General features: G+C 47.1%; 74 protein-coding genes and 2 pseudogenes (1 of these 76 running past the window's edge). 65 read left to right on the plus strand and 11 right to left on the minus strand.

Going from position 1 to position 55094, the window contains the following annotated elements; all coding sequences use genetic code 11:
* Window positions 1-103: 103 nt before the first annotated feature.
* Both MDMS009_RS12555 and cysB read right to left on the minus strand, forming a co-directional pair.
* Window positions 104-670, minus strand: coding sequence for an SRPBCC family protein (locus MDMS009_RS12555; protein ID WP_008291883.1), 567 nt, complete (start codon window positions 668-670; stop codon window positions 104-106).
* Window positions 671-766: 96 nt separating this feature from the next.
* Window positions 767-1687 (minus strand): HTH-type transcriptional regulator CysB, encoded by a 921-nt coding sequence (gene cysB / locus MDMS009_RS12560; protein ID WP_008291901.1) that lies wholly within the window; start codon window positions 1685-1687, stop codon window positions 767-769.
* 108 nt (window positions 1688-1795) lie between these two features.
* Here cysB and MDMS009_RS12565 point away from each other — a divergent pair, with 108 nt between their 5' ends.
* The 7 genes from MDMS009_RS12565 to MDMS009_RS12595 all read left to right on the plus strand — a co-directional run bounded on the left by MDMS009_RS12565 (window position 1796) and on the right by MDMS009_RS12595 (window position 9359).
* Complete coding sequence (locus tag MDMS009_RS12565; protein ID WP_008291885.1) at window positions 1796-2596, plus strand: sulfite exporter TauE/SafE family protein; 801 nt, start codon at window positions 1796-1798, stop codon at window positions 2594-2596.
* A complete protein-coding gene (locus MDMS009_RS12570; RefSeq protein WP_008291890.1) occupies window positions 2584-2817 on the plus strand; it encodes a sulfurtransferase TusA family protein in 234 nt (77 codons plus the stop codon). Before MDMS009_RS12565 ends, MDMS009_RS12570 begins: the two co-directional genes overlap by 13 nt.
* Window positions 2814-3512, plus strand: coding sequence for a phosphoadenylyl-sulfate reductase (locus MDMS009_RS12575; protein ID WP_008291913.1), 699 nt, complete (start codon window positions 2814-2816; stop codon window positions 3510-3512). Before MDMS009_RS12570 ends, MDMS009_RS12575 begins: the two co-directional genes overlap by 4 nt.
* Before the next feature lie 13 nt (window positions 3513-3525).
* Window positions 3526-4428, plus strand: coding sequence for a sulfate adenylyltransferase subunit CysD (gene cysD / locus MDMS009_RS12580; RefSeq protein ID WP_043888349.1), 903 nt, complete (start codon window positions 3526-3528; stop codon window positions 4426-4428).
* Entirely contained in the window at window positions 4429-5871 is a 1443-nt protein-coding gene (cysN, locus tag MDMS009_RS12585; RefSeq protein ID WP_008291889.1) for a sulfate adenylyltransferase subunit CysN, read from the plus strand.
* A 310-nt stretch (window positions 5872-6181) separates the two neighbouring features.
* Entirely contained in the window at window positions 6182-8356 is a 2175-nt protein-coding gene (katG, locus tag MDMS009_RS12590; protein ID WP_008291899.1) for a catalase/peroxidase HPI, read from the plus strand.
* 244 nt (window positions 8357-8600) lie between these two features.
* Window positions 8601-9359, plus strand: coding sequence for a GGDEF domain-containing protein (locus MDMS009_RS12595; protein WP_008291905.1), 759 nt, complete (start codon window positions 8601-8603; stop codon window positions 9357-9359).
* A 4-nt stretch (window positions 9360-9363) separates the two neighbouring features.
* On the opposite strand, the gene MDMS009_RS12600 is transcribed toward MDMS009_RS12595, so the two are convergent.
* On the minus strand, window positions 9364-9894 hold the full coding sequence (locus MDMS009_RS12600; protein ID WP_008291896.1) for a DNA-deoxyinosine glycosylase: 531 nt from the start codon (window positions 9892-9894) through the stop codon (window positions 9364-9366).
* On the minus strand, window positions 9895-10338 hold the full coding sequence (locus MDMS009_RS12605) for a DUF3465 domain-containing protein (protein WP_036314521.1): 444 nt from the start codon (window positions 10336-10338) through the stop codon (window positions 9895-9897).
* Window positions 10339-10642: 304 nt separating this feature from the next.
* Here MDMS009_RS12605 and MDMS009_RS12610 point away from each other — a divergent pair, with 304 nt between their 5' ends.
* The 6 genes from MDMS009_RS12610 to MDMS009_RS12635 all read left to right on the plus strand — a co-directional run bounded on the left by MDMS009_RS12610 (window position 10643) and on the right by MDMS009_RS12635 (window position 15781).
* Entirely contained in the window at window positions 10643-12295 is a 1653-nt protein-coding gene (locus MDMS009_RS12610; RefSeq protein ID WP_008291911.1) for a nitrite/sulfite reductase, read from the plus strand.
* Window positions 12282-12761 (plus strand): DUF934 domain-containing protein, encoded by a 480-nt coding sequence (locus tag MDMS009_RS12615; protein WP_008291870.1) that lies wholly within the window; start codon window positions 12282-12284, stop codon window positions 12759-12761. Before MDMS009_RS12610 ends, MDMS009_RS12615 begins: the two co-directional genes overlap by 14 nt.
* Window positions 12762-12774: 13 nt before the next feature.
* A complete protein-coding gene (locus MDMS009_RS12620) occupies window positions 12775-13644 on the plus strand; it encodes a symmetrical bis(5'-nucleosyl)-tetraphosphatase (protein ID WP_008291914.1) in 870 nt (289 codons plus the stop codon).
* A gap of 207 nt (window positions 13645-13851) precedes the next feature.
* On the plus strand, window positions 13852-14304 hold the full coding sequence (gene nusB / locus MDMS009_RS12625) for a transcription antitermination factor NusB (RefSeq protein WP_008291894.1): 453 nt from the start codon (window positions 13852-13854) through the stop codon (window positions 14302-14304).
* Window positions 14305-14346: 42 nt separating this feature from the next.
* A complete protein-coding gene (thiL, locus tag MDMS009_RS12630; protein ID WP_008291873.1) occupies window positions 14347-15315 on the plus strand; it encodes a thiamine-phosphate kinase in 969 nt (322 codons plus the stop codon).
* The gene (locus MDMS009_RS12635) at window positions 15296-15781 is read left to right on the plus strand and encodes a phosphatidylglycerophosphatase A family protein (RefSeq protein WP_043888350.1); all 486 of its coding nucleotides are present in this window, start codon (window positions 15296-15298) and stop codon (window positions 15779-15781) included. Before thiL ends, MDMS009_RS12635 begins: the two co-directional genes overlap by 20 nt.
* Before the next feature lie 47 nt (window positions 15782-15828).
* On the opposite strand, the gene MDMS009_RS12640 is transcribed toward MDMS009_RS12635, so the two are convergent.
* From MDMS009_RS12640 to moaB, 5 genes are all read right to left on the minus strand, one after another.
* Window positions 15829-16710, minus strand: a complete 882-nt coding sequence (locus tag MDMS009_RS12640) for a carbohydrate kinase family protein (RefSeq protein ID WP_043888351.1) — start codon at window positions 16708-16710, stop codon at window positions 15829-15831.
* Between the two features lie 11 nt (window positions 16711-16721).
* Window positions 16722-17861 (minus strand): ribonuclease D, encoded by a 1140-nt coding sequence (gene rnd / locus MDMS009_RS12645; protein ID WP_008291874.1) that lies wholly within the window; start codon window positions 17859-17861, stop codon window positions 16722-16724.
* A 45-nt stretch (window positions 17862-17906) separates the two neighbouring features.
* Window positions 17907-18791 carry an alpha/beta fold hydrolase gene (locus MDMS009_RS12650; protein WP_008291919.1) on the minus strand — a complete coding sequence of 295 codons (885 nt, stop codon included), beginning with the start codon at window positions 18789-18791 and terminating at the stop codon, window positions 17907-17909.
* A gap of 67 nt (window positions 18792-18858) precedes the next feature.
* Window positions 18859-19107, minus strand: coding sequence for a glutaredoxin family protein (locus MDMS009_RS12655; RefSeq protein ID WP_043888352.1), 249 nt, complete (start codon window positions 19105-19107; stop codon window positions 18859-18861).
* A complete protein-coding gene (moaB, locus tag MDMS009_RS12660) occupies window positions 19104-19619 on the minus strand; it encodes a molybdenum cofactor biosynthesis protein B (RefSeq protein ID WP_008291920.1) in 516 nt (171 codons plus the stop codon). Before moaB ends, MDMS009_RS12655 begins: the two co-directional genes overlap by 4 nt.
* 91 nt (window positions 19620-19710) lie before the next feature.
* Here moaB and MDMS009_RS12665 point away from each other — a divergent pair, with 91 nt between their 5' ends.
* The 9 genes and pseudogenes from MDMS009_RS12665 to radA form a co-directional block, all read left to right on the plus strand.
* Window positions 19711-20385, plus strand: coding sequence for an OmpA family protein (locus MDMS009_RS12665; RefSeq protein WP_008291878.1), 675 nt, complete (start codon window positions 19711-19713; stop codon window positions 20383-20385).
* Between the two features lie 61 nt (window positions 20386-20446).
* On the plus strand, window positions 20447-21154 hold the full coding sequence (rlmB, locus tag MDMS009_RS12670; RefSeq protein WP_237700527.1) for a 23S rRNA (guanosine(2251)-2'-O)-methyltransferase RlmB: 708 nt from the start codon (window positions 20447-20449) through the stop codon (window positions 21152-21154).
* Window positions 21155-21324: 170 nt separating this feature from the next.
* Window positions 21325-21603: a 30S ribosomal protein S6 gene (gene rpsF, locus MDMS009_RS12675; protein ID WP_008291884.1), complete on the plus strand. Its 279-nt coding sequence runs from the start codon at window positions 21325-21327 to the stop codon at window positions 21601-21603.
* A 29-nt stretch (window positions 21604-21632) separates the two neighbouring features.
* Complete coding sequence (gene rpsR / locus MDMS009_RS12680; RefSeq protein WP_036314498.1) at window positions 21633-21860, plus strand: 30S ribosomal protein S18; 228 nt, start codon at window positions 21633-21635, stop codon at window positions 21858-21860.
* 45 nt (window positions 21861-21905) lie between these two features.
* Window positions 21906-22817 carry a DUF2232 domain-containing protein gene (locus MDMS009_RS12685; protein ID WP_036314496.1) on the plus strand — a complete coding sequence of 304 codons (912 nt, stop codon included), beginning with the start codon at window positions 21906-21908 and terminating at the stop codon, window positions 22815-22817.
* 50 nt (window positions 22818-22867) lie between these two features.
* Window positions 22868-23416 carry a 50S ribosomal protein L9 gene (gene rplI, locus MDMS009_RS12690; protein ID WP_008291915.1) on the plus strand — a complete coding sequence of 183 codons (549 nt, stop codon included), beginning with the start codon at window positions 22868-22870 and terminating at the stop codon, window positions 23414-23416.
* A 95-nt stretch (window positions 23417-23511) separates the two neighbouring features.
* Window positions 23512-24921: a replicative DNA helicase gene (dnaB, locus tag MDMS009_RS12695; RefSeq protein WP_008291904.1), complete on the plus strand. Its 1410-nt coding sequence runs from the start codon at window positions 23512-23514 to the stop codon at window positions 24919-24921.
* Window positions 24922-24923: 2 nt separating this feature from the next.
* Complete coding sequence (gene alr / locus MDMS009_RS12700; RefSeq protein ID WP_043888353.1) at window positions 24924-26015, plus strand: alanine racemase; 1092 nt, start codon at window positions 24924-24926, stop codon at window positions 26013-26015.
* Window positions 26002-27129 (plus strand): annotated as a pseudogene (gene radA, locus MDMS009_RS12705) (DNA repair protein RadA); the annotation flags it as partial. The gene alr and the pseudogene radA, both read left to right, overlap by 14 nt.
* 180 nt (window positions 27130-27309) lie before the next feature.
* Here radA and MDMS009_RS15900 read toward each other — a convergent pair.
* Entirely contained in the window at window positions 27310-28128 is an 819-nt protein-coding gene (locus tag MDMS009_RS15900) for an XRE family transcriptional regulator (protein ID WP_008290350.1), read from the minus strand.
* Window positions 28129-28233: 105 nt separating this feature from the next.
* On the opposite strand from MDMS009_RS15900, the gene MDMS009_RS12715 reads away from it, so the two are divergent.
* On the plus strand, window positions 28234-28518 hold the full coding sequence (locus tag MDMS009_RS12715; protein WP_043887910.1) for a hypothetical protein: 285 nt from the start codon (window positions 28234-28236) through the stop codon (window positions 28516-28518).
* Here the strand turns inward: MDMS009_RS12715 and MDMS009_RS12720 are convergent, their stop codons facing one another.
* Window positions 28519-28971, minus strand: a complete 453-nt coding sequence (locus MDMS009_RS12720; RefSeq protein ID WP_008290335.1) for a hypothetical protein — start codon at window positions 28969-28971, stop codon at window positions 28519-28521.
* A 15-nt stretch (window positions 28972-28986) separates the two neighbouring features.
* Between MDMS009_RS12720 and MDMS009_RS12725 the strand changes: the two genes are divergently transcribed.
* The 42 genes and pseudogenes from MDMS009_RS12725 to MDMS009_RS12915 form a co-directional block, all read left to right on the plus strand.
* Window positions 28987-29556 carry a hypothetical protein gene (locus tag MDMS009_RS12725; protein WP_008290339.1) on the plus strand — a complete coding sequence of 190 codons (570 nt, stop codon included), beginning with the start codon at window positions 28987-28989 and terminating at the stop codon, window positions 29554-29556.
* A complete protein-coding gene (locus MDMS009_RS16610; RefSeq protein WP_008291918.1) occupies window positions 29549-29671 on the plus strand; it encodes a hypothetical protein in 123 nt (40 codons plus the stop codon). The genes MDMS009_RS12725 and MDMS009_RS16610 overlap by 8 nt, the downstream gene beginning before the upstream one ends.
* Window positions 29672-29700: 29 nt before the next feature.
* A pseudogene (locus tag MDMS009_RS16765) lies at window positions 29701-30900 on the plus strand (transposase domain-containing protein); the annotation flags it as partial.
* A gap of 114 nt (window positions 30901-31014) precedes the next feature.
* Window positions 31015-31716 (plus strand): Mu transposase C-terminal domain-containing protein, encoded by a 702-nt coding sequence (locus tag MDMS009_RS16770; protein ID WP_406564444.1) that lies wholly within the window; start codon window positions 31015-31017, stop codon window positions 31714-31716.
* Window positions 31717-31766: 50 nt separating this feature from the next.
* On the plus strand, window positions 31767-32531 hold the full coding sequence (locus tag MDMS009_RS12735) for an AAA family ATPase (protein WP_008290142.1): 765 nt from the start codon (window positions 31767-31769) through the stop codon (window positions 32529-32531).
* Window positions 32528-33139: a hypothetical protein gene (locus MDMS009_RS12740; RefSeq protein WP_008290358.1), complete on the plus strand. Its 612-nt coding sequence runs from the start codon at window positions 32528-32530 to the stop codon at window positions 33137-33139. The genes MDMS009_RS12735 and MDMS009_RS12740 overlap by 4 nt, the downstream gene beginning before the upstream one ends.
* Complete coding sequence (locus MDMS009_RS12745; RefSeq protein WP_008290147.1) at window positions 33139-33360, plus strand: hypothetical protein; 222 nt, start codon at window positions 33139-33141, stop codon at window positions 33358-33360. The genes MDMS009_RS12740 and MDMS009_RS12745 overlap by 1 nt, the downstream gene beginning before the upstream one ends.
* Window positions 33360-33539, plus strand: a complete 180-nt coding sequence (gene csrA, locus MDMS009_RS12750) for a carbon storage regulator CsrA (protein WP_043887800.1) — start codon at window positions 33360-33362, stop codon at window positions 33537-33539. Before MDMS009_RS12745 ends, csrA begins: the two co-directional genes overlap by 1 nt.
* Entirely contained in the window at window positions 33536-33868 is a 333-nt protein-coding gene (locus tag MDMS009_RS12755; RefSeq protein WP_043887799.1) for a hypothetical protein, read from the plus strand. Before csrA ends, MDMS009_RS12755 begins: the two co-directional genes overlap by 4 nt.
* Before the next feature lie 2 nt (window positions 33869-33870).
* Window positions 33871-34140, plus strand: a complete 270-nt coding sequence (locus MDMS009_RS12760) for a hypothetical protein (protein ID WP_008290127.1) — start codon at window positions 33871-33873, stop codon at window positions 34138-34140.
* Window positions 34141-34153: 13 nt separating this feature from the next.
* Complete coding sequence (locus tag MDMS009_RS12765; RefSeq protein WP_008290166.1) at window positions 34154-34771, plus strand: DUF3164 family protein; 618 nt, start codon at window positions 34154-34156, stop codon at window positions 34769-34771.
* Window positions 34772-34779: 8 nt separating this feature from the next.
* A complete protein-coding gene (locus MDMS009_RS12770) occupies window positions 34780-35004 on the plus strand; it encodes a hypothetical protein (RefSeq protein ID WP_008290122.1) in 225 nt (74 codons plus the stop codon).
* Window positions 35005-35366: 362 nt separating this feature from the next.
* Window positions 35367-35918 (plus strand): HD domain-containing protein, encoded by a 552-nt coding sequence (locus MDMS009_RS12775; protein ID WP_237700449.1) that lies wholly within the window; start codon window positions 35367-35369, stop codon window positions 35916-35918.
* Entirely contained in the window at window positions 35915-36523 is a 609-nt protein-coding gene (locus tag MDMS009_RS12780) for a regulatory protein GemA (protein ID WP_008290338.1), read from the plus strand. Before MDMS009_RS12775 ends, MDMS009_RS12780 begins: the two co-directional genes overlap by 4 nt.
* 16 nt (window positions 36524-36539) lie before the next feature.
* On the plus strand, window positions 36540-36914 hold the full coding sequence (locus MDMS009_RS12785) for a hypothetical protein (RefSeq protein WP_008290342.1): 375 nt from the start codon (window positions 36540-36542) through the stop codon (window positions 36912-36914).
* Window positions 36914-37822 (plus strand): AAA family ATPase, encoded by a 909-nt coding sequence (locus MDMS009_RS12790; protein ID WP_008290124.1) that lies wholly within the window; start codon window positions 36914-36916, stop codon window positions 37820-37822. The genes MDMS009_RS12785 and MDMS009_RS12790 overlap by 1 nt, the downstream gene beginning before the upstream one ends.
* 75 nt (window positions 37823-37897) lie before the next feature.
* A complete protein-coding gene (locus MDMS009_RS12795; protein WP_043887798.1) occupies window positions 37898-38218 on the plus strand; it encodes a hypothetical protein in 321 nt (106 codons plus the stop codon).
* Between the two features lie 168 nt (window positions 38219-38386).
* Window positions 38387-38932 carry a glycoside hydrolase family 108 protein gene (locus MDMS009_RS12800; protein ID WP_008290134.1) on the plus strand — a complete coding sequence of 182 codons (546 nt, stop codon included), beginning with the start codon at window positions 38387-38389 and terminating at the stop codon, window positions 38930-38932.
* Window positions 38919-39497: a 3TM-type holin gene (locus MDMS009_RS12805; protein ID WP_008290135.1), complete on the plus strand. Its 579-nt coding sequence runs from the start codon at window positions 38919-38921 to the stop codon at window positions 39495-39497. The genes MDMS009_RS12800 and MDMS009_RS12805 overlap by 14 nt, the downstream gene beginning before the upstream one ends.
* 2 nt (window positions 39498-39499) lie before the next feature.
* Window positions 39500-39727 (plus strand): TraR/DksA family transcriptional regulator, encoded by a 228-nt coding sequence (locus MDMS009_RS12810; protein ID WP_081443580.1) that lies wholly within the window; start codon window positions 39500-39502, stop codon window positions 39725-39727.
* A complete protein-coding gene (locus tag MDMS009_RS12815; protein WP_008290353.1) occupies window positions 39728-40063 on the plus strand; it encodes a DUF2730 family protein in 336 nt (111 codons plus the stop codon). It abuts the gene before it with no gap.
* Window positions 40060-40350 (plus strand): VpaChn25_0724 family phage protein, encoded by a 291-nt coding sequence (locus MDMS009_RS12820; RefSeq protein ID WP_008290323.1) that lies wholly within the window; start codon window positions 40060-40062, stop codon window positions 40348-40350. The genes MDMS009_RS12815 and MDMS009_RS12820 overlap by 4 nt, the downstream gene beginning before the upstream one ends.
* Window positions 40347-40520 carry a hypothetical protein gene (locus tag MDMS009_RS16315; RefSeq protein ID WP_008290347.1) on the plus strand — a complete coding sequence of 58 codons (174 nt, stop codon included), beginning with the start codon at window positions 40347-40349 and terminating at the stop codon, window positions 40518-40520. The genes MDMS009_RS12820 and MDMS009_RS16315 overlap by 4 nt, the downstream gene beginning before the upstream one ends.
* The gene (locus MDMS009_RS12825; protein ID WP_008290117.1) at window positions 40520-41068 is read left to right on the plus strand and encodes a DUF3486 family protein; all 549 of its coding nucleotides are present in this window, start codon (window positions 40520-40522) and stop codon (window positions 41066-41068) included. Before MDMS009_RS16315 ends, MDMS009_RS12825 begins: the two co-directional genes overlap by 1 nt.
* 3 nt (window positions 41069-41071) lie before the next feature.
* Window positions 41072-42598 carry a terminase large subunit domain-containing protein gene (locus tag MDMS009_RS12830; protein ID WP_008290169.1) on the plus strand — a complete coding sequence of 509 codons (1527 nt, stop codon included), beginning with the start codon at window positions 41072-41074 and terminating at the stop codon, window positions 42596-42598.
* A gap of 2 nt (window positions 42599-42600) precedes the next feature.
* Window positions 42601-44166, plus strand: a complete 1566-nt coding sequence (locus MDMS009_RS12835; RefSeq protein WP_008290130.1) for a DUF935 domain-containing protein — start codon at window positions 42601-42603, stop codon at window positions 44164-44166.
* Window positions 44159-44455, plus strand: coding sequence for a Gp49 family protein (locus tag MDMS009_RS12840; RefSeq protein ID WP_008290712.1), 297 nt, complete (start codon window positions 44159-44161; stop codon window positions 44453-44455). The genes MDMS009_RS12835 and MDMS009_RS12840 overlap by 8 nt, the downstream gene beginning before the upstream one ends.
* Window positions 44456-45673 (plus strand): PBECR2 nuclease fold domain-containing protein, encoded by a 1218-nt coding sequence (locus MDMS009_RS12845; protein ID WP_008290145.1) that lies wholly within the window; start codon window positions 44456-44458, stop codon window positions 45671-45673.
* A 96-nt stretch (window positions 45674-45769) separates the two neighbouring features.
* A complete protein-coding gene (locus MDMS009_RS12850; protein WP_008290150.1) occupies window positions 45770-46219 on the plus strand; it encodes a phage virion morphogenesis protein in 450 nt (149 codons plus the stop codon).
* A 230-nt stretch (window positions 46220-46449) separates the two neighbouring features.
* Window positions 46450-46902, plus strand: a complete 453-nt coding sequence (locus MDMS009_RS12855; RefSeq protein WP_154646946.1) for a hypothetical protein — start codon at window positions 46450-46452, stop codon at window positions 46900-46902.
* Entirely contained in the window at window positions 46902-47480 is a 579-nt protein-coding gene (locus MDMS009_RS12860; protein ID WP_008290118.1) for a hypothetical protein, read from the plus strand. Before MDMS009_RS12855 ends, MDMS009_RS12860 begins: the two co-directional genes overlap by 1 nt.
* A 173-nt stretch (window positions 47481-47653) precedes the next feature.
* The gene (locus MDMS009_RS12865; RefSeq protein WP_008290138.1) at window positions 47654-48748 is read left to right on the plus strand and encodes a phage protease; all 1095 of its coding nucleotides are present in this window, start codon (window positions 47654-47656) and stop codon (window positions 48746-48748) included.
* Window positions 48748-49149, plus strand: coding sequence for a hypothetical protein (locus MDMS009_RS12870; RefSeq protein WP_008290156.1), 402 nt, complete (start codon window positions 48748-48750; stop codon window positions 49147-49149). Before MDMS009_RS12865 ends, MDMS009_RS12870 begins: the two co-directional genes overlap by 1 nt.
* Before the next feature lie 37 nt (window positions 49150-49186).
* Window positions 49187-50257 carry a Mu-like prophage major head subunit gpT family protein gene (locus MDMS009_RS12875; protein ID WP_008290173.1) on the plus strand — a complete coding sequence of 357 codons (1071 nt, stop codon included), beginning with the start codon at window positions 49187-49189 and terminating at the stop codon, window positions 50255-50257.
* Between the two features lie 66 nt (window positions 50258-50323).
* Window positions 50324-50746: a hypothetical protein gene (locus tag MDMS009_RS12880; RefSeq protein WP_008290141.1), complete on the plus strand. Its 423-nt coding sequence runs from the start codon at window positions 50324-50326 to the stop codon at window positions 50744-50746.
* Between the two features lie 15 nt (window positions 50747-50761).
* The gene (locus MDMS009_RS12885; RefSeq protein ID WP_008290132.1) at window positions 50762-51181 is read left to right on the plus strand and encodes a gp436 family protein; all 420 of its coding nucleotides are present in this window, start codon (window positions 50762-50764) and stop codon (window positions 51179-51181) included.
* A complete protein-coding gene (locus tag MDMS009_RS12890; RefSeq protein WP_008290165.1) occupies window positions 51178-51741 on the plus strand; it encodes a phage protein Gp37 in 564 nt (187 codons plus the stop codon). The genes MDMS009_RS12885 and MDMS009_RS12890 overlap by 4 nt, the downstream gene beginning before the upstream one ends.
* A 3-nt stretch (window positions 51742-51744) precedes the next feature.
* Entirely contained in the window at window positions 51745-51993 is a 249-nt protein-coding gene (locus MDMS009_RS12895; RefSeq protein WP_008290139.1) for a DUF2635 domain-containing protein, read from the plus strand.
* Window positions 51994-51995: 2 nt separating this feature from the next.
* A complete protein-coding gene (locus tag MDMS009_RS12900) occupies window positions 51996-53462 on the plus strand; it encodes a phage tail sheath subtilisin-like domain-containing protein (RefSeq protein WP_008290164.1) in 1467 nt (488 codons plus the stop codon).
* Window positions 53463-53477: 15 nt separating this feature from the next.
* Complete coding sequence (locus tag MDMS009_RS12905) at window positions 53478-53828, plus strand: phage tail tube protein (RefSeq protein ID WP_008290154.1); 351 nt, start codon at window positions 53478-53480, stop codon at window positions 53826-53828.
* Window positions 53829-53832: 4 nt separating this feature from the next.
* A complete protein-coding gene (locus tag MDMS009_RS12910; protein WP_043887794.1) occupies window positions 53833-54213 on the plus strand; it encodes a phage tail assembly protein in 381 nt (126 codons plus the stop codon).
* 81 nt (window positions 54214-54294) lie between these two features.
* On the plus strand, window positions 54295-55094 hold the 5' portion of the coding sequence (locus MDMS009_RS12915) for a phage tail tape measure protein (RefSeq protein WP_008290161.1). 973 nt of this gene lie beyond the right edge of the window; only the first 800 of its 1773 coding nucleotides appear in the window; it begins with the start codon at window positions 54295-54297; its stop codon lies beyond the right edge, outside the window.

Genomic DNA, 55094 nt, shown 5'->3' on the forward strand with positions numbered 1-55094 from the left:
AAGTCATGATGTGAATCGTCAATGAGTAGGTAAGGCAAATTATAGTGAAGCTGCAAACAAAAAAGGCACCCAAAGGTGCTTTTTCCGAAAAATGTGCTGAATGTTATTTTTCCAGCATGTTTTTTAGGTTTTCAAGACTGACGGTGAAAAGGCCTGTGACCGCATTTTTTGCTGCGTCATCGCCCAGTTCTGCTGGTGGTTCATGGCTACCGTGATAAGCGCGGAAAAACTTTGCTAACCATGTGACTTTGGAGCCACCATCAGTAGCTTCCACACTGACCCATGCTTTGTATTTACTGACAGGGAAAGCAGGTACTTCATGCATTTCACCATGGTCATCGACTTCACCCGCTTTGCTGATGTCCGTAATTTGATACATGTAGCTCATTTTTTCTTCGTCGAACTTTTTGAGCTTCTCAGATACGGTTGCTCCACCTTTCAGTGTCAACGTACGGGTAGCGCCTTTGTCGTTACCAGTGGCATCAGTCGCTTCAACGGGAGGTAGCCAAGTATGAGCACTGTCAAAGTTTTTAACCGCATTCCAGACAACAGCCGGCTCTGCGTTGATAACGATGCTTTCTTCTACTTTCAAGCGCGGTGCGCCGTGTGAGTATGCCAAAGCTGGCAACAGGGCAAGGCTTAGCAGTACGCCTTTTAATAATTGCTTCATAATTAGTCCTAATATTTCAGTTATTTTTTTGTTTAAGCTGGAAACAGCGGCGTTAAAATTAGCACCTTTTGTCCCTATCGACAATGTGAATTAGTCCTACTGGTCGATTGCCCGTTCGACAGTCGCTTTATCAAGATGTGCTGCAAAATACTCGATAAAGGCATACATATAACCACGTAAATAGCTGCCTTTTCGAATACCCATGTGGGTAACGCTGGGGTTAAATAAATGGCTGGCATCAATGGCTTTTAACGGGGCATCTTTAACTGGATCAAATGCCATGCTGGCAATAATACCAATGCCCAATTCCAGTTCGACATAGGTTTTGATGACATCGGCATCGGTAGCAGTAAAGACAACGTTGGGATGCAGGCCACGTTCAAGAAAAGACTGATCCTGCTGCGCACGGCCAGTGAAGCCCATTACATAGGTTAAAATCGGATAGTCAGCAATGGCTTCCAGCGTTAACTTTCCTTCATCTAATAGTGGATGTTCTGGCGGTACTACAACACAGCGATTCCATTCATAACACGGCAAGACCGCTAATTGCTCAAATTGAGATAAGCCCTCAGTGGCAATGGCAATATCTACCTGGCCTGTGGCGGCCATTTCTGCAACTTCAGGGGGCGTGCCCTGCACCATATTTAAATGCACATGTGGGTATTGCTCAGAGAAAGTTTTGATTGCCGGAGGCAAGGCGTAACGTGCTTGTGTGTGGGTTGTGCCTATAGATAAGGTGCCTGTTTGCTCACTGCGACTGTCTGCCGCGAGTTGACGAATATTATCGACATCTTGCAAAACACGCTCTGCCATCGCAATGACAGACTTTCCTACCGGCGTGATGCCTGTCAGGCGTTTGCCATGCCGTTCGAAAATTTGCAGCCCTAACTCTTCTTCGAGTTGTTGAACTTGATTGCTGACACCGGGCTGAGAGGCAAATAGGGCATTCGCCGCGGCAGAGATACTTAAACCACGTCTGGCTACCTCACGTACGTACTTGAGTTGTTGTATCTTCATAAGCTTTATATCTTTTCGTTATAACGATAGTAGATAATATTCGTTGATAGAATATTACTCTTTGGTAAACTTGTCAGCTTTCTTAATCTTAGTAGGCAACCAAGCAAGATGGAATGGGGCTTTATACTGGCGGGTTTATTTGTCGGCATTATGGTTGGCATGACCGGCGTCGGTGGTGGGTCATTGATGACCCCGATTCTGATTTTTGGCTTTTCGATTCAGCCTGCTATTGCTGTCGGCACCGACCTGCTGTTTGCTGCGATTACAAAGTCAGGAGGCATTTGGGCCTACTGGCGTCATGGCGTAGTAAAATGGAATGTGGTCATGCGGCTCGCTGCCGGTAGTCTTCCTGCTACGTTAATAACGCTGTGGGTTATGAATGCCACGGGCATGCATGAAGGCGATCATAATGAGTTGATAACCAAAGCATTGGGCGTTGCATTGATTCTAACGTCCAGTGCCTTGCTTTTGAAAGGTTGGATCGGGCGTTTATTACGGGCACAAGAAGGCCACCCTGTTGTCAATGCTTTGTATAGTTTGCGTCAGGATGAAGGCCATAAGGCGTTGTTCACGATTGTCACGGGCGCGCTTTTGGGCGTGATGGTGACCCTGTCATCGGTGGGCGCGGGCGCTTTGGGCGCGGTGATTTTGCTATTTCTATACCCCAAGATGAAAGGGGTCGAGATCGTCGCAACAGATATCGCTCATGCTGTGCCTCTCACTTTTGTCGCGGGACTGGGACACTCTGCTGTAGGTACAGTTGACTGGTCGTTGTTATTATATTTATTAGCTGGCTCGCTGCCCGGGATCGTGATTGGCAGCTTTCTGGGAGTCAGAATTTCTGATCAGATCTTGCGCCCTTTATTGGCCATTATTTTAATTTTGATAGGCATTAAATGTCTGCTTTAACTGAAGAACTGGATCTGACTTTGTACGGTTGTCCTATGCACTACATTAAAGCCAGAGAAGCGATTAAAAATATTGCGCTTGAGCAGGACATCAAGCTATTGGTGAATACAGGTAATGCTGTCACCGAAATGTTGAATAGTCTGCGCCAGGATGGCCAGCATTGTGAGATCACAACAGAAGATGTGCTGACCACAACAATCCTTGTGAGAAGAAAACGATGAGTGAAATACAAGAAGCACGTGCCGCCAAGGTTGATGCCGCAATTGCGGTACTGAAAGACATCGAGCAACAGTATTCGCCAGCCATACTGGCTTCAAGTTTTGGTGCCGAAGATATGGTACTGATGGATTTGATTTGCAAGCATGCACCAGGTATTGACATTTTCACGTTGGACACAGGGCGTTTGCCAAAACAAACTTATGATCTGATGCAGCAACTGACATCGCATTATGATAAAAAAGTGCAGGTGTTTTTCCCCGATGCTAGTGACATTGAAGCGTTTGTTACCAGCAATGGTCCGAATGCGTTTTACGATAGCGTTGAATTACGCAAACAATGTTGCGGTATTCGCAAAGTTGCACCACTCAAACGCGCATTAGAAGGTAAAAAAGCCTGGTTGACGGGGATGCGTCGTTCGCAGTCTGTGACCCGTGCAGAATTACCTGTGTCTGAGTGGGATGACGATCATGGCTTGCAAAAGTTTAGCCCATTAACAGATTGGTCTAACGGCGATGTCTGGGCTTACATCAAAGCAAATGAAGTGCCTTATAACACATTACATGACGAGGGCTATGCCAGCATTGGTTGTGCGCCTTGTACCCGAGCCATTGCGATGGGCGAAGATATTCGTGCCGGACGTTGGTGGTGGGAAGATCCTGAAAATAAAGAATGCGGTCTGCATGTCAAATCTAAGTAATAGAGAAAGATAAATGACTGAAAAACAATTAACACACCTTAAGCAGTTGGAAGCGGAAAGCATCCACATCATTCGTGAAGTGGCGGCAGAGTTTGAAAATCCGGTGATGCTGTACTCCATTGGTAAAGACTCAGCGGTAATGCTGCATCTGGCAATGAAAGCCTTTGCGCCGGGTAAACCGCCATTCCCTCTTATGCACATTGATACCACCTGGAAATTCCAGGAGATGGTCAAGTTCCGTGATCAGCGAGCGAAAGAGCTGGGACTTGACTTGATCGTGCACACCAATGAGGAAGGCAGAGAAGCGGGCATTAACCCGTTTGATCACCCTCGCTATACCGACATCATGAAAACCGATGCCTTAAAACAGGCATTGGATAAATATGGCTTTGACGCCGCATTTGGTGGTGCTCGTCGTGATGAGGAAAAGTCTCGTGCGAAGGAACGTGTGTACTCGTTTCGTGACAAAAACCATCGTTGGGATCCAAAAGCGCAGCGTCCTGAGCTATGGAATATCTACAACAGTAAGGTCAACAAAGGCGAAAGCATCCGTGTTTTCCCATTATCTAACTGGACCGAGCTGGATATCTGGCAATACATCTATTTGGAGCAGATTCCAATTGTGCCGCTTTACTACGCAGCAGAGCGCCCGGTAGTGGACTACAACGGTTTGACCATTATGGTTGATGATGACCGTATGCGTATTCCAGAAGGCCAAGAGCCGAGAATGGAAAAAGTCCGTTTCAGAACGTTGGGCTGCTACCCATTAACCGGCGCGGTTAAATCTGATGCAGACACCTTGCCTGAAATCATTCAAGAAATGTTATTAACCACGACCTCAGAACGTCAGGGTCGCGCTATTGACCACGACGAAGCGGGTTCAATGGAGAAGAAAAAACAAGAGGGTTACTTCTAGATGAGCACTGATAGTTCCTACCAATCTGATAGCTTGATTGCGACTGATATTGAAGCCTATCTGAAGCAGCATGAAAATAAGGAAATGCTGCGCTTTCTGACCTGCGGTAACGTCGATGATGGTAAAAGTACGCTGATTGGCCGTTTACTGCATGATTCTAAAATGATCTATGAAGATCAGTTAGAAGCAGTAACCCGTGACAGTGTGAAATCAGGCACTACCGGTGAACAAGTCGACTTAGCCTTGCTGGTGGATGGTCTTCAAGCAGAACGTGAGCAAGGCATCACAATTGATGTGGCATACCGTTATTTCTCGACCACCAAACGTAAATTCATTATTGCTGATACGCCTGGTCATGAGCAGTACACCCGTAATATGGCAACGGGGGCGTCTACCTGTCAGCTCGCGGTCATCCTGATTGATGCCCGTTATGGTGTACAGACTCAAACCCGACGTCATAGCTTTATCGCTTCATTGCTGGGCATCAAACATGTTGTTGTCGCGATTAACAAAATGGATTTGATGGAGTACAGCGAAGAAGTCTTTAACGATATTCGTAAAGACTACAGTGAGTTTTCGCGTGAACTTGAACTGGAAGATATTCACTTTGTGCCGATGTCCGCGTTGGTAGGCGACAATGTTGTTAACAAAAGTGAGAATATGCCGTGGTATGAAGGCGATACCTTGATGAATATTCTCGAAAACGTCGAAATCGCTAATGATCCTAACTTTGACGACATGCGCTTCCCCGTGCAATTTGTGAATCGTCCTAACCTAAATTTCCGTGGCTATTGTGGCACCTTGGCTTCCGGTATTCTGAAACCGGGTGATGACATTACTGTACTGCCATCAGGCAAAGAAAGTAAGGTGAAAGCAATCGTCACCTATGATGGTGATTTAGATCACGCCGTACCGGGTGAGGCGGTGACGGTGACATTGGACAATGAAATTGATGTCAGCCGTGGGGATATGATCGTTCATAGTAATCATCATCAACCCCATGTTTCCAGTCAGTTCAAAGCCATGGTGGTATGGATGACTGAGCAACCATTGGTTGCCGGTAAACAATACAGCATCAAGGTCGGCGTGAATGACAGTACCGGTTCGTTAACAGCAATTGATTATCAAATTGATGTCAACACACTGGAGCAAAATATTGTCAGTGAGTTGAAACTAAACGAAATTGGTTTATGTGAATTCTCTTTGAATAAACCGGTTGTGTTTGATAACTACAAACGTAACCGCAATACGGGCTCATTTATCATTATCGACCGCCTGACCAATGTCACCATTGGTGCAGGTATGATCGCTGATGCCGTGTCTGGCAATCATGAAATTGTGCCAGAAGGGGAGTTCTCAGCGTTTGAGCTCGAACTCAATGCCTTAATTCGTAAACACTTCCCTCATTGGGACGCGAAAGACTTAAGTCAATTACTCAAATAAGCTACACCAAAAGACGCCAACCTTTACATTCAAGGTTGGCGTCTTTTTTTGCTCATTATTCCTCTGTTGTTGCAATCCTTCATTACCACAACAATCTTCACTCCCTCGTAACATATAACTTGCTAGAGTTAGATTCATCGTACGTTACAAATAAAAATGACAGCATATTATAGTCATCGTTAAATACGATTAATAGTTATGTAATTAGTTGTTATACAGATTGTATGAGCAGTGTTAACTTAACACTCAGCATTAGAAATCAAATAGATCTGCTAAATCAGTGCATATTCACCACAAGAGGAGAGGGACTATGAGCGAAGACAAACAGCAAGCATCAGGAAAATGTCCAGTGATGCATGGCGGGGTCACCGAGTCTGGGGCGTCAAATACGAGTTGGTGGCCTGAGGCGCTGAACTTAGATATTTTGCATCAGCATGATACTAAAACCAATCCAATGGATGCTGGGTTCGATTACCGCAAAGAAGTTCGCAAACTGGACTTTGATGAACTCAAGAAAGATATGCATGCTTTGATGACCGATAGTCAGGATTGGTGGCCGGCTGATTGGGGCCATTATGGTGGTTTTATGATTCGTCTGGCTTGGCATGCCGCCGGTACCTACCGCATTGCTGATGGCCGTGGTGGTGGTGGCACAGGTAATCAACGCTTTGCACCGCTCAACTCCTGGCCGGATAACGTCAGTCTGGATAAAGCACGACGTTTGTTATGGCCGATTAAGAAAAAATATGGCAATAAAATATCCTGGGCTGATTTGATGATCCTGGCCGGTACAGTGGCCTATGAATCAATGGGGCTTCCAGCTTATGGTTTCTCTTTCGGTCGTGAAGATATTTGGCATCCAGAAAAAGACATTTACTGGGGCGCTGAGAAAGAATGGCTGGCACCATCAGACGAGCGTTATCAGAATGTGGACAAACCAGACACCATGGAAAACCCCTTAGCCGCGGTACAAATGGGGCTGATTTATGTTAACCCTGAAGGTGTAAATGGTGTGCCTGATCCGTTGAAAACAGCTGAACAGGTTCGTGTCACTTTCAAACGTATGGCAATGAATGATGAAGAAACCGTTGCGCTGACGGCGGGTGGCCACACGGTTGGTAAATGTCACGGTAATGGTGACGCCGATGCGTTGGGCGTAGAGCCCGAAGCGGCAGATGTCGAACAGCAAGGCTTTGGCTGGAGTAATCCAAGCCAGGGTGGAAAAGCGGGCAAGGCTGTGTCCTCAGGATTGGAAGGTGCTTGGACCTCAGAACCGACTCGATTCGATATGGGCTACTTCGAGTTACTTTTCGGTCATGAATGGGAATTGAAGAAGAGCCCGGCGGGTGCTTGGCAATGGGAACCTATCGACATCAGTGAAGAAAATAAACCCGTTGATGCTGACGATCCCGCTATTCGTCACAACCCGATTATGACCGATGCCGATATGGCGATGAAGATGGATCCAGACTTCTGTGCTATCTGTGAAAAATTCATGGCAGATCCGGACTATTTCAGAGATAGTTTTGCCCGCGCCTGGTTCAAACTGACGCATCGTGATTTGGGTCCAAAATCACGTTACATCGGCCCCGAGGTACCGGACGAAGATTTGATTTGGCAGGATCCCGTTCCTGCAGGCAACACGAATTACAGTGTCGAGACGGTCAAAGAAAAAATTGCTGACAGCGGCCTGAGTATCGCCGATATGGTGAGTACAGCGTGGGATAGTGCGCGTACTTTCCGTCAATCGGATATGCGTGGTGGTGCAAACGGTGCTCGTATTCGCTTGGCGCCACATAAAGATTGGCAAGGCAACGAGCCTGAACGTTTGGCGAAAGTATTAAACGTGTATGAAGCGCTTTCTGCCGAAACCGGTGCAAGTGTGGCCGATGTCATTGTACTGGCTGGTAGTGTCGGAATAGAGCGAGCAGCCAAAGCGGCAGGGTTTGATGTGGTGGTGCCATTTCTGAAAGGCCGAGGAGACGCGACGTCGGAGATGACTGATATTGAGTCTTTTGAGCCATTGGAACCGTTGGCGGATGGTTTCCGCAACTGGCAAAAACAAGACTACATCGTTAAGCCAGAAGAAATGTTGCTTGATCGTGCCCAGTTAATGGGACTGACTGCAGTAGAAATGACCGTGCTGCTTGGTGGTATGCGTGTACTCGGTACGAATTACGCAGGCACGAAGCATGGTGTTTTCACTGAGCATGAAGGCCAATTGAGCAATGACTTTTTTGTCAATCTGACTGATATGAAATACAAGTGGGTGCCGAAAGGTCGAAACGTGTATGACATCGTTGAACGCAAAACAGATGCCGTTAAATGGACTGCTACCAGAGTGGATCTGGTGTTTGGTTCTAATTCAATTTTGCGTTCTTATGCTGAAGTTTATGCACAAGATGATGCGAAAGAGAAATTTGTTAACGACTTCATTGCTGCTTGGGCCAAAGTAATGAATGCGGATCGTTTTGATGTGCAGTAAACAGATGTATTAATGGAAGGCACCATCTGTGTAATCCATTGATGTTTGAAAAGCGCTAAACTAAGGCAGAGGGTGAGAACCCTCTGCCTTTTTTATTTGGGGGTAGCTGCAATGCATTATGGTTTAATGCTGCCGCAGCGCATTTCCAATCAATCGAACTAAGCACAGAAATAGATAATTCAGACGAAAAGGGAAGGACACGGTGCAATTCAGGCGGTTTTTACAAAGGATAGACCTAAGATATATGCGTGAAGGACTTGCTCGTATCGGTCGTGTGAGGGCGGTGATTAATATTACTGCTATTGCTTGTTTGAGCTCGGTGTTGTTGTCGTCACTGATATGGTCACAGGCCTTTGGGCGAGAGATTGATTGGCAGCTAATCAGCACAGCTTCTGTGGTGCCAGCTTTGATCTGTCCGTTTGTCATGTGGTTTGTCATTCAAATGACGTTGGATTTGCATCACATGGAAAATAAAATGCGTTACCTAGCTAGCTATGATGACCTCACCGAGCTGTTAAGTCGGCGCGCATTTTTAACGTCTAGTCAAAAACTGTTCTCATTGATGAACCGCAGTCATAAGCCGTTTTCCATCGCTTACATCGATATTGATGATTTTAAGAAAATAAATGACAGTTATGGGCATGCGGCAGGAGATGAGGTGCTGAAATCATTTTCTGTCATCCTGGAGGTGCACACTCGTTCAAGTGACTTAGTTGGGCGAATTGGTGGTGAGGAGTTTGCCATCGCATTACCAGACACCGGAGCCCATGGGGCGGCACGGGTAGTAGAACTAATCCGAGAAGTATCAGAACAACAAATGCTTACTACATCGAGTAAAGCTACACTGAGTTATACCATTAGTATTGGCATCTCAACCAGTGACTCGAACAAAACTCAGACCCTGGAGCAATTAATTCAGCAGGCAGACAGGGCGCTATATGAAGCGAAAGTGGCAGGCAAGAACCGTATTATCCAGTTCGAAACAGAAACGCATTTCACCTGATTCATCATATCGAGGTGCTGATGGGCTGCAAAACCTTACCCCAGGCATCCATTTTTTGTTCCAGTGTCAATGCTGCATGAGCGGGGCTGGTGGAAGGTAAACGCTGGTAGGCAAGTTTTTGCTGTGGTACAGAATGAGCGTTGAGCACATGCCGACGAAACAACTCTTCGGCTTTAGCTCCATTAAATATAATTATTTCAATCTCAGGATAGTGACTCAGAAATTGTCTGAAGTCATTCGCTTGGACGGAGTTAGCGTCAATATGTTGATCCAGGCTGCCGGGACGGTGGCAGGCTTTGAGTACATCCCAAACTGCTACGCCTTTTGCCGTGAGAAGTTGGCAGCGATGAGGGTATGGGGTGTTGATGTCCAAATCGAATATTTCAGCCATGATCGGCCAGAAAGCATTGCGAGGGTGGGCGTAGTACTGCTGAGCTTGCAGAGAGGCGATGCCGGGCATTGAGCCCAAGATCAGTACTTTTGGATTGCTGCCGACAAGTGGTGGAAAACTATAACTAAGTGGTTTGTTGGTCATTTACTGGTATAGCTTGCCTTGATGTCGAATCCAGCCATGCGGGTGTTTATTTGCCGGATCATGATGCGTCCAATGAACCACACCGCCTTTATCATTCCATTCATATTCACCAAATAGACTGATTTCATCACCGATTTCTAAATTCTCAACACGAGGGGCTAGATCGATATTATGTGCAATCAATAAGGTATGGCCGTCGGCTAATTCAATTAGAAAGCGCTGATGTCGGCTACCACGATTATCATCAGCAAAAAGCCGACTTACTTCACCGGATACTTCAACTAAGACATCACTGCGTTTTTGCTGAAATAATTCTGCAATCGGCGATGTTTGTTGAGCAACCTCATCAGTGTTGTCTGGCTGATAATGGCTGGCGCCATATATCAAAACGATGAATGCGCCAAGCAACCAAAGGCGTTGCGTTTGTCGTTTGCTTTTAGACATGGTTAAGCGTCTTTATGAACAGTTTAGTGAACTATTCTGACATAAAATAACGTGACAATTTGTGATGTACCTCTGAGGGATGATTGCTGGACCAAGCGTAATTTCAATAAGCACACCGCGCATAATGTTGATAGGTCAATGAAATTGTTGTGCGGGACTGTACGCCGCGTTTAGCCAACAAGGCGAGTCGTGATGCGGTATTTAGATTATTAATGAATATGGATATAGTTATTTATAATTTCCTGTTATAAGCCGCCCCGTTTATAATAGTGGGTCCGGTATTTAGAGTTTTTAGAGATCTTAAATGTATCAATACGATAAGTATGACCAAACTATGGTCGATCAGCGGGTTGCTCAATTCCGCGATCAGACACGCCGCTTTTTAGCTGGCGAACTGACCGAAGAGCAATTTCGTCCGTTGCGACTGGCGAACGGTCTTTATATCCAAATTCATGCACCGATGCTGCGTATCGCTGTACCTTACGGCATGATGTCGTCGGTTCAAGTTCGCAAAATCGCCGATGTCGCGCGTCGTTACGATAAAGGCTTTGTGCATTTCACTACCCGCACAAACTTTCAGATGAACTGGCCGAAATTGGAAGATGTGCCTGAAATTCTGGCGGAATTAGCTACCGTTCAGATGCACGCAATTCAAACCAGTGGTAACGATATCCGTAACACCACCACAGATCAGTTTGCCGGTATTCTGGCAGACGAAGTGGAAGACCCTCGTCCATGGGCTGAAATTATCCGTCAGTGGTCTACCTTCCACCCGGAATTTGCTTATCTGCCACGGAAATTCAAGATTGCGATCATCGGTACAAAAGAAGACCGTGCAGCAACGCAATTACATGATATCGGTCTGCGAATCGTCAAAAATAAAGATGGTGACGTTGGCTTTGAAGTGCTGGTCGGTGGTGGCTTAGGTCGTACCCCAGTTATTGGCGTGCAGATTCGTCCATTCCTCGAAAAAGAAGATTTACTGTCTTATCTGGAAGCCATTTTGCGTGTGTATAACCGCTTGGGGCGTCGAGATAACAAGTACAAAGCACGTATCAAAATCACGGTTCGTGAACACGGTATTAACCATATCCGTGAATTGGTTGAAGCGGAGTGGGTACAAATTCGCGAACAGTTAAAACTGGACCAGAAAGAAATTGATCGAGTGAAAGCGTTCTTCACAGAGCCTGAATATGATGCATCTGCAGCAGAAGATACGAGCTTTGAGGCAATGCAGGCAGACAGCGAAGAGTTTGCTCGTTGGGTAAAACAAAACACGTTCAAACATAAAATTCCAGGCTACAAAGCGGTTTATGTCTCTCTGAAAAAACCAGGTTTAGCGCCAGGTGATATCACCTCTGAACAACTCGAAGTGGTTGCTGATTTGGCCGATGAATTCAGTTTAGGCGAAGTACGTGCGACACATACACAGAACTTGGTTCTGGCTGATGTCAAACAAGGCGACTTGTATGCGTTATGGTTGCGCTTGAGCGCAGAAGAATTGGCGACACCTAACATCAATACCCTGACAGATATTATCTGCTGCCCGGGGCTTGATTATTGTGGCCTGGCGAATGCGACTTCTATTCCGTTGTCGAAACAAATTGCAGAACGTTTTGATGATCAGGATTACCTTCATGACTTGGGTGATATCAAGATCAAATTCTCAGGCTGCATGAATGGCTGTGCGCATCAAAGCGTAGGGCATATCGGTATTCTGGGTGTCGATAAGAAAGGTGAAGAGTGGTATCAGTTCACCTTAGGTGGCAGTGCTGAAGAAGATGCATCTATCGGTGAACGTCTTGGTAAGGCGATTCCTAAAGAAGATGTTGTCGATACAGTGGGTCACTTGTTAGATGCTTATGTTGATCTTCGCCATGAAGATGAATCTTTCCTTGCGACGGTTCGTCGTGTCGGCGTTGATCCATTTAAGGAGCGTGTATATGCAGATAATTAAAGACCGTGAGATTGTCGAAGATAACTGGTTACATCTTGATGATGAAGCCGAGTTGGCTGCAGGCAATATCACTATCTCGCTATCACGCTGGCAGGAGCAACACGAAAAACTGGAAAATCATGAAGGTGGTTTAGGTATTCGCCTCAGTGGTGACGATCCGTTGGAAGAAGTTATCCCGGATCTGGCTCGTTTTTCTCTTGTGGTGCTTATTTTTCCTGCCTTTACCGATGGTCGTTGTTATTCCTATGCGCGCCTGTTGCGTGATCGTTATGACTTCAAAGGCGAAATTCGTGCTCAGGGTGATGTGTTACATGACCAGCTGTTTTATATGGCGCAATGTGGCTTTAACAGCTTTGAGCTTGCCAATCCGAAACGACTAACGAATGCTTTGACCGCGTTTGATGATTTTTCTGAAAGTTATCAAACCACTGTGTTAAGACCTGAACCACTCTACCGTCGCCGATAAGCGAACCTATGTCATGGCTGTATACGCGATTGGCGATGTTCAAGGCTGTTATGACGAATTGATCAAAATGCTGGATCACATTAAGTTTGATCCAGCGCATGATCAGATCTGGCTGGCAGGTGATTTAGTTAATCGTGGCCCAAAATCTGTTGAAGTGCTCCGCTTTGCTAAACAGTTGGGTGCTAGTTGTATTAGTGTTTTAGGCAACCATGATCTGCATCTGCTGGCGAATGCCGCTGGTGTGGTTGAATTTCATCATCATATGGACACGATTCAATCGGTGCTGAATGCGCCCGATTGTGATGAGTTAATGGACTGGCTACGACAGCAACCATTATTTCATCATGATGCCGATTTACAGTTCAGTATGGTTCATGCCGGTCTACCGCCTGAGTGGTCAGTTGATGAAGCGCTGATAAGGGCTGAAGAAGTAGAGTCGGTTATTAAAAGTGATAACTGGCGTGATTTTTTCGCCCACATGTATGGCAATAAACCGAAACGCTGGTCACCTAAGCTGGAAGGTTGGGATCGTCTACGCTTTATAACTAATTGCTTTACCCGACTGCGATATTGTCACGAAGATGGTCGACTTGCGCTCAAGTTTAAAGGGGCGCCAGAGGATAAACCGCTGCACCAAAAGCCTTGGTTTGAAATGGCTAATCGTGCCAGTCAAGACGATCGTATTGTGTTTGGCCATTGGTCGACCTTAGGGGTTGGGCAGTATGGAAACGTGTTCTCGCTCGATAGTGGCGCGGTGTGGGGCGAGACATTGACGGCGGTGAGGATTGATCAGCAGCCTTTTGAATGGATCACGGTTGCAGCGGATCCTGCGGGATTACCGCATGCAAAAAACAAACAAAAGAAGTCTAGGCGCTGGCTTTAACCGAAGGTTAGCCAAGTCTGAGACAATATGAGTACAATGATTTTTAATTCAACCTTGGATCTTTAACAATTCACCCTGTCAGTCCATTGTCATCCATGAATGACAACAAGGCATTTGAAAAAAAGACCAAGTATATAAATTTAAGTGACAAAAATAGGCGTTATAAACAATGATCTATGCGTTACGTCAAATTGAGGCTACAAAATAATGGCTGGTGGATTACCACGCACTAAGGCACGCCGTGCAGCAGTTCAAGCGCTTTATCAGGCGCTCGTAAATAATGAAACACCACAAAAAGCGGGGTTGGAATTCGTTACCGCTGAGTATGCTGATAAAATCGACAGAAAATATTTCACGACCCTGATTGAAGGCACTATCAAATATCAACAAGCCATTGATGCTGAGCTTAGTGAAGCGGTAGATCGTGATTTAAACGCCGTGGATCCTGTAGAGATATCAGTGTTGCGTCTTGCTGTTTTTGAGTTTATGCATTTGCCTGAAATTCCTTATCGCGTTGTATTGAACGAAGCGGTTGAACTCGCTAAATCGTTTGGCGGCGAACAAGGGCATAAATACGTCAATGGTGTGTTGGATAAAATGGGGGCACGCTTAAGACCCCATGAATACCAGGCGGCTAAATCGTCGCGTGGTAAAAAATAACGCTAAGCCTGTGTTTGTTATTTAAGACAATCGGTTAGCCTTGTGGCCTTATCTGAGTTTTCTCTGATTCAGCAGTATTTTGCTGAACTGACTGCCAAACGTGATGATGTCGTGTTGGGAATCGGTGATGACTGTGCATTATTGCAATGTCCGCCACAGCACCAACTCGCTGTCTCTATTGATACCTTAGTTGAAAACGTACATTTCTTTGCCGATGTGGATCCGCACACCCTCGGCCATAAAAGCTTGGCCGTTAGTCTCAGTGATTTGGCGGCCATGGGTGCGACACCTGCTTGGTTTACTTTAGCACTGACGTTGCCTGAGGTGAATGAAGCTTGGCTCAAACAATTTTCGGCTGGGCTTGCTGAGCTGGCAATACAACATAATATTCAACTGGTGGGTGGTGATACGACGCGTGGGCCACTATGCATCAGTATTCAAGTGCATGGCTTTGTTGAAAATAATCAGGCTTTTCGTCGTGATCAAGCCAACAACGGTGATCTTATTTTTGTCAGTGGCACACTCGGCGATGCCGGTGCCGCACTCAAACATCGCCTCGATAACTGGTCACCAGCAGAATTAACGGCTGATGATTGGCAGTATTTACAGCATCGCCTAGAATTACCTACCCCACAAAACAACTTGGTAGAAACCCTACGAGGCAATACCACAGCGGCAATTGATATCTCCGATGGTTTATTGGCAGATTTAGATCATATCTTGTCAAAGAGTGGTAACGGCGCTGTCATTGACCTAGATAAACTGCCATTGTCTGATGCCCTGACCAAGTTGCCATTCGAGCAAGCCAGCCAGTTAGCATTGAATTCTGGTGATGATTACGAGCTATGTTTTACCGTGCCGGCTACTAAGGTCGACAACTTGGCACCGATTGCCGACAAGATCAGCTGTATTGGTGAAATAACGGCTGAAAAAGCACTGATATTGCGAGACCAAACTGGTCAACAGAGACATTATGATGCAAGGAAAGGCTATGACCACTTCGGTGCCTGACGTTAATTTTAAAACATTGCTTAAAAATCCGGCGGCATTCATTGCTTATGGGTTTGGTGCCGGACTCAGTCCTAAAGCGCCGGGCACTATGGGTACATTGGTGGCGATTCCAATTTATTGGTTGATTCAAGACTGGTCATTATTCGCTTACTTGACCTTTACAGTAGTAGCCTTTTTATTCGGTATTTGGATTTGCCAACGTACAGTTGATTGGCTTAAACAAGATGACCCGGGTGCGGTTGTTTGGGACGAAGTTGTGGGCTACCTGGTAACGATGATTGCCGCTCCCCAAGGCTGGGCCTGGATTATCACTGGCTTTGTCTTATTCAGAATTTTCGACATACTCAAACCTTGGCCTGTCAGCCTTGCCGATAAAAAACTCCACGGCGGTTTGGGCATTATGCTTGATGATGTCATTGCCGGTGCGATGGCCGCTGCCGTGATGGTCTTGATTCAACTCTGGTAGCACCAGAAAAATAGCGCCGGGAGTTGCCTCCCGACGCGGTGTTTTCTTTATAAGCTATGATTCTGAGTGCCGTGCTGTGCAATTTTAATCGCACCCAGTTTGGCGGCAATACGACCAGTTTCTTCCCAGTCCTTACCATGCATAATGCCGTGTAATAAACCAGCACGATAGGCATCACCACAGCCTGTCGGATCGACGATAGCTTCGGCTTTGTCGCAAGGGATATCAATACGTTTATTTTCTGTGTAGATATGCGAGCCTTGAGCGCCACGAGTAATAATTAAGGCATCGACATGACGAGCAATTTCTTCTTCGGGTAAACCGGTTCTGTCCATAAACAGCTGCGCTTCATAATCGTTTAAGGCGATGTAAGTCGCTTGTTCAGCAAACTGCATTAACTCGTCGCCATTGAACATTGGCAAGCCTTGACCTGGATCGAAAATAAAGGGAATCCCAGCGGCTTTAAGCTGCTCAGCATGTTGAACCATGCCATCACGTCCATCAGGAGCGACAATGGCTAATGTCACGCCGTCAGCTTCGCTAATGGGCGTTTCATGGGCAAGATTCATCGCACCGGGGTGAAATGCAGTGATCTGGTTGTCATCCATATCGGTAGTAATAAATGCTTGAGCAGTATAGTGACCTTGTTTGACATGAACATGTTGACGACTGATGTCGTTTTTATCCATCCACTCAGCATAAGGGCCAAAGTCTGTTCCCACGGTACCCATCGGTAAGGGATTATCACCGAGTAGTTTCAGGTTATAAGCAATATTACCGGCACAGCCCCCAAACTCACGGCGAAGCTCAGGTACAAGGAAAGCAACATTCAGCATATGCACTTTATCAGGCAGGATGTGGTTTTTGAATTTGTCCGGGAAAACCATGATGCTGTCATACGCAAAAGAGCCACAGATAAGTGCAGACATAGAGATTACCTTTATTGAATTTCGAGTTGTTGCTGGCTGGCTGAGATTTTGAGCTCACCCGCTAAAAACTGTTCTAATTTCTGACCGACAATTTCATGTCGCCAACCATGTTTGATGGGAGAATCTTGGTCACGAACAAGCGCCTCGATGTCTTTCCTTGTTGCAACAGCAACTGGGGTGATGGTTTGCTCATCGCAAAGTTTACGCAACAATCCCATCAGGGCATCAACTAAAGCGTCTTGTTGATTGCTAAGCGGTTGTGGTCGTTTCATCACTGGCCACTGCTCTTGTGGTACTGCTTTGCCAGCTTCAATCGCTTTTAATATTGCTTGGCCATGACGGTCAATATCACGTGACTCCAGACCTCGGATCTTATTCATTGCATCCAAGGATGAAGGTGAAAAACGAGCCAGATCGAGCATAACGTCATCTTTAATTATCCAGCGACGGGGTAAGTTTTGTTTGATAGCACGTTGCTCTCGCCACACGCCAAGTTGTTGGAGAACTGCAAGTTGTGAACTTTTAAGGCGACCGGAACCTTTGATGCGCAGCCAGCTGCTTTCTGGGTTTGATTGGTATGTTTCAGTTGCTGACAGCGTTGCAAAGTCTTCTTTTAACCAGTTAATGCGACCTGTATCGACTAATTTTGCTTCAAGCTGGTGATAAAGTTCACGAAGATAACGCACGTCATCGGCCGCATAATCAATTTGTTCTGGTGACAAAGGGCGTTGCCGCCAATCGGTGCGGGCATGTGCTTTATCCAGATCAACATTGAGACACTGTTTGACTAAGTTACCGTAGCCAATCTGATCGCCATAACCTAAAACGGTTGCTGCAAGCTGAGTATCAAAGACCTGCTGGGGCAAAGCATCACGCAGTAAAAACAATAGTTCCAGATCTTGCCTTGCTGCATGAAAGACTAAGGTCATATCTGTGCGATAAAACACATCCATTAATGGCGACAAATCGTCAATTTTCAGTGGGTCAACACAGGCGATGACATCATCATTGGCAACCTGAATCAGGCAGAGTTGAGGGTAATAAGTCTTTTCGCGATGAAACTCGGTGTCAATGGCAAGCCACGTGCTTTCCGCAAGTTGTTCACACAGGTCTTTGAGGCCGGCGCTGCTATCTATAAACTGAATGGTCATGAACTGTGTCTTAACAAAAGGAACACAGTATAGCCAGTTTGGTGATTAATTCATAACACGGCTCATGCTGACGACATCAGCAATCGCACCGACAATTAGGTCAGGTTGATCAAGATGAATGTCATGGCCGCTGGTGTTGGCAAATAAGTGTTGACTGATAGGGGATAATTTCCATAAGTCTTGCTGAAGTTGTACCCAAATCTTTTCACGCATTTCAGCATCATCACGGTCTTTCCATTCAGATAATCCGCGGCTGATAACGATCAAGGGTACACGAGGGAAGTCATGATAACGCTTCACTTGTAAGGTGCTTTGATAAAGTGAGGAAATCTCTGCCCGTGCTGCATGAAAAGCACGCTCCCTCAGCGCAATTGCTTTATCACTGACTGTATCGTTTGCTTTGGGCAAAATTAAGATATTGCCTTTGCGATCGAAGTGTTTGGGTAATTTGATATTCAGTTTTTCATACTGACTCTCATGCGATGCATCAACCAATACCATGCCAGCTATTTTCTGTGGATGCTGAGCGGCGAACACGCGCATGTTATAGCCTCCAAAAGAATGCCCCACCAACACGAGAGGACCAGAGATATTAGCTTTTTGAATGAGTTTTGAAACTTCATTGGAGATGATCAAACTGCTTCTGGGCTGCGGTCCTGCATCGCTCCAGCCGTAACCTGGTCTATCAAACACACAGGTACGGGTATCTACAGACGATTTGTTTTGGATATCAAACCAATCTGTGGAGTCATCGCCTAATCCGGCATCAATCAGGACCGTCGGTTCTCCCATACCTTTACAAAGCATATGGATACTATAGCCACCGACATCGTAGCGTTTGCCTGGTGTCGGCGGGAAGTCTCCTGCGTAACTTATGGTTGCCAGCAGGGTCATTAAAAATGACAGGTATGCAGTTAGTCTGACGATCATCTCTAAAACTCCGACAAGATACTAAATCAGAGTTACAGAGTCCGTGTGAAGTTCCTGTTAAGGTCTGCTAGTGATTGATTTTACTGATAATATATTGTCTGAGTGTGTGCTCATCAAATGGCCACTCAAGCTCTTCTCCATCTTCGAACTTTATGACCAGAATGCGTATGCCATACCGCTCTACTAATGCATCGTCGTCACCAATCTCTATAGCTGTGACATTAACGGGGAAGTCTTCAGCGATGGGGGGGAATAACGCTGCTGCTTGTTCACACAAGTGACAACCGGCCGTAGTAAAAAGAGACAGCTGCATCATTTTTCCAACAAACGGGGGATTAAATCGATAAAGTTACAGGGTTTGTGACTGGCATCAAGCTGATCATGTAGGATTTCATCCCAGCCTGTTCGGCAGGCACCAGAGGAACCCGGCAGGCTGAAAATAAATGTGCCATTAGCAACACCTGCCACCGAACGAGATTGTACTGTTGAGGTTTTGATGACTTGATATGACAGGCTACGGAACAGTTCACCAAATCCTTCGATTTCTTTATCGAATAAGACTTTTACGGCTTCTGGTGTGCCATCACGTCCGGTCAATCCGGTTCCTCCTGTCGTAACGACAACATGCACGTCTGGATCGGCAATCCATTGAGAGACAATCGCACGGATTTGATAAATATCATCTACGACAATTTGTCGATGAATAACACGGTGCCCATCTTTGCTTGCCTTGTCTTCAAGCACTTTTCCTGATGTATCATTGTCAAAAGTGCGAGAGTCGGAAATAGTCAAAATCGCGATATTGACAGGAATAAATTCTGAATTCATGAATTTGGATCTCAGTTTTCATTAAGCAAAGCCAGTATAGTCAGCAACCGTACAGCGGTCTAGAATGCTGGAATAATTTGGAGGAAAAATAATGAAAAAACTCGTTTTAGCAACCATAGTGGCGACTGCTTTAAGTGGCTGTGCCGCAAATGACCCGAATCAGAAAACAAAAGCAGGTGCTGCGATTGGTGCAGCAGCTGGTGCATTAGTGGGGTATGCGGTAGATGATGGTGCTGGTGGTGTGATTGCGGGCGCTGCTGTGGGTGCATTGGCAGGTGGTGGTGTTGGTCGCTACATGGACAATCAACAAAAAGAAATGGAAGCCGCTTTAGCCGAGGAACAAGCCCGGCATGAGCTTGAGATTCAGCAATTGGAAAATGAAACGCTGAAAATTGATATTGCTAACGAGGTCTCTTTCGATTTCGATAGTGCTGCGTTGAAATCGGCTTTTACACCGACTTTGAGCAAAGTGGCAGATGTGCTGCAACGCTATCCAAACACGATCATTCATGTTGTCGGCCATACTGACAGTGTGGGCTCAGAAAGTTACAATCAACGTCTTTCTGAACGTCGAGCACAATCAGTGGTAGATTATTTCTCATCACGAGGTGTTGCAACAGGACGTTTGTACGCGATTGGTCGAGGTGAAACAGAACCCCGTGCCACTAACGAAACAGAAGCTGGGCGTCAGTTAAATCGTCGCGTGGAAATCTTTGTAAAACCGGTTGTAGAAGGACAAGAATCTGAAGCCTACCAAGCGCCGTAAAAATCCAAAAACGGCAAGTCATACCCCATTGGATCCTGATGTCATTTTCGGCCTGCACGCTGTGCAGGCCGCTTTAGATGTGCCCGTCAGTCGTATTAAAGAAATCTGGTTAGCGGCTGATCGTCAAGACCAGCGTGTAGATGCTTTGTTGAAAGCGGCAGAGCAACAAGGCGTTGTGGTGCATAAAGCAGAACGTGACACCTTGGATAAAATTGCACCGAATGTGCAGCATCAAGGGTGCGCAGCACGGTGTAAACCACTGGAAAGTCTTGATGAAAAAGGGCTGATGACGCTGGTTGAATCACTCAATGAACCTGCTTTATTGTTGATCCTGGATGGTGTTCAAGATCCACATAATTTGGGCGCTTGTCTGCGAACTGCGGAAGCGGCCGGTGCGCATGCTGTGATTGCGCCTAAGGATCGCGCTTCTGGTCTAACCGCGACGGCGGTTAAAATATCCAGTGGTGCGGCGGAAAGAGTGCCTTTTGCGCAAGTCACGAATTTATCTCGTTTAATGCGAGAATTGCAAGATGCCGGGGTTTGGCTGGTAGGGACATCAGGTGATTCAGAACTCAGCCTTTTTCAAGCTGAATTGAAAGGATCAATGGCCATTGTTCTTGGCGCTGAAGGTAAGGGAATTCGTCGTCTGACACGGGATAACTGTGATCAGGTCGTTTATATTCCTATGCAAGGTGAAGCTGAAAGTCTTAATGTCTCGGTGGCGGCCGGTGTATGCTTATATGAAGCTTATCGTCAACGTCACTTGTGAGTTGAAGTGAAAACCAAGTAAACTATTAGATTGCCTTTAGTTAAATTCACGCAAAACTCCTTTGCTTTATGGCACATGTCATAAAGCTGTATAAACCGTGAGGAGCTCTAATGAGACATTACGAAATCGTGTTTCTGGTCCACACCTGATCAGAGTGACAAGTACCTGGCATGATCGAGCGTTATACACAAACGCTGACTAGCCAAGGCGGCACAATCCACCGTCAAGAAGACTGGGGCCGTCGTCAACTGGCTTATCCCATCAACAAAGTGCACAAAGCACACTACGTTTTGATGAATGTGGAATGTGATGTTGAACAACTCAACGAAGTCACCACTGCATTCCGTTTCAACGATGCTGTTATCCGTCATCTGGTTGTAAACATGGATGAGGCTGCTACTGAGCCTTCACCTATGATGCAAAAAGATGAAGAGAAAAAATCAGCTTAATGCTGCTTTAGCAATTTAGGAGATATCACATGGCACGTTTTTTTAGACGTAGAAAATTTTGTCGCTTTACCGCTGAAGGCGTTAAGCAAATCGATTATAAAGATGTAAATTTGCTGAAAAATTACGTCACTGAAACAGGAAAAATCGTACCCAGCCGTATCACAGGTACTAAAGCGCGTTACCAACGTCAGCTGTCTACTTGTGTGAAGCGTGCGCGTTTCCTTGCATTGTTGCCTTACTGCGACATGCACAAGTAATTCAGTTGATTAAAACACCTGAAGTTTACGTTTAGTTACTAAGTTATGCTGCGAGGAATTGCAGATTTCGCCATGCAGGGTAGATGGCAGGCGGCCATCGCTACAGCGATATTGTCTGTCGCGGCGATGATGTTGCCACCGCTCAACTACCTGGCCAGTGGCGTGATTGCCCTGACTACATTAAGAATGGGGCCACGTGAAGGCGCTAGAGTCGTTACCGCGACCCTAATTGTATTCGCATTATTGGCTGGTTTTCTGTTGGGGCAGTTATGGGTTGCAGGTTTGATTTTGCTATCCAGCTGGTTACCGGTTTTTTTGGCAACACTGGCATTGGGGTATACCCGTTCATTTGCAACGGCTCTGTTATCCGCAACCGGTGTTGGGCTGTTTATTGTTGTGTTGATGCACCTGCTTATTCCCGATGTAACGGGATGGTGGCAGCAAATCATCGAACCGTTTATGGCCACGGTCAGTGAACAACCAGGTTGGCAGTTGGATCAAGTGCAAACACAGCAATTGACCAGCCGTTTGTCTGGCATGATGACTGGTTTGATTGCTGCGGGGGTAAGTATTAACGCAGTGGTAGGACTGATTATTGGTCGTGCATGGCAATCAAAACTCTATAATCCGGGCGCATTTGGCAATGAGTTTAGACAACTTAGCCTAGGGAAACCCGTCGCGATGTTTACGGCGGTGCTGATGATTTTGGCTTTAACGCCAATCAGTGGCACATGGTCACTGTTGGTAGATTGCTTAGCGGTGATGCTGGTGGCATTTGGCATTCAAGGCTTAGCGATTGTTCATGCCATTGTCGTAGCACGAGACAAGAGTAAAGCATGGTTAGTAACGATGTATGTATTGCTGGTTATCATGTTGCCACAAATGGTGATGATGTTAGCCACATTAGGTGTTTTGGATCAGTGGTTTAATTTTCGTAAACGCTCCCAAACGGAGTAATTACGAGTATTTGAATAAGCAGTTTGGACACTGCGAACGAGGGTAGAACGATGCAAGTAATTTTGCTAGAAAAAGTTCAAAAGCTTGGAAATCTGGGCGACGAAGTCAGCGTAAAATCTGGTTTTGGTCGTAATTTCCTGGTACCGACTGGTAAAGCTTTACCAGCCACCAAGTTAAACAGAGAAAAGTTTGAAGCACGTCGTGCTGAACTGGAAGCAGCAGCAGCCAAAGTATTGGCAGAAGCTGAAAGCCGCAAAACTAAGCTGGAAGCAGCGGGTGAGCTGGCTATCATGGCTAACGCGGGCGTTGAAGGTAAACTGTTCGGTTCAATCACAGCAGCAGAAATCGCTGATGCGTTAAACGCAGCAGGTGCTGATGTCGATCGTAACGAAGTGCGTCTGCCAACTGGCCCACTGCGCCACACAGGTGAATATAACATCGACGTGCAATTGCATGCTGACGTTGTAGTTTCTGTGAAAACAGTAGTGACGTCTGAAGCAGAACTGCAGGCAAAAGCACAAGCCGAAGAAGCCAAGAAAGCGCGCGAAGCCGCCTTGGAAGAAGCGGAAGCGATTGCTAAAGCACAAGAAGAAGCTTAAGAAAAACTGGGATCGGATTTGTCCGATCCCATTTTCTGCTATGCTCACAGTCTCGCTGTGAGTTGTTAGTTATCTGTTAGGGGTTAGGTGGCACTGTGGAAGAAATTAGCTATCCAGATACGTTCAAGGATACCGCCACAGAGGCACTGAAAGTCCCGCCACATTCAGTCGAAGCTGAGCAATCTGTACTCGGCGGTCTTATGCTTGATAATGGCGCTTGGGAACAAGTGGCCGATGTGCTTGTTGAGCAAGACTTTTATCGACACGATCACCGTCTTATCTATCGCGCCATCGTCCAGCTGATGGAGCAATCCCAGCCTGTTGACGTAATTACTCTCGCCGAATGGCATGACAAGCGTGGTGAATTAGATCAAGTCGGGGAAGTCGCTTATCTGGGCTCTCTAGCCCGTAATACCCCCACCGCTGCCAATATAGCCGCTTATGCCGACATTGTTCGTGAGCGCTCCATCTTGCGTCAGTTAATTCAGGTCGGTAATAACATTTCCAATATGGCCTTCAAGCCTGAAGGCATGACCAAAGAAGAAATGTTAGATATGGCTGAGCGTCATGTCTTTGAGATTGCCGAAAAAGGTGCCAAACGCGGTGGCGGTTTTGTACAGGTAAAAAATGTCCTGAGTCAGGTTGTCGATAGAATCGATCAGCTGTTTGAGCGTGACAGTCATATCACTGGCCTTGCAACCGGATTTATTGATTTCGATAATGACACTACGGGCTTACAGCCCGCGGATTTGGTTATCGTGGCAGGTCGTCCCTCGATGGGTAAAACGACCTTTGCGATGAATATTGCGGAAAATGCCGCGATCAGTAGTAAAGAGCCCGTTGCTGTATTCAGTATGGAGATGCCGGCAGATGCGCTGGCAATGCGTATGCTTTCCTCATTGGGACGTATTAACCAGCAAAACCTCAGAACCGGTAAATTGAAAGATGATGACTGGCCAAGGCTGACATCCGCTATCGGTCTGCTTAATGAGGCACCTTTATTTATTGATGACACGCCGGCTTTGAGTCCCACAGAATTACGTGCTCGAGCACGGAGACTAAAGCGCGAGCATGGACTAAGTCTAATCGTGATTGACTATTTGCAGCTAATGCAAGGTAGTGGCAAAGGCGGTGAGAATCGGGCAACAGAGATTTCTGAAATTTCTCGTTCCCTAAAGGCTTTGGCAAAAGAACTCAATGTACCGGTAATTGCACTTTCTCAGTTGAATCGAAGCCTTGAGCAACGTCCGGATAAGCGTCCTGTAATGTCTGATCTGCGTGAGTCCGGCGCCATTGAGCAGGATGCCGATTTAATTGTGTTTATTTACCGTGATGAAGTCTATAACTCGGAATCTGAGCATAAGGGTATTGCAGAAATTATTATCGGTAAACAGCGTAATGGACCTATTGGTAAAACCAGACTCACATTCCAGGGACAATTTACTAAGTTTGAGAATTTTGCCCCCGGATACTATGACGACGGAGCCGGCTACGACGGACCTTAATTTTGAATTTTCCAGTCGCATACATTGATGTGGCAGCGCTTCGCCACAACCTTCTTCGCGTAAAAGAATGTGCTCCAAACAGTCGTGTAATGTCGGTTATTAAAGCCGATGCCTATGGTCACGGTGCAATAACTGCCGCTGAAGCATTGAAAGAGAGTGATGCCTTTGCCGTGGCACGATTGAAGGAAGGGGTATTTCTCAGACAGAAAGGTGTTGAGCATCCCATCGTTTTGCTGGAAGGTGTGAACACTGAGCAAGACTTTATCACCGCATCCGAATATCAGTTATCACCGGTTATTCATCTACACAGCCAAATCCAGCTATTACAAACGCTGACTTTGCCAAAGCCATTAGCGTTTAACTGGTTGATGGTTGACAGTGGCATGCACCGCTTGGGAATCCGTCCGGAGCAGGTTGAGATGGCGCTGACGTTATTAGCAGAAAGCAGCAATATTAGCGGTGAAGTGGGGTTGATGAGCCATTTTGCCAACTCAGATTTGGACGGTGACCCTCGCAACCAGAAACAATTAGCTCATATGCTGGCATTGAAGCATAAAACGTCATTGCCACTGTGTTTGGCTAACTCTGCTGCGGTTATCTGTCTCGCTGAATCGCATCAACAATGGGTCAGGCCGGGATTGATGTTGTACGGTGTTTCGCCTTTTTCAGATAAGTCCGGCACCGAGTTGGGTCTGAAACCCGTTATGACGTTAAAAACCCAGCTAATCGCTGTTTATGATTTGGAAGTCGGTGATCAAGTGGGCTACGGTGGTGAGTGGACAGCCGAAGTACCTACGCGTATTGGGGTGGCGAGTATTGGCTATGGCGACGGTTATAGTCGGCACCTGTCCAATAAGGCTGAGGTCATTATTCGTGGCATAAAAGCCCCTGTTATTGGTCGCGTGTCGATGGACACGATATGTATTAACCTTAATCATGTCGAGCAAGCCGAAACGGGTGATGACGTCATAGTCTGGGGTACGGCTAATTTGGCTGTAGAGCAACTCGCGACACTGGCCGAAACCATTCCGTATGAATTAGTCACGGTACTCTGCCAACGCGTGAACAAGGAAGTGATAAATGGCGAAAGTTAAGCGCGTTTACGTTTGTAAAGAATGCGGCTCACAAACTCCGCAGTGGGCGGGACGGTGTAATGATTGTGGTGCATGGAATAGCCTGACAGAAGAAGTGCAGGCATCGGCATCTTCGACTGCTCAGGCGACGATTAGCCGCCACAGTAGTTATGCAGGCGAACAAAAAAATGAAGTACAAGCATTAGCTGAAGTCACATCTGAACAAGCTGTGCGTTGGACTACCGGCTTACCAGAATTGGACCGTGTTTTGGGTGGTGGTTTAGTAACAGGTTCAGTGGTATTGATTGGTGGTGATCCCGGTATCGGTAAATCGACCCTATTGTTACAGGCGATGGCAACGATGGCTGACTCCACTGGCGTTAAGCCGTTGTATATCAGTGGTGAAGAGTCATTGCAGCAGATACGCCTGCGCGCCGAGCGTTTGCAGCTTGAGCAAGCACCATTGGAGCTGCTTGCTGAAACCCACGCAGAGCAAATGATTGCCACCGCGCGTCAACGTCAACCACAAGTCATGGTGATTGATTCCATTCAGACCGTATTTACTGAATTATTGCAATCGGCGCCGGGTACGGTGGCACAGGTCAGAGAGAGTGCGGCGCAACTTGTACGATTTGCTAAATCCAGCGGCACTACGATGATTCTTGTCGGCCATGTGACAAAGCAGGGCGCATTGGCTGGACCACGGGTCTTAGAGCATATGGTCGATACCGTACTTTACTTCGAAGGCGACACGTCAACACGATTTCGAATTCTGCGCGCTGTCAAAAACCGCTTTGGCGCGGTGAATGAATTAGGCGTTTTCGGCATGACGGAGTTGGGCTTAAAAGAAGTCAGTAATCCGTCGGCAATCTTTTTGTCTCGTGGTGAAGAGTCAGTACCTGGCAGTATTGTGACGGTGATTCGTGAAGGCAGTCGGCCCATGTTGGTGGAAGTACAGGCATTGGTTGATAGCAGTCCATTAGGTAACCCACGACGAGTCACCGTCGGTTTGGAACAAAATAGACTGGCCATGCTATTAGCCATTTTACACCGCCATGGTGGCATTACATGCCAAGACCAAGATGTATTTATCAATGTAGTGGGTGGCGTAAAACTCAGCGAAACCGGCGCGGATGAATGAGGACAGATGGATTAAGTAAGACGGGATATAACGGGATTTAATGGTTTTAAATGGGAAGAAGCTTTTAATAATGAGGGTTTGAGTAACATTTAAAGCTTATTTAATAATTAATTATGGATCGCGATCATTTTAAATATAGTAAACATTTAGACACATGAATTGCGATCAAGCTCATTAGTGACGACGACCACTCCAAACAACTCGCCCAATAATCGAAAGCTCGTTCTGCAAATCAAAATCCAGTGATATCTCAAAAGGCTCATAAGCTGGATTATCACTGGTAACCTTTAACCGCTGACTTGGTAGGCGCTGTAGCCGTTTAACTAGTAATGACTCACCCATTCTGATTACATAGATGCCGTCACGTTTAGCAACGTTGTCAGTGTGATCAACGAGTATAACGTCGCCTGGACGCAATGCAGGCTCCATGCTCTCACCTTCTACATAAATCAGATATAAATTAGCTGGGCTGCTGTGTAGCTCGTTATATATCCATTCTTTTTTGAATATAAGTGCATCAGTTTCCTCTTCCTCGTGAATGACATAACCGTTGCCAGCTGATGCTTTTACATCAAACAGTGGGATGTGGGCGAATGTTTCCATAATGCTACCAGTTCCTGCTGAATAGTCTTTGATGCTCGATCCCACTTCTTCGTTGGAAGTGGGATCGACTTGCCCCACTTTAGATTTTCGATCCCGCTTTTCATAAGTTTCTGATTCGTTTGAATTTCTATGTGTTGATGATGAATTATCATCAACATCTAAGTGGGATCGAGTTGGAAAGGTTTCGTTCCCCGTCAGCACGTAATACGAATTAAACCCAAGCCCTAATATTTTTTCTAAATAAATAGCATCAGGGCTACGTTCACCTTTTTCATATTTGGCTTGTGACTGCCTTGTGATTCCAACAAAGTCAGCAACATCCTGCTGGGTTAAGCGTAGACGCTTACGCTCCTCTAGTATTCTGCCGCCAATGTAAACTAATGATTCCATTACAAGCCCTTGACAATGTTATTTTATGTGTACATAATTTTTGCAGGTGTTATGTTTTGTTTGCATTTATGTAAACGCTTATATATTTAATTACGGATTGTAACAATGAACTACAAGCAAATACATCAAGCATTGAAAGCCAAAGGTCTTTCTTGGTTAGTCGCTGGTGAAGTAATTGGTTGCACTCATCAGCATGTAATGAATGTTTGTGCAAGACGAGCGGAAAGTTTAAGAGTTGCACGATCAATATCCGTGCTAATCGAGAAAGATATTGCAGCAGTTTTTCCGGATATTCCCCGCTATCAGTCTGATGTAAAAACTGATCGCCAAGCCAAAATTGATCAAGCAAAAGCGCGTCTGGCAGAAGCCGGTCTTGCTGAGAGCGCCTAATCATGGTTGATAACTATCCGCATCAAGAGCACTTACATCCGCAAAAAGCACGCGCCCACAAAGCAGTTCAAACCAACGGCGATTCCAGTTCGGCGGCACAAGGTAAGTATCGGCTGGATGAGTGCGCTTCAACGTCGCAATCAAACTTTTTAGTTGATAAAGACGGAATGCCAGTTTCTCCTGGGTTTGGTGATCCAGATCGCCAATCTGCTTACAAAGCGTCGCGGATGAAGGCGGCAATACGTTTTCAACAACTTGCCAAGCAACAGTCTCAGCGAGTTGTGGAAGTTCCTCTGAATTGTCCGGTTCACGTATGTCCGATTTGTCAACTTTCAATGCTTTTAAAAAAGCTGATAGCTCGGATAAAAGCATGGTCGATGAAATGATGATGAATCCATCATTCTGCCCGTGTAAATACGCGGCACTGACGGGTGCTGGTCTGGTTGTTTTCACTTTGTTATCTCCTGTTTGGTTAAAACGCAGAACCAGCCTATCCCGTGCAGTACTGCCGCAACAATCAATAAATTTGGAAGTGGTGTTGTGATGAGAATTCCAAAAAGTAAGGTGGCTTGGAAACGCATCCAGCCGAACAATATAAAAGACGCGCTGCGGCTTAATAAAGAGTACGCCAGACAGTTCAAAAGGCTAACTGTTCCAGCTATCGCTGAACTGATGGCTGTCAGTGAAGACCGCTTATACAAATGGCTCTCTACTGGTGATATGCCAGTCAGTTTTATCCCGGCATATGAGCATATCTGTGAGATGGATTATGTCACCCAATATCTGGGTTACCGAAGTAACAAGCTGATGATTCAAATCCCCACAGGGAAAAAAGTGGATGAACTAGGTTTAGCCGAACTACAGCAGCTTTCTGCAGATGCAATGAGTTTGCTAATCAAGTTTTATCGTGAGGGTGAGTCGGTAGATATCCTTACTTCAGCGCTCACTCGACTGTTAGCTGGCGTGGCATACCACAGAGAAAATGTTATCTCTCAGAGTCAGCCAGGTCTAGATTTTGAGGGCGGTGAAGATGACTGAACAAAACAGGGAATGGTTCACAGCAACTGAATTAGCAAACAAACCAGGTCTTCCAAAGTACAAGCGTGGCGTTAATCAGCAGGCTCAAAACAAGGCTGGAATACAAGGCAAGTAAAAGTAAGAGGTGGATCAGCAAATGAATACCACCTTTCCAGCCTGCCAGTAGAAACTCAGGCCGCGTTGATAAAACAACACCTGCCGACCCCAGTTAAGAGCAGCTCGGAAAGCACTGAATTTAGCTACGATCCTCAAGCATTATGGCAGCACTATGACAACAAGCCACAAAAACAAAAGGACGCAGCTCAGAACAAACTCAACCTGCTTTTGCAGGTCATGGCTCTGACAGAAAACGGTGGCGCCACACTTAAGAATGCCTTCTTACTGGTGGCTGATCAAAACGACATTAGTGAACGCACCATGCAAGGCTGGTATCACGGTACCAAGAGCAAGAAAGGGGTGAAATTCTATGCTCGTCAAGACTGGTTAGCCGCGCTGGTACCCGGCTTTGTTGGCCGAACGGTCACAGCAGATATGGATACTGAGGCTTGGGAATTTTACAAAGCCGATTACCTTCGCCTGGAGCAGCCAGAGTTCGAAGCCTGTTACTACCGACTACAACGTACTGCAGCCGAACAAGGCTGGAAAATCCCCAGCAAAAAAACACTGGAACGTCGCATCAAAGCCATACCGCTGGCAACCCGCGTTTATCTACGTGAAGGTGAAGCCGGTTTGATCAAACTGTTTCCTGCCCAACAGCGAACAGTCCAAGAGCTACATGCGCTTGAGTGGATCAATGGTGATGGCTACCAACACAACGTGTTTGTTCTATTGCCAAATGGCGATGTAACGCGCATGAAAACGTGGTTCTGGCAGGACGTCTACAGCCGCAAAATACTGGCTTACCGCGTCGATGAATCAGAAAACACCGACTCAATCCGAGCCAGTTTTGGCGATGTTGTGGATCAGTTCGGCATACCCGAACACGTCACTATTGATAACACCCGCGCTGCAGCCAATAAATGGATGACCGGTGGCGTTAAAAACCGCTATCGCTTCACCGTAAAAGAAGATGATCCACTCGGCCTATTCCCTACGCTCGGTATCAAAGTGCACTGGACATCAGTGATTGGCGGCAAAGGACACGGTCAGGCTAAACCTGTCGAACGTGCCTTTGGTGTTGGTGGTCTTGGTGAATATCTGGACAAGCATCCTAAGTTTGAAGGTGCCTATACCGGCCCAAACCCAATGGCCAAGCCAGAAAACTACGCCAAAAAAGCGGTACCCATTGAAACGTTCCTAGCAGTACTGGAACAAGAAATCATTGCTTGGAATGCCAAACCGGCTCGACGCACTGAAATCTGCAACGGCACAAAAAGTTTTGATCAAGCTTTCACCGAAAGCTATCAAACCGCCGTTATCAAAACAGCTAACCAAGAACAACGTCGCATGTGGCTGCTGATGGCTGAAGCCATCAAAGTGCAGAAAGATGGATCATTTAATCTTGATGCCGGATCAGCCACAGGACAAGGCAAAAACCGCTACCACGCGCCAGCGTTGCTCGACTTTGCAGGCCAGAAGATTACCGTTCGTTTTGACCCTCAAGCGCTGCATGAAATCGTCTATGCCTACACCTTAGATAATCGCTATATCGGTGAGGCGCAATGTATTGAAGCTACTGGGTTTGGTGATACTGAAGCGGCTCGAAGCTTCAACAAGCATCGCACTCGCTTTATCAAGGCCACCAAGCTGGCAGCGAAAGCCGAAGTCGCGATGGATGCAATGGAAGTGGCAAGTCGCCTGCCTTTGCAGCCACAGCCTGAAGTCGCCAACCCGAAAGTGGTCAGACCACTTCGCCCAGCGCCAGAACTAGGCCGACACATACCGCAGCCACAACTAACTGACGAACAAAAACAGGATCTGGCTACATTCCAAGCCGAGTTCCAACAGCCACAAGAGCCTGCAGCACAAATCATAAGAAATGATGACCCCAGAGCGCGCTACAAGCGTTGGGTCAATTTAGACCGTCGGTTGCGAGAAGGGAGTCAACTCTCAGCAGCTGATCAGAAATTCTGGGCGATGTACCAGAAAGGCGATGAGTTCCGCTTTATGAGCGAGTTCAGCGCTGACTTTGAGAGCTTCGACGAAACTGTCGAGGCATAAAAAAACAAACCCGCTGGCAGGCGGGTAAGTAAAACGTGATGAGGTAAATAATGACAACAAATCAAAACGTGGTCAACTTGGGAGACAGAGTCGAAGCCTCTGTCACCACGGCACCACTGAAAAACGTCATGCTCTGTACACGATTGCTGGAACAAGCGATGAATCGCCCAGCACATCTACCAGGTATGGTCACTTTCTTTGGCCCGAGTGGCTGGGGTAAATCGTTTGCTGCAGCTTATGCAGCGAATAAATACCGCGCTTACTACGTTGAATGCAAAAGCACCTGGACAAAAAAAGCGCTGCTCCTTTCCATTCTCAAAGAAATGGGCATCCAGCCAGATAAGACCAACTATGACATGGTCGAGCAAATCAGTCAGCAGCTGGCGCTGAGTGGTCTGCCGCTCATCATCGATGAGATGGATCACATCGTCGAAAAGAAAGCCGTCGAAGTAGTGCGTGACATTTATGAAGGATCAAACGCTGCCATCCTGCTGATCGGTGAAGAGAAGCTCCCGACCAAGCTGCTCAAGTGGGAACGGTTCCACAATCGAATGCTGGCTTGGCAAGGCGCTCAACCTGCCGATCTGGAAGACACACGACAACTGTCCCAACTTTACTGCCCGGACATCACCATTGCTGATGACCTGCTCGAACGCATCCAGCGTGAAAGCATGGGCGTCGCCCGTCGAATCTGCGTCAATCTCAACCAAGTTCAGCAAGCCGCCTACTCAGCTGGTACCGACCAAATCGACGTCAAACTCTGGGGTAACCGTCCCCTCTATACCGGCGACGCACCCAGGAGGAAGGTTAAATGACACAGCCTGTTCATATCACAAGAGCAAACGGCAAGCTGTCAGGTAGAGATGCCTGCTGGCAAGCCATACGTGAATTGAAAGTGTTTTCTTTACTTGACCTGGAAGCACACACCAGTGATCACAAACAGCTGAATGAAGTGAATCGCCGAACAGCCAGAACCTACGTGATAGGGCTGGAAGGTGCTGGCTATCTGGAACGCACCACCAAGCGCATGGGCGGTGCCATTGTCTGGAGGCTGACTCGTGATGTCGGTGTGAATGCACCTCGCGTCAACCGCAAAGGTGACCACGTCACTGGTGGCGAGAGCCGTGAACAGATGTGGCGAACCATGCGAATTCTGAGTGATTTCAGTTGGCGTGATTTGGTGGCATCAGCCTCTACGGAAGAAACACCTATCGAACCGAACACTGCCAAGGATTACATCACCTTTCTGGCTAAGGCGAATTATCTCAAAGAGATAATCCCAGCCAACCATGGTGGTGGTCTGGCGCGATACAAACTATTACCCGCGATGAATACCGGTCCAAAGCCGCCGATGATTCAACGCATTAAACAAGTCTTTGATCCCAATTTAAACAAGGTCGTATGGCCAAAGGATGGTGAGTAATGGATGAAGCGACAGTAGACGTAATTCAACAATTAATGGCATGGCACCAGAAACGAGTTGATGAATTGCAGCTGATAGTGGATCAAAAAGGTGCCTCTATCAAAATCGGTGAAGAGATTGAAATAACCGATCCGGAGGTGCTCAAAGGCGTTCATTTAGGCGTGAAGATTAGTTTGTCACTGCTTGGCAAGTTACCCATTTCATTAAAGGAAGGTGAGTAATGCTGATTTTAACAAGACGTGTGGGCGAAGCCCTGATTATCGGTGATGACGTTGTCGTGAATGTGCTTGGTACCAAAGGTAATCAAGTCCGGATCGGGGTTGAAGCCCCAAAAGATGTCTCTGTTCATCGTGAAGAAATTTATAACCGCATTCAGAAAGAAAAGGATGACAACAAATGAGCGACTGGAAACAAGTACTCAAAACCGAATGTGAGAAAACATCACAAGCCAAGGTGGCCGCTGTTCTCAGACAGAATGATGGCTTTCCTTCACCAACCGTGATTAACCAGGTCATCAAGAGTAAATACCCCGGCAGAACTGACCGACTGCAAGCACTCATTGAAGGCAAGTTTATGTCCGGCAGTGTGCAATGCCCGGTGGTTGGTGCTATCCCCAGCGACCAATGCATTGAATACCAAAGCCGCCCGTATGCAGCAACAAACCCGACACGCATTCAACTTTATAGAGCCTGCCGTGGCGGCTGTGAACACAGCAAAATTGGAGCCTAATCATGAACAAGAATTTGGGTAACGACATCATCAGCAAAAAAGTAGAAGACGTTCGCCACTGCTTAGCAGAACTAGCACGACGTGGCCTCACCATTACCGATATCAACATCGGTGAAGCCAGAAAGCCGACCATCACCATCGTCGGCTACAACGACAGTCCAGGTGGACTTAAGGGCGGCACAAAAACCCGCATTAAAACCGGCCTACGTCGTCTCGAAACCTACGCCACAGAAGTCAGCGGCTGCCAGGTGCAGTGGAAAGTTGTGGCTTAAACAGGAGTAACCCATGAATACAGCTATCAATACAGAGCAACACAAGGTGAACGCACAAGGTCACCTTGTACCCATTAGCAAAATCAAACAAATCGATCTGGATCGTGATGATCTTATCGAAGAACTGTTTGGTAAGGCCGAGTTGCTGCGAGAGCAGATGGTCGCCTTCAAAGCTCAGGCGATGAATGACGTTTATGCCTTCGTCGAGCTTGTTGCAGAAAAATACGATGCCAAGCTCGGTGGCAAAAAAGGCAATATCAGCCTCACCAGCTATGACGGTAAACGCCAGATTCGCATTCAAATGGCCGAGCTGTTGCACTTCGATGAGCGTGCTGAAGCAGCTAAATCCCTGATTGATGAATGCATTCAAGAATGGTCAGAAGGCAGCAACGACAATATCAAAGCCCTGGTCGATCACGCCTTCAAAACCAACACTGAAGGCCAGCTTAGTGCTGCCCGAATCCTCGGACTGCTGCGGCTGGAGATTGACGATCACAAATGGAAGCAAGCCATGGAGGCGCTGAAAGATTCGATGCAAATCACTGGCTCCAGCGCCTATGTGCGTTTCTATTACCGCCCGACCACCGAGAGCAAGTTTCAGAATCTGGCTCTCGATATGGCTGCTCTGTGAGGTCTTCTATGGAAATGATTGTATTCGAAGACAGGGGCCAGGACTTTCTGGAGTGGGACATCGATGAAGATGGCGTCGTTGTTGATTCAAGACCATTTCAGGCTGGTATCTGGAGTGGCACGTTTGTATCAGACATAAAAGTTGGTGAGCGACCAACCGTCACCAGTCCCCGTGATGGGGTTCAACGACAGTTGAAGTATCGCGTCATCGATATTCAGCCTAAATCCGCTTAACCAACGGCGCGTCAGCAGACAGGTGGTGCCAGCAAAAAACTAACAGACTGCAGCTGAGACGGTGGGTTTTATAACCTTTCTCCCCGCCGGGCAACGCCGACTGATCCACGAGACGGATTACTTAGCCCCTTCGTTGGGGTTAAGGCAGTGAAAAATCCGGGAGATGATATGGATGAATTAAGGAACCCAATCTGTTTTGCACGTTGCATCTGGCGGTCGCTTAGTCGTGGTCGGTATATATCTGGTCACAAGTACAAAACAGCAAAAGAGGTTACACCGGAAAACATTCATATCCTCCGCTGTAAACATTGTGGCCATAACTCCATTGCATGGAGCTGGGGATCGTTAGAGGAATCCAAATAATGAACATGAAAGAAGCAAGCGAGATGCGACCAGACATACTCACTATCAGTGGTGAATACTTTAACTTTATGTGTCCTGAAGAGTCTGAGTTCGACATTTACGTTGCCGCTCATGGCCTATCAAACATTTGCCGCTTCGCTGGCCACACTAATAAGTTCTACAGCGTAGCCCAACATTCGGTTTATGTGTCTGAAATTGTACCGCCTGAAATGGCTTTGCACGGACTGCTGCATGATGCCGCAGAGGCGTTTGTTGGTGATGTGGCCAGACCACTGAAAAACCTCTTGCCCGATTATCGTGAAATAGAGAAGCGTGTTGAAAAAGCCGTGTTAGGCCGTTTTGGGTTAGACGCTGAGATGCCTGCAGAAGTGAAGCACGCAGACTTGGTCTTGTTAGCCACAGAGCAGCGTGACTTGATGGCACCACACGATGATGAATGGCCGTTAATTAAAGATATTGAGCCATTAAAAAAAGCCATTGAACCAGTGTCTCCCAGCACAGCGTTTTTAATGTTTGTTGGCCGTTATCTACAAATCGTGGGGCAGCTATGAGTTCAAGACAAAAGCTAATCCAGCTTGTTCATATCGGCGCTAGCCGCTTGTTTAAGGACGAAGAAGCTCGTCGCACATGGCAAGGAGACCATACCGGTGAACGTTCGTGCAGCAAGATGACGGACAAAGAATTGAAACATTTAGTCAATTTGCTACGTGATGCCAAAGCGATTAAACCACCTAAACGCGCAGGCAGAAAGCCATTCAATCGCAGCCCGTATATGGCAAAAATTGAAGCCTTACTGACCGATATGCAACTCAGTTGGGAATACGCTGAAACCATAGCCTGGCACGTCACCGGTGGTAAAGGCCATGCAACAACAGGCCGTCCTGGTATTGAACGTCTGGAGTGGGTGCACAAGCGTCAGCAGTTTGAAGCGATCATTGCCGCGTTATATCAGGAACAGAAAAAACGCAGCCTGCTGCAAACCGTTGAGTACCTACTGGATGCCATGAACCTGAGCGAAAGCTATGTCGAGAAGCTGGTAGCAGGCCGTGCGAATGCCAGCAAGTGGCGTCGTAATGTGCCGCTACTCAATGCCATCGTCGATCACCTTAATGACAAAGTCGCGTTTGAACGTGCCACTCAAGTAGCGCTGCCATAAGCAAGGTACCGAGCCAGTGAATTTACCTGATTATTTACCACCTGTAGCCAGAGAGATAGCCGATGTGATCGGTCTTGATGGACTGTTGCGTCTGGTGAAACAGTTCGGTGGTGTCACTATTCGAGTGCCGGGGCAAGGTGACCTAAAGCAAGTGCTTAGTCCAGATCAATACAAACAGTTCGTGCATACCTTCCGTAATGAGAAAATCGCCATCCCCAAGCTTCAAGCAAGGCTATACCAAGTGGATCTGGCAGAGACAAGCCGTCTGCTTGATCAAGGCTTTACCAAAGCAGAAGTCGCCCGGACACAAAAAATTACTGAACGCGCTGTCTACAAACGCCAGGCTAAACAGCGTCAACTTGAAAATGACAAACAACAGGATCTCTTTTAATGTTCGATTTTATCAATCCACTCACAACTGATGACTTCAACGATAGTGTTGAGTTTTTATACCCTAATTTTTTGCCTAAAAAACAAATCACTATGATCTATGCCGATGGCGGCATGGGTAAAAGCTGGTTGCTTTTCGGGCTGGCAAAATATGCCACTGAACACAACAGTGGTAGTGAGCAAGGCGCGATGAATGTGCTGTACATCGATGTCGATAACCCCATCAGTGTGCTGAAAGAGCGTGGCATCGAACATAAACTGATCGAAGCCTGCCCGAATCTAACCTACTCGCACCGCAGTAAGTTCAATGGTGAGCCACTCGAACTGCTGGATGAGCTTGAAAACAGAGCCTATGGCAACGCGTTTAAAAACATGCTGCTGATGCTGGACAGTCTCAGAGACTTTGGTGATATCAATAATGACCTGACAGCCATGCGGATCGGCAACAAGCTGAAAAAGATACGTGACGCCGGTGCCACCATTATTGTGTTGCATCACTCCACCAAGAACGGCAGCAACTATCAAGGATCAAACAACCTACGTAACAGCGTCGATAATATGTACCGTCTTATCAAAGCGGACTCGCCCGAAGGTGAAATTCGCTGGCTGCTCGAAGTTAAAAAAGAACGTGCTGCCATTGCCAATATCGCACTAAGAATAGAAGTGGCAGATCTGTTTTTAACCGAACTGGATCTCGACGAAGTCACACTCAACGATGAAGAAAGAGCGTTTATCGACAAGGTAAAAACCGTGCTGAAGGAGCAAGGTAGTTTGAATAAAACCAAGCTACTGGACGCCTGCGGTCACAAAAAAGATGATAAAACCGCCCGTGATAGACTAGATCGCTTTGACCGTATTCACTGGCAATCTGAGAAAATAAAAGGTGCTTACACCTATAGTTTGGTTTAACAACCACTACAACGCGAACAACCTATCTGCTAAGTTGTAGCGGTTGTATCGGTTGTTGATAAAAGGAACTTAAAAATGAAAAAACTCGCTTTTTGTATCTATGCGCTACTACTTTCTTCATCAGTTTTTGCAGCCGATGACTCACTCTTCCAGCCATGGTGTGATGCTTTCACTGCTCAGGGTATGGTGAGTTTGGCAGCGAATCGCATTTATGGCAGCCCCAGTACATTGAATGATGAGCAGTATGAGTCGCGTAGTAACTGGGTAAATAATAGCTACCGAATGGCAGCTGAGAGATTTGCAGCCCGTTCCGGGCAGAGTTTTGAAAAAGTAGATATGGATGCAATGTCAAACGGTTGGGTTCAACGGTGTCAGCTGAAAGACCAAGTCCAATGAATCTTATAGGTAAATTTCCAGCTTGGTTATAACTTCCAGCCAGTCTGAAAAAAATAACTCAAGATTGCCCAGACTTCTAAAACCTGCTTAACTAAATTGTAGTAACACCCCAGCGCCCTGAACTCATTCAGGGCGTTTTTGTTTGTGCCAGAAAGCATCATGCAACCCATGGACACAAACAAAACCTACCCAGAACTTTTCCTCAAAGCAGTCAATCATGTCTTGAAGATTGAAGGCGGCTATGTGGATGATCCAAACGATGCCGGTGGCGAAACCAACTACGGCATCAGCAAGCGTCAATACCCCCATCTTAATATCAGACTGCTGACATTAGATGATGCCATTGCACTCTATTTCCGTGACTACTGGCAAGCCTATGGCTGTGGCGATTTGCCACCAGTCATTGGTTGTTTCTTGTTTGACTCGGTAGTAAACCACCGGCCCAAAACAGCAATCAAATTCCTTCAATGCGCTTATCGCGTGGAAGTAGATGGTGTGATCGGTGATGAAACGCTTGGCGCTATCAGACGTTTCGCTAATAACGAAGACTACCTTACTAACAAGCTCACTCTCAGCCTTGCCTATCGGGCTGACTTCTATCATGACCTCGCCGTTGAAAACCCATCACAAGAACGCTTCATTATGGGCTGGATGCGCCGTCTGTTTGTGTTGCAGCAATTTATCAATACAGAGGTGACTCATGGAGCCGATTAGCATTGCTTTAGGATTAGCGCAATTCGTGCCGGGGCTAACCCGGCTTTTAATGGGGGATAGGGCTGGTAACGTCGCTGATAAGGTTGTTAAAGCAGCCAATGCAGTAACGGGCGCAGGTAACGCTGATGAAGCCTTAGCCAAAATAAAGCATGATCCAGAGCTTCAACTAAAACTGCAAAAAGAAATGAACGTTATCGTTCTCGCCGAACTAGAAGCCGAGAACAAGCAGTTGGCCACCATCAACGCCACCATGCGAACCGAGTACACCTCTGGCGATTCATTCGTCCGTCGCTGGAGACCTTTCTTCGGTTACACCATTGCCGTGACATGGTTTGTACAAATGTCTGCTTTGGGCATTGTGATCGTTATTTCACCGAATGACGCTCCTGCTGTTATCAATGCCATGGTCAACCTATCTGGTATGTGGGCAATCGCGCTTGCTGTGCTGGGTGTCTCAGTGAAAAAGCGTTCTGATGATAAACAAGTGTCAGCCGGACAAACGCCACCTCCGGGCGTATTTCAGAATCTATCTACTCTTTTAAGCCGTAACAAGGAAAGTAAATAAGCATGGTGGACGTGTTCGACCGCGCCCAGGAGCGCGAACAAAAAGACAGGGATATCGCGATTCAGACGGTGCTTCGAAGTAGCAGAGAAACAGAACAACCTGATGAAGAAAACGGTATTCGCTATTGCTTGGATTGTGGTGAGCCGATTCCAAATAAAAGACTGGAAGCAAGACCAGACGCGGTGCGCTGTGTGGACTGTCAAAACATTAAGGCTAAGCGGGAGCGATAAATGGAATTAGATTACACCGCATACAGGTTTTGGTTTGATGTGTTTCTGGCTTTTTTGTTTGCAGGTAATTGGGTTTACACCTGGCTAATCAATCGCCATCGCGTGAATAAAACAGAGATTAAAGAAGTGAGCCAGCAGATAGTTAAAGTAGTTAGCCGAATGGATATCGTTGAAGAGCGAATGAATGGTGCACCAACGCATACCGACCTTAGCAATATCTACAATCGCATGAATGGAATGAGTGAAAACATCAGCGAAATGACTGGCTCTTTGAAAGCCATGACAACCCAGCTAACGCTAATCAATGACTATCTGTTACGAGGAGATAAGCGGTGAGCTTTAATCAAATACTCACAGAATCTATTCGTCTTGCCTTATTGCAGGCATTGGAGCAAGACCCTGGCTACTCGCATAACGAAAACATCTTGCAAATGATTTTGGCCAGTGTTGGTCATGATGTGTCTGCTGATCGTGTTCGTACCGAATTGCGCTGGCTGGAAGAGCAAGGTCTGCTGGCGATTACAACGGTTGGTGAATTGTTGATTGCCAAGGTGACTCAGCGTGGCGTCGATGTTGCGCTGGGGCGGAGCCGAATTGATGGTATTGGGAGAGCGCGACCATGATTAGAAAATTAAAGAACTGGCTGTTACAGCAAGATATAAAGAGCTTCGGCAAAGAAGTGTTAAAGAGTGTGGTTATTTTTTGCTACATCATTGCCGCTGGTTATTTCTTTGGTGTTGGGATGTCACATTCTTATTCACCCATCACCATCAGCGTAGAGACGACTGAATAATGGCTCGCGCCTCATCCATTGAGCAATTGCCAGCCGATATTCTGGAGCAGCTGCAAACCCTGTTGCGAGATCCGCGAGTCTCACAACTGGATGCCACAGCACAAATCAATGCCATCCTTGAACAGCTCGGCACTGATGATCGCGTCAGCAAGTCTGCGGTCAATCGATATGCCGTCAAGATGAAAGATGTCGGAGCCAAACTACAGCAATCACGCGAACTGGCCAGCATGTGGATCGGCAAGCTGGGCGCTGCACCGCAAGGCCAGGTTGGTAAGTTAGTCAATGAAATCATCCGCACGATGGCGTTTGATTCAGCAATGCATATGGCTGAAGGTGATACCCCTGTAGAGCCAAAAATGCTGGCTCAATTGGCACTCGCTGTTCAGCGACTGGAGTCAGCGGCCAATATGAATGAAGAGCGAGAGAAAGCCATCAGAGCCGAAGCCGCTAACGAAGCTGCAGCGACAGCTGAAAAGTCTATGGTCAGCCAAGGCATGAGCCAAAAAGCAATTGATTCAATCAAGACAGAAATACTGGGGCTGGGTTAAGCGATGGGCGCTGCTTTAGCCATATACAAAGATTACGATCCGAATGATGTCCTGCTGCCATATCAAAAGAACTGGATGGCAGATGACAGTATTCTTAAGCTTGCTGAAAAGTCACGACGTACAGGTTTAACTTGGGCTGAAGCAGCCGATCAAGTATTAGCCGCCTCATCGTCAAAGGCTGCGGGCGGTACCAACTGCTACTACGTTGGTTCTAATAAAGAGATGGCCGTAGAGTTTATTGATGCTTGTTCGATGTGGGCTAAGTCATTCAATAAGGCTGCCTCAGCCATTGAAGAGGAAATCTTTGAAGATGAAGACAAAGATATTCTCACCTTCACTATTCGCTTTGCCAGCGGCTTTAAGATTCAGGCACTCAGCTCACGACCCAGCAATATGCGTGGTCGTCAGGGTAATGTCTGCATTGATGAGGCGGCATTCCATGATGCACTTGATGAGCTTTTAAAAGCTGCGTTAGCTCTGACGATGTGGGGCAGCAAAATTCGAATCATCTCTACGCATAATGGCGTAGAAAACCTGTTCAATGAACTCATCGAAGACAGTCGATCTGGAAAAAAAGATTACAGCGTTCATCGAATCACACTGGATGATGCGTGTGAAATGGGTCTCTATAAACGCATCTGCCAAATTCAGAAAATTCAATGGACACAAGAAGGCGAAGACGAATGGAAAGCTGGGCTTCGTAAAAATACTGCCAGTACCGAAGATGCCGAAGAAGAATATGACTGCGTCCCCAAACAAGGCGGTGGCACCTATATCAGCCGCGCCCTACGTGAGTCCCGCATGCATGATGTGCCGGTGCTGCGCTATTCCGGTACCGCCGAGTTCAACCTGTGGCCAGAGCATCTTCGCCAGGCAGAAATGCTGGCCTGGTGTGAGGTTAATTTAAAGCCGCTTTTAGACCAGTTAAATCCCAATTTACGCCACGTTTTAGGCGAAGATTTTGGTCGCTCCGGTGACTTAACCGTGCTGACACCGATGACCATCAGTCAGCAGCTCAGGCGCGTAGTGCCATTTATGGTTGAACTGCACAACGTGCCGTTCAAGCAGCAAGAGCAGGTGCTGTTTTATATCTGTGATCGTTTGCCTCGATTCAGTGCGGCCAAGCTGGATGCCCGTGGTAATGGTCAGTATCTGGCAGAGCAAGCCAAGTACCGCTATGGCGTCAATGTGGTCGAAGAAGTGATGCTTAGCCAAAGCTGGTACCTGGATAATATGCCCAAGTTCAAAGCTGCGTTTGAGGACGACACCATTCTTATCCCGCGTGATGCCGATGTCGCAGACGATATCGGTGCGCTGCAAGTGATTAAAGGTGTACCGAAATTGCCCGATGGTAAAACCGATGCTGCCAAAAGCCGACACGGTGACGCAGCGATTAGTTTGGTCATGGCGCATGCTGCCAGCTTTGATTTGGCTTCACCGATTGAGTGGACAGCAGCCCCCAGCAAAACCGAACGCGACAACCCCGACAACGACTACAGCAGCCTGATGCAAAAAGGCGGTGGATGGTAACAATGGAACAAGTAAGAACAAGTCAAATCGTAGATGCCGCTGGTAAGCCAGTACAGGTGCGAGAAGCACTGAGTGAAGAGCAAACATCCAAGCTCGGCTTTATCAGTAAAGAGTTTGAGAACCATCCTTCAGGTGGTTTAACACCACGCAAGTTAGCCAGCATTCTGCAAGCAGCTGAACAAGGCAATCTGGTCGAACAGGCCGACCTGTTTGAAGATATGGAAGAAAAAGATGCCCATGTCTTTGCGGAAATGAGTAAGCGAAAACGGGCGTTGATGGGTGTCGATTGGGATGTGGTCGCACCGCGTAATGCCGATAAAAAAGAAGAAGCGCTTGCCGAAGAGGTCAAAGAGTGGCTGCTTGACATGGAAGACTTCGAAGATCACCTTTTCGATATCGGTGATGCGATTGGCAAAGGCTATTCGATGCTGGAACTCGGTTGGCATAAGCTGGGTAAAACGCTGTTACCAACGCTAGAGCATCAATCAGCACGCCTATTTACCATCGATGAAAATGATCGCAAAAAGATTCTGCTGCGTAACAGTGGTGGCAGAGGTGATGAATTGTGGCCGTTTGGCTGGGTAACGCATGTTCATAAAGCCAAGTCTGGCAGCATTGCCCGTGGCGGTTTGCATCGTATCCTCGCATGGCCATACCTGTTTAAAAACTACAGCATTCGGGATCTGGCCGAGTTTCTGGAAGTCTATGGCATACCAATGCGACTCGGCACTTACCCCAGCGGTGCCAGTGATGAAGAAAAAAATACCTTGCTTCGCGCCGTCATTGGTATCGGCCACAGTGCTGCAGGCATCATGCCCGATGGTATGGATGTCGATTTTAAAGAGGCCGCCAAGGGAGCCAGCGACCCATACCAGTTTATGATCAACTGGTGCGAGTCGGTTCAGTCTAAAGCGATTCTCGGTGGCACCTTAACCAGTACGGCACAAAATACCGGTCTGGGTTCTAACCTGGGTGATATCCATAATGAAGTGCGTCATGATCTGCTGGTCAGTGACGTGCGGCAAATTGCTGGCACCTTAAACCGTGACCTACTTTGGCCAATGGTTGCACTCAATATTCCCGGTGCCGATCCACGCCGTGGCCCACGTATCAAGTTCATCTCTGAGGAAGGTGAAGAACTTAACGAACGCGCCGAACGCGATAAGCTTTTGTTCGATATGGGCTACCGGCTTAACCAAGAAAAACTGACGGAGATCTATGGTGAAGGCTATGAACCGGTTCCAACTAACACCCCTGAACAAAATGATGCTGCACGCCCGAATGCCGCCGCTACCGCTGCAGCCAAAGCCGGTGATAATGAAACAGAGTTAGATGGTGTTGTGAATCAACTGGCAACACAAGCACAGTCACCGTTAGACGACCTTTATAACCGTATTAAATCCTTATTAGAGGAAGTGGATGATAACGGTGGCACGCTAGAAGACTTTCAGGATCGCCTGGTCGAAGCATTCGGTTTTCTTGACCCGGAAGAACTTGCTGACGTGATTCAAATGGCGCTGGCCACCGCTGAGCTGGCTGGGCGTTATGAGGTGTCTGAAAATGACTGAAATAGAAAATGAAATTCAAAAGAAAGAACTTAACGCTCCAAGGTTAACTCCAGATATGCTTCAGGCTGTAATCAAGTCAGAGCAGTATCACGTATTTGAAGGAAGCCAATTAACTGTCTGCTGCTTAACTTTACAAAATGGCTTTACTGTAACAGGTGAATCAGCTTGCGCTAGTCCAGAAAACTTCGACGCTGAAATAGGTGAGAAGATAGCCTATGAGAATGCCAAAAATAAAATCTGGCAACTGGAAGGTTATCTGCTGAAGCAAAAATTGCATGAAGCTGGCTAAATGAACATCAATTACGGCTCCATGCCTTTCAATAAAGCGGTTGATGCGTTTCGTGACAAGCTGAACCTGCCGACGGCATCCTGGACAGATATCTATGAGGGCCAGCATGCCCGTGCCTTTGTCATTGCCGGGGCGATGAAAGAAGACCTGCTTAACGATTTTCGTTCATCAATGGACAAAGTGATTACTGAAGGCATGAGCCTGAAGGACTTTCGCAAAGACTTTGATCAGATAGTCAGCAAGCACGGCTGGGGCTATAACGGTGGTCGCAACTGGCGCAGCCGGGTTATCTACGAGACCAATCTGTATCAAAGCCATAACGCTGGTCGATATGCCCAGATGCAGCAAGTCAAACACACTCGACCATTCTGGCAGTACATACACAATGATGCTGTCGAGCATCCACGGCCAGAGCATGTAGCCTGGGACGGATTAATCCTTGATGCCGACGACCCATTCTGGCAGACCCATTACCCCCAGAACGGCTGGGGTTGCAAGTGTCGGGTCAGAACACTCAGCAAACGCGATATGGATAAGCTCGGTAAAACTGGCCCGGATAACGCTCCTGCAGTAGAACTGGAAGATAAAGTGGTCGGTGTCCGAGGCCCGTCGCCTCGTACCGTAAGCGTACCCAAAGGTGTTGATCCGGGCTTCGCCTATAATCCAGGCAGAGCCGCTTTTGGTGAGCAGCTGGCTGATGATGTGATGGCGCAATACACAAAAACACGCACTCAGTGGACAACGCTCACACCACAAGGCTGGGCTGAAGCTGGCAGAGAACAACAGATACCTTTCACCAAGTCGCCGGTGAAGTTGGGATCACGCTTAAATAAAAAAGCAGAAGTATATGAGCAGCTGCAAAAACAAGTGGGTGAAGAGAAACTCTACACCCCCGGAGGCTTACCGTTTCTGCTCAACAGCAAGGCATTATCAGAACATATTGATCCCGCCCGTGCTGAGTTCCTGCCGTTACTGGACGACTTGCTGACCAATCCTTATGAAGTCTGGTTATCGTTCCAGCAACACAACGGCACTGGCAAAGTGGTGCTGCGCTCTCGCATTGTCAAAGCCTACGATATCGGTAAAGGCCGGTACCTGGTCGCGGTGGCCAATGTGAGAAAGGGGTTACTGGAAAGCTGGACGTTTATCCCGACATCACGCCGTAATTACCTGAACAGTCAGCGTAAGGGGTATCTGGTGTATGGGGATGAAGAATGATGGGGCCACTTTTCCTGACGCACCAGGTTGGCGGGTTTTTGATGCTATGGGCGTACGCGCCAGCATCGCAACCGATAAACATAGTATAGGTGAATAATGGCAGGCGCATCAATCAGTATCGACTATAGCTTCCCGGATAAAGCCATCGCCGCCCGGCTACGCGCCCTGGTCGATGCCGGTGAAGACTTGGAACCCGCCTTTATCGATATCGGTGAAGGTTTACTTAACAGCACCCATGATCGATGGGATCAGCAAGTCGATCCTGAAAGTAACCCATGGGAGCCACTCGATCCGAAATATCAGGCACGTAAAAAGAAAAACGCCGACAAGGTGCTGGTGCTAGAAGGATTCATGCGTGACACGCTAGCCTATAACACCAGCAGCCAGAGTATGGAAATGGGTACCAACCTTATCCAGGGCGCGACCCATCAGTTCGGTGATGAAGACCGAGGTATTCCCGCCAGGCCCTACTTGGGTGTGTCAGAAGACGATGAACAAATGATAATTGATACCCTTTACGAACACTTTCAAGATGCACTACGTTGAATCTCTGTGTGCCGTTCTAAGCTGTTTTAACTGTTGATGTGCGGTCAGTATTGGAATATAAAAGTATTAAACGATTGTGCGGGAATTTAAACGGGGTTAAGCGGTCTTTAATAGTGTTGCTATTGCTTGGATATGTAAAACTGTGACAATATGCCTTATTATGGATAACTACTAATAGGGAGTAACCCTGATGCTGATGGTTTGATTGGTGTCGGGTTTTTTTGTGCCTGATGGCAGACAAATATCAATCAAGAACAGACTTACTCGTTGAAAATGCATCGCTTCGGGGAAGTATCGCAACAATGCGAGCTGCTGAGTGGTCAAAAACTATAAGGTGGTTTATTGCTGGGTCAGCATTGGTTTTAGGGCTATATCTTTTATCGCCAGTTGCAATTTCATGGGCTGGTAAAACAACAAAAGCTGATATTGGCATTAACGCGAAAATCCACGCTGAAATTAACAAGGATGAAAAGTCAGCTGAAGAGAGTAGTTATCTAGTTGGCTTGCTCGGTGGTCTCTTTGGTGTGTTCGGGATTTTATATGGTAGAGGTCAGTCAAGACATAGAAAAAATGTGGTTGAACGCTATCAACCATATAAAGAGATGTATGAAAAAGAAGTGGACAGTAAGAGAACATCTAGTGACTTAACGCCAAGAGGCGAAACAAGACCGGAGGATGTGTGATGGATTCACAATTGAATGATTCAATATTACTGATCGCGTTATTTATTGGGATTTGGTACGCCTGGTTTGTTGAGTATAGAAGCTATTTGAACGACTCTACTCGTCAGCGCCTTTTTGATATACGTGATCAATTATTCAATGCCGCTGAAGCGGGAGAAATTGATTTTGATAATGAATTGTATTGCATTACACGCACGACTTTGAATGGGGTGATTAGATACACCCATCAGTTAAGTGCGATGCATTTTATCCTGACGTTATTTTTGGGCCGGAATGATATTAAAAATAGTCCTCAGTTAAAACGTTATCAAGAGCGTTGGGAGGATGCTTTCTTAAAAACAGAGTCAGAGCATCAAAAGAAACTGATATTAAAAGCCCAAAAAGAAATGCACCTTACTGTCTTTTATCACATTGTCAGAGGTTCACTCTTTTTAAGGGCGGTACTATATATGACGGCATTGCTCCTAATTCTAAAAAATCGCAAGATTGATAATGCTGTCACGTCAAAAAGTGTACGTAGTAAATGGACAATGCTGGATGCTGAAGCTAATTGCATAGGTCAAGCGGTTGCATCTTAACTTCTGATTGTTGCCGTTTTTATGCGTAGACGGTATCTTCAATAACAACAAATATTTAATGCCCTGAACTGTTTCAGGGCATTTTTTTTGCCCCGCATTCGTAGAGTGGCACCTGTTCTTGAAATAAACGACGAACAGGAGACTCGCCATGACATCATTCCCTCAAGGTCGCTATGCATAACGTAGCGCTTGCAATCTGCTCACTACTGGTCGGCACTGATGGTGCCGTCCAGTTATTTCCTGCTGGCAAGTTCGATGCCCCTCGCGGTGCGATGGCAGGGAGTGGCCCTTGGTATCTTGATGATGTTTCTGCAGCTGCACTTATTAATCGCGTTCAATCACGCAAGAACGACATCGTTTTCGATTACGAACACCAAACTTTGTTGGCTGCTAAAAATGGTCAGCCTGCACCCGCTGCCGGTTGGGGTAAGCCTGCCGCGTTGAGTTGGGTGCCTGATAAAGGTCTCATGTTGTCTAGTCCTGAATGGACACCAAAAGCCAACGGCTTCATCACCAACAAAGAATATAAATATATTTCACCCGTTTTCACCTATGACCCCAAAACAGGTCATGTCTTGGATTTACTTCATGTCGCGTTAACCAATAACCCAGCCATTGATGGAATGGATGATGTATTGGCAGCGGCTTCCCTTCTCCCGCAACCAAAACAAGAGGACGCTTCTATGAACGAGGAGACTTTAAAGCTGTTACGCCAATTATTTGGCCTTGCAGCTGATGCCGATGAATCAGCGGTGACTGCAGCTCTGACTGCTATGAATAAGCAGGTTACCAACATGGCAACCACATTGGAGCTGAAAGACACTTCAGGGCTTGCTGCGCTGACAGCGGTTAGCAATGCTCTCGGTGAGCTAAAGAAAAAAGCCGATAGCGCTGATGAAGCTGTTGCTGCTGCCACTGCGGCTACCCCCGACACCGCTATGGCTGTTATTAAAGAGCAAGGCGAAGAAATTGCTGCTCTGACAGCGCGCCTGGATGGCAATGACAAGGACGCCATGATTGCCGCAGCCAAAGCAGATGGCAAGCTCACTCCCGCCATGGAGCTGTGGGCTAAAGACCAGCCGGTTGATGTGCTGAAGTCCTACCTTAAATCAGCCGCCCCCATTGCCGCCCTGACAGGTAAACAAACCACCACACAGCAAGTCGATGACGACGGCAACCCCGTTCTGTCTGATGCGCAGTTGGCGGTTTGTACGCAATTGGGTGTCGAGCCAGCCGAATACGCCAAATCACTCAAAGGAGATAAGTAATGGCCGCATTAACCAAAGACCGTAATACCCCGCAACGGTTAGGTGAAGTTCACAACCATCCAGTGGCGGCATCAAGTGTCATCTTTGCTGGCTCTATTGTTGTGCTTGATTCATCTGGCAATGCTGAGGCTGGTTCAACGGCAACCGGTTTGAAAGCCGTAGGCCGTGCAGACCAGCACGTTGATAACGGTGCTGGCTCTGCCGGTGATAAAGCCATTGATGTACGCAAAGGCACGTTCTTGTTTGCAAACGATGGCTCGATTGACCGCACCGATATCGAAGCCACCGCTTACATCGTCGATGACCAGACAGTGGCTAACACTGACGACACCGGCTCCCGTAGTGCTGCAGGCAAGATTGTCGACGTTGATGTTGACGGCGTCTGGGTCAAATTCGACTAAGACTTCACTGGTTTAGCTAATTAATAAGGATGACACCATGAAAAAACTGATTCTCTTGCCGATGGCCATCGTCGGCGCTCTCGTAATGATGACCTCCGCGATGGCGGCTGACTGGTCATTGCCAGCCAGCCTAATGACCGGCCCTGCCTCATTGAATACGGCCATGATGGGTGATGCAATGCCAATGCTGGCGTTTGGCGGCATCATCATTAACAAACAGGCTATTCAAGATATTTTTATTGGCCTGAAAACCGTCTTCCATAACGCACTCAAAGCCCGAACCAGTAACTGGCAACTGACTGCGATGGAGGTCATGTCTAGCACCAAGACCGAAGACTACGCCTGGTTAGAACGTTTCCCGAAAATGCGTAAATGGGTGGGTGAAAAGCATGTCAAAGCCTTGAAAGCCGGTAAATACACTGCCACCAATGAAGATTGGGAAACGACCATCGCGGTTGATCGTAACGATATCGAAGATGACACCTTGGGTATCTACAACACCCAAGCCAATATGGCGGGTGACTCAGCGGGTGAACTGCACGACATCATCTTGGACGATCTGAAAAACAACGCCTTTATTAATGAAGGTCTTGATGGTCAGTACTTCTATGACACCGATCATGAAGTGAATGAAGATTCGGTATCGAACAAACTGACAGTGGCATTGAGCGCGGCAACATCAGCGGCTGCAGCGGCGTCTTACGGTGCGGCACGTACTGCAATGATGAAGTTCACCGATGACGAAGGCATGCCATTGCGTCTGGTACCCGACTTGCTCGAAGTGCCACCGGCTTTGGAAGCTGTCGCACGTAAATTGGTCGAAGCCGACAAGCTCGACGATGACAGCCCGAACCCCTACAAAGGCACAGCCAAAATTGAAGTCAATCCGGGGTTAACGTCTGATACTGTCTGGTTCCTCCACCACACCCGCAACGCTGTGAAGCCTTTCATTATCCAGATGCGTAAGAAGCCTGTCTTCGTCAGCCAGACGGATATGGAAAACGATGATGTATTCAATAAGCGTGAATACAAGTTTGGTGCCGAAGCGCGAGCGACTGGCGTGTATGGCTTCTGGCAACTGTCTGTCGGTTCCACCGGCGGCGCGTAGTTAATCAGCCTTTAAGACAACTTTATCAGGGCGGTTTTCCGCCCTGATAACCAAGATAAGGAACGCATGATGGAAAACTTACTACAACTGCTACGTGAGAAGGCATTCGACAAAAAGCCTACCGTCGAAGAACTGAAAAAGTTTGATGGTCTGGACAGCATTACAGCCAAAGAGCGTGATGAAGCCTGGAAAGTCATTCAGGACGAAAAGCAGGCTCAGTCTAAAACGAATTCAGAAGCTGATGATAATGGGGGTGGCGGTGACTCAGACAAAAACAGCACAACCACAACAACCACTACAACCGACAGTGACCCTGATTCTAAACCAAGCACCAAACAGAACGCTTTACCACACTACCGTGTGACCGTGATGCGGGATGGGTTTCGTCGTTTAGGTCGTGCCTGGTCAGGCAGTGATGATGTCGAGCTGAGCGAAGAAGAGGTCGCCATCCTGGAAGCCGATCCGATGTTCAGCGTTGTCGAGCTATAAGCGGATATCTCAACGATGCCTTACTGCACACAACAAGACCTGGTCACCCGATATGGAGAGGATGAACTGATCCAGCTTACGGATAAGCAAAACACGGGTCAGCTGGACACGGACGTCATTAATTTAGCCATTGCCGACTCAGACAGCATGATTGATGGTTATCTGGGTGGCCGTTACAGCCTGCCGATTGACCCGCTGCCAAGGTCATTGGTGCGTATTGCTTGCGAAATTACACGCTATTACTTGTACGAAAATCTAGCGCCCGATGAAGTAAAAGACCGGTACAACGAAGCAGTCAAGTCACTCAAAAGCATCGCCCGTGGCGAATTGAGCATTGGTATCAGTACAGAAGGTGCCAAACCTCTCAGCCAAAACACAGTGAAAATCAACACCGGTGGCAATGTCTTTAACCGTAAAGATAAGAGCTTTATATGAACAGCATTAGCACCGTTGAAGATCACATCATTGAAAAAGCACAGGCGTTATTTGGCAATACATTAAGCGCTGCTGAAGTGTTACCCAGCGCGTTGAACTTGGCAGTACTGAAACAGTTGGTTGCCTCAAACAGAACGCCGGGCGTTTACACCACGTTTCTCGGTGGTCAAGGCAACTCACGCGGTAGCCTCAATGGCCGTTTTGATGTGTATGTCATCACCCGTCACGTTGGTAACCACAGCGCCCGGCGTCGAGGTGACACAACCACCATTGGTGCTTATGACATTTTAGCGGCACTGATTCCTAAGCTGCATGAATCGACGATTGCAGGGGTCGGTTCACTGGCGCTGAAGAATGTCAGGAATCTGTTTTCAATGCAGCTGGAGCAAAGCTTCAAAGCCACGATGTATGCCGTCACTTTTGAGTTGCCAAATATGCCATTTCCTAATGACTTTGACCCATCAACGTTGGCTGATTTTGTCACCTTTCATGCTGAACATTCATTGGTCGACGGCGACGACGAACCCGACGCTATTGACCACATAACATTGGAGCAATAAACCATGCCAGACCGAATTTTTATCAAACCCGCCAAGCAGGCTGTCAATGTGCGAAAGCTACGCGGCGGTCTGTTAAATCAGCACGGTGAATACGTGCCACGTGAAGTGTATTACCTGAAGCGGATAAAAGACGGTGATGCGATTGAGCTAACCAGTGACGCCGACATTAAAAAAGCGTTGGCCAAGGCTAAAACGGATGCCAAAAAAGCCGTTGCTGCCAAACCCACAGATTCAACTGATAAGGATGCATAAGCATGGCTATTTCTTTTGATACGATTCCTGAAAAATTACGTCTACCGTTTACAGCCATTGAGTTCAGTAATCGGTTGGCAGGTAATGCCAATATTGATTTTAAAATGCTGGTTATCGGTCAGCGACTGTCAACCGGCACGATTCCAGCGGGGCAAGCAGTTCGTGCCAATAGCCCTGAAGAATTGGAAGCGTATTTTGGTCGAGGCTCTATGTTGGCTGAAATGGGCAAGGCACAAATCAATGCCGATCAGTTTACTGAAAAGTGGTTCTTGGCTTTAGATGATGCATCAGGCGGTGAACAAGCAACCGGGTCAATCACCGTTACTGGCCCGGCCACGCGAGGAGGCACAGTCTTTCTTTACATCGCAGGCTATCGCTTACTCATTGGTGTTGACGCTGCTGACACGGATGAAGATATTGCCAGCGCTATCGTTGCAGCCATTACGGCAGAGACGACCTTACCGGTAACAGCCGAAGTTAATGGTGCAGAGTCGACTGAGGTCGATATCACTTGTAAGTGGAAAGGTGAAACCGGCAACGATATTGATATGCGACTCAATTTCTACGATGAAGCCTTGCCTGATGGTGTCGGCCTCACCTTTGTGGCCATGTCTGGCGGTACCGGTAATCCTGATCTTACTGATGTGTTCACTGCTATTGGTGATGAATGGTACAACTGGCTTGCAGTGCCTTATACCGATACAGCCAACTTAGTGGTGCTAGAAGCCGAAGCAGAAAGTCGCTGGGGGCCAATGCGTGCCATCGGCTTTCGGGCATTTACTGCGTTTAAAGGCACCCACTCAGAAACCGGGACTTTTGGCAGTGGACGAAATGGCCCACACGTCACCTGCATGGGTACCAATGACTCACCGACTCCGCCTTATCTATGGGCTGGCGTCAATTGTGTTGTCGCTGCCGCTTCCTTGCAAATTGACCCGGCACGTCAGCTAAGAACGCTGGCATTGCCTGGTATTAAGCCACCGAAAAAAGAACTGCGTTGGGATGGTACCGAGCGTAATCAGCTGCTGTTCGATGGTATTGCTACTTACAGTGTTGATCGTGGTGGATTGGTACGAATTGAACGTCAAATCAGTATGTATCAAACCAATGCGTCCGGCTTTGCTGATGACAGTTATCTCAACATCAACACGGCAGAAACATTAGAACGCATCCGCTTTGAGCAACGGGCAATGGTGTCTCAAAAATTCCCGCGTCACAAGCTGGCGGATGATGATTTTGATATTCCAGCCGGTCAGGCGGTGGTGACGCCTAATGCCATGGAAGATGAGTTTTTAGCCTTGTATACCGTCTTTATGGATCGCGGCTGGTGCCAGGATTATGAAGGTTATAAAGCCACAATCATCGCTGAAATTCATGATGACGATCCAGACCGTCTGGATATGTATGACTCACCAAAACTCATCAATAACCTACGTGTCACGGCTGTGCACACTGAATATCGTCGTTAAATTTAGGAGTAAGCAATGAGCGAACAAGTCACAGGAAAAGTAAAAGTCAGAATTGACGGCGGTGTTATTGAGTCAGAAAACGAAGCCACGTTAGATCCGGGTGGTGTTTCAAGAGAACCGTCGAGCCATGGTGGCAAAACCTATTTCACCGAATCAGATTCACCACCGAACCTGAAGTTTAAAATCCTGCTCACGTCAACGGTTGACGTGACAGAGGTGAATAAGTGGAAAAACAAAACCGTCACGTTTATCACTGATACCGGCCAACGTTATTTAATGCGTAACGCCTTCACTGTGAATGTGATTGAGCATGGCATGACCAGTGCGGATGTCGAGATGTCAGGCGATATGGCGGAGAAGGTATAAACGCATGGCCACGATAACAATTTCACTCGAACACGGCGTCAAAATGGGCGATAAAACCCACACTACAGTCTTGCTGCGAGAGTTAACCCCTGGAGACATCATTGATGCGGGGCTAGCGTCTGAACGTGTCACGGCATCAGATGATGGCTATGTGTTTGCTGTCAGTCCGACATTGATGGGGCTTCATACCTTGGCGAAGCAGATTGAATCTATTGGTGATTATGACGGCATTGTTGATATTGATGACCTGCGTAAATTTCACCGTGAAGATTTTGAGCTGCTTCAGTTTCATGCAGAACGATTAGACCAGGCAGTGCTGGAGTCTGTCATGCAGCGGGGGAAGCATGATGCGTCTGGCGGAGAACCTGAACTGGCAGACGATTAAGTTCAGCCAGTACAGCCAGACGCCTCTTAACTACACATTAAATAGACCTTTAAGACTCTTTTATACGCAGCTAATGAAACGATGAGCCAAAACGACTTAACAACCAGCATCAACATCAACGCCGGAGGTAACTTCGGCCGCCAGATGCGTGTTAATGAAGACCGTTGGAAACGCTTTAGCAAAACAGGCCAACGTCAAATGGGCGTGTTGCGTAGAAGTGTCAGCAGCTTTGGTAACGGGCTTGATAAGTTAGGCAATCGTTACACCGCACTATTGACCGGTGCCGCTGGTGCCGGAACAGCCAAGTTTTTAGTCTCGCTTGAGCGTCGCTTCACTCGGCTAGGCATTCAAGCCAATATCGGTGCTGAAGCAATCGATGAACTGAAAAAGAAAATCTATGAAACGGCACAATCACCCGACATCAGAGTTGACCCAAGTCAAATCACCAGCGCGATTGAATCTATTGTCGAGAAAACCGGTGACCTGGACTTTGCTGAAGCCAATATCCGCAACATTGGTTTAGCCATCCAGGCAACCGGTGCAGAAGGCACATCGATTGGTGAAGTGCTAGGTGAGTTCCAGAAAATGGGCATCGTCTTGGAAAAAGACGTGCTTACGGCACTCGACACACTCAATGTGCAAGGTAAAGAAGGCGCGTTCACCTTGCAAAATATTGCGGCATTAGGCCCTCGTGTTGTCACCGCTTACACCTCGATGGGGCGGCAAGGTATTCCTGCTATTCGTGAGATGGGTGCGGCATTGCAGGTTATCCGTCAGGGTACCGGCTCATCAGAGATGGCAGCGACGGCTTTTGAAGCCTTAATGCGGACACTGAGTGATGCTAAGAAAATAGACATGCTCAAAAGCGGCGGCATCAAAAT

Source organism: Methylophaga thiooxydans DMS010, from assembly GCF_000156355.1.
In the GTDB taxonomy this organism is placed as follows: Bacteria; Pseudomonadota; Gammaproteobacteria; order Nitrosococcales; family Methylophagaceae; genus Methylophaga; species Methylophaga thiooxydans.

Coding starts and splice junctions, on each gene's coding strand:
- MDMS009_RS12845 (WP_008290145.1), top strand. CDS start 44,456: ATGAACATCAATTACGGCTCCATGCCTTTCAATAAAGCGGTTGATGCG.
- MDMS009_RS12595 (WP_008291905.1), top strand. CDS start 8,601: ATGCGTGAAGGACTTGCTCGTATCGGTCGTGTGAGGGCGGTGATTAAT.
- MDMS009_RS12895 (WP_008290139.1), top strand. CDS start 51,745: ATGCCAGACCGAATTTTTATCAAACCCGCCAAGCAGGCTGTCAATGTG.
- MDMS009_RS12565 (WP_008291885.1), top strand. CDS start 1,796: ATGGAATGGGGCTTTATACTGGCGGGTTTATTTGTCGGCATTATGGTT.
- MDMS009_RS12640 (WP_043888351.1), bottom strand. CDS start 16,710: ATGTCTGCACTTATCTGTGGCTCTTTTGCGTATGACAGCATCATGGTT.
- MDMS009_RS12685 (WP_036314496.1), top strand. CDS start 21,906: ATGCTGCGAGGAATTGCAGATTTCGCCATGCAGGGTAGATGGCAGGCG.
- MDMS009_RS12770 (WP_008290122.1), top strand. CDS start 34,780: ATGGAAATGATTGTATTCGAAGACAGGGGCCAGGACTTTCTGGAGTGG.
- MDMS009_RS12655 (WP_043888352.1), bottom strand. CDS start 19,107: ATGATGCAGCTGTCTCTTTTTACTACGGCCGGTTGTCACTTGTGTGAA.
- cysN (WP_008291889.1), top strand. CDS start 4,429: ATGAGCACTGATAGTTCCTACCAATCTGATAGCTTGATTGCGACTGAT.
- MDMS009_RS12840 (WP_008290712.1), top strand. CDS start 44,159: ATGACTGAAATAGAAAATGAAATTCAAAAGAAAGAACTTAACGCTCCA.
- MDMS009_RS12600 (WP_008291896.1), bottom strand. CDS start 9,894: ATGACCAACAAACCACTTAGTTATAGTTTTCCACCACTTGTCGGCAGC.
- MDMS009_RS12890 (WP_008290165.1), top strand. CDS start 51,178: ATGAACAGCATTAGCACCGTTGAAGATCACATCATTGAAAAAGCACAG.
- nusB (WP_008291894.1), top strand. CDS start 13,852: ATGGCTGGTGGATTACCACGCACTAAGGCACGCCGTGCAGCAGTTCAA.
- MDMS009_RS12775 (WP_237700449.1), top strand. CDS start 35,367: ATGAACATGAAAGAAGCAAGCGAGATGCGACCAGACATACTCACTATC.
- MDMS009_RS12810 (WP_081443580.1), top strand. CDS start 39,500: ATGGTGGACGTGTTCGACCGCGCCCAGGAGCGCGAACAAAAAGACAGG.
- MDMS009_RS12830 (WP_008290169.1), top strand. CDS start 41,072: ATGGGCGCTGCTTTAGCCATATACAAAGATTACGATCCGAATGATGTC.
- MDMS009_RS12780 (WP_008290338.1), top strand. CDS start 35,915: ATGAGTTCAAGACAAAAGCTAATCCAGCTTGTTCATATCGGCGCTAGC.
- MDMS009_RS12755 (WP_043887799.1), top strand. CDS start 33,536: ATGAGCGACTGGAAACAAGTACTCAAAACCGAATGTGAGAAAACATCA.
- MDMS009_RS12765 (WP_008290166.1), top strand. CDS start 34,154: ATGAATACAGCTATCAATACAGAGCAACACAAGGTGAACGCACAAGGT.
- katG (WP_008291899.1), top strand. CDS start 6,182: ATGAGCGAAGACAAACAGCAAGCATCAGGAAAATGTCCAGTGATGCAT.
- MDMS009_RS12865 (WP_008290138.1), top strand. CDS start 47,654: ATGCATAACGTAGCGCTTGCAATCTGCTCACTACTGGTCGGCACTGAT.
- MDMS009_RS12745 (WP_008290147.1), top strand. CDS start 33,139: ATGGATGAAGCGACAGTAGACGTAATTCAACAATTAATGGCATGGCAC.
- rpsF (WP_008291884.1), top strand. CDS start 21,325: ATGATCGAGCGTTATACACAAACGCTGACTAGCCAAGGCGGCACAATC.
- MDMS009_RS12610 (WP_008291911.1), top strand. CDS start 10,643: ATGTATCAATACGATAAGTATGACCAAACTATGGTCGATCAGCGGGTT.
- MDMS009_RS12825 (WP_008290117.1), top strand. CDS start 40,520: ATGGCTCGCGCCTCATCCATTGAGCAATTGCCAGCCGATATTCTGGAG.
- MDMS009_RS12855 (WP_154646946.1), top strand. CDS start 46,450: ATGGCAGACAAATATCAATCAAGAACAGACTTACTCGTTGAAAATGCA.
- MDMS009_RS12805 (WP_008290135.1), top strand. CDS start 38,919: ATGGAGCCGATTAGCATTGCTTTAGGATTAGCGCAATTCGTGCCGGGG.
- MDMS009_RS12835 (WP_008290130.1), top strand. CDS start 42,601: ATGGAACAAGTAAGAACAAGTCAAATCGTAGATGCCGCTGGTAAGCCA.
- MDMS009_RS12860 (WP_008290118.1), top strand. CDS start 46,902: ATGGATTCACAATTGAATGATTCAATATTACTGATCGCGTTATTTATT.
- MDMS009_RS12875 (WP_008290173.1), top strand. CDS start 49,187: ATGAAAAAACTGATTCTCTTGCCGATGGCCATCGTCGGCGCTCTCGTA.
- MDMS009_RS12555 (WP_008291883.1), bottom strand. CDS start 670: ATGAAGCAATTATTAAAAGGCGTACTGCTAAGCCTTGCCCTGTTGCCA.
- MDMS009_RS12760 (WP_008290127.1), top strand. CDS start 33,871: ATGAACAAGAATTTGGGTAACGACATCATCAGCAAAAAAGTAGAAGAC.
- MDMS009_RS12850 (WP_008290150.1), top strand. CDS start 45,770: ATGGCAGGCGCATCAATCAGTATCGACTATAGCTTCCCGGATAAAGCC.
- MDMS009_RS12605 (WP_036314521.1), bottom strand. CDS start 10,338: ATGTCTAAAAGCAAACGACAAACGCAACGCCTTTGGTTGCTTGGCGCA.
- MDMS009_RS12900 (WP_008290164.1), top strand. CDS start 51,996: ATGGCTATTTCTTTTGATACGATTCCTGAAAAATTACGTCTACCGTTT.
- MDMS009_RS12635 (WP_043888350.1), top strand. CDS start 15,296: ATGACCACTTCGGTGCCTGACGTTAATTTTAAAACATTGCTTAAAAAT.
- rpsR (WP_036314498.1), top strand. CDS start 21,633: ATGGCACGTTTTTTTAGACGTAGAAAATTTTGTCGCTTTACCGCTGAA.
- MDMS009_RS12815 (WP_008290353.1), top strand. CDS start 39,728: ATGGAATTAGATTACACCGCATACAGGTTTTGGTTTGATGTGTTTCTG.
- csrA (WP_043887800.1), top strand. CDS start 33,360: ATGCTGATTTTAACAAGACGTGTGGGCGAAGCCCTGATTATCGGTGAT.
- MDMS009_RS12910 (WP_043887794.1), top strand. CDS start 53,833: ATGGCCACGATAACAATTTCACTCGAACACGGCGTCAAAATGGGCGAT.
- MDMS009_RS12800 (WP_008290134.1), top strand. CDS start 38,387: ATGGACACAAACAAAACCTACCCAGAACTTTTCCTCAAAGCAGTCAAT.
- MDMS009_RS12740 (WP_008290358.1), top strand. CDS start 32,528: ATGACACAGCCTGTTCATATCACAAGAGCAAACGGCAAGCTGTCAGGT.
- MDMS009_RS12620 (WP_008291914.1), top strand. CDS start 12,775: ATGGCTGTATACGCGATTGGCGATGTTCAAGGCTGTTATGACGAATTG.
- moaB (WP_008291920.1), bottom strand. CDS start 19,619: ATGAATTCAGAATTTATTCCTGTCAATATCGCGATTTTGACTATTTCC.
- MDMS009_RS16770 (WP_406564444.1), top strand. CDS start 31,015: ATGGCTGAAGCCATCAAAGTGCAGAAAGATGGATCATTTAATCTTGAT.
- rplI (WP_008291915.1), top strand. CDS start 22,868: ATGCAAGTAATTTTGCTAGAAAAAGTTCAAAAGCTTGGAAATCTGGGC.
- cysB (WP_008291901.1), bottom strand. CDS start 1,687: ATGAAGATACAACAACTCAAGTACGTACGTGAGGTAGCCAGACGTGGT.
- MDMS009_RS12790 (WP_008290124.1), top strand. CDS start 36,914: ATGTTCGATTTTATCAATCCACTCACAACTGATGACTTCAACGATAGT.
- MDMS009_RS16315 (WP_008290347.1), top strand. CDS start 40,347: ATGATTAGAAAATTAAAGAACTGGCTGTTACAGCAAGATATAAAGAGC.
- MDMS009_RS12735 (WP_008290142.1), top strand. CDS start 31,767: ATGACAACAAATCAAAACGTGGTCAACTTGGGAGACAGAGTCGAAGCC.
- MDMS009_RS12575 (WP_008291913.1), top strand. CDS start 2,814: ATGAGTGAAATACAAGAAGCACGTGCCGCCAAGGTTGATGCCGCAATT.
- MDMS009_RS12905 (WP_008290154.1), top strand. CDS start 53,478: ATGAGCGAACAAGTCACAGGAAAAGTAAAAGTCAGAATTGACGGCGGT.
- MDMS009_RS12650 (WP_008291919.1), bottom strand. CDS start 18,791: ATGATCGTCAGACTAACTGCATACCTGTCATTTTTAATGACCCTGCTG.
- cysD (WP_043888349.1), top strand. CDS start 3,526: ATGACTGAAAAACAATTAACACACCTTAAGCAGTTGGAAGCGGAAAGC.
- MDMS009_RS12570 (WP_008291890.1), top strand. CDS start 2,584: ATGTCTGCTTTAACTGAAGAACTGGATCTGACTTTGTACGGTTGTCCT.
- MDMS009_RS12795 (WP_043887798.1), top strand. CDS start 37,898: ATGAAAAAACTCGCTTTTTGTATCTATGCGCTACTACTTTCTTCATCA.
- MDMS009_RS15900 (WP_008290350.1), bottom strand. CDS start 28,128: ATGGAATCATTAGTTTACATTGGCGGCAGAATACTAGAGGAGCGTAAG.
- MDMS009_RS16610 (WP_008291918.1), top strand. CDS start 29,549: ATGACTGAACAAAACAGGGAATGGTTCACAGCAACTGAATTAGCAAAC.
- MDMS009_RS12870 (WP_008290156.1), top strand. CDS start 48,748: ATGGCCGCATTAACCAAAGACCGTAATACCCCGCAACGGTTAGGTGAA.
- rnd (WP_008291874.1), bottom strand. CDS start 17,861: ATGACCATTCAGTTTATAGATAGCAGCGCCGGCCTCAAAGACCTGTGT.
- MDMS009_RS12885 (WP_008290132.1), top strand. CDS start 50,762: ATGCCTTACTGCACACAACAAGACCTGGTCACCCGATATGGAGAGGAT.
- MDMS009_RS12715 (WP_043887910.1), top strand. CDS start 28,234: ATGAACTACAAGCAAATACATCAAGCATTGAAAGCCAAAGGTCTTTCT.
- MDMS009_RS12615 (WP_008291870.1), top strand. CDS start 12,282: ATGCAGATAATTAAAGACCGTGAGATTGTCGAAGATAACTGGTTACAT.
- MDMS009_RS12665 (WP_008291878.1), top strand. CDS start 19,711: ATGAAAAAACTCGTTTTAGCAACCATAGTGGCGACTGCTTTAAGTGGC.
- MDMS009_RS12880 (WP_008290141.1), top strand. CDS start 50,324: ATGATGGAAAACTTACTACAACTGCTACGTGAGAAGGCATTCGACAAA.